Genomic DNA, 52,550 nt, shown 5'->3' on the forward strand with positions numbered 1-52,550 from the left:
CAGCCCGTGCTGGACGATTGCCTTTGCCCCGGAGCAAAGGCAGGCAGACAATGCAGCGGCTGACCGCGACTTTACAACGCGACTTTCTGATAGTGACCTTTCCGCAGCACGTGTCGAAGGGCCGCTCAAGGGGGCGCCGCCGCGCAGCATTTTCGCCCGATCGAAGGTCGGCAAAGGGCCGATCGCATACTTCGACACGTCGGGCGGAATGGGGGCATCCGCTGCCTTAAGCCGGAAGGTCGGCTTGCGCAAAAGCCAATTCCTCCCGCAGACGCGGGAGGAGTCGTTCTGTCAGCCCTCCGGCCGGTGGCTCATCCACCGTTTCACCGCATGATCAGGACGGGCACCCGGCAGGAGCGGATCATCTCGGCGGTGGTCGATCCGATGATAAGGGAACGCACCCGGGAGTGGCCGTAAGCGCCCATGACCAGCAATTCGTGCTCGTCCATCGCCGTGATCTGTGCGAGCACCTTTTCCGGCTCGTCAGCGCGGATGATGGTCTCCGCTTCGAAGCCCCCCGCCTTCAGCGTCGCCACCGCGTCCTCCAGTGACTTGCAGATGCCCCGGGTTTCCTTGCCGGCAAAGACAAGAGAAACCCTCAGACCCGCGAATAGCGGGCTGCGCGAGATGTAGTCCACCGCCTTGAGCGACGTGGCCGCACCGTCAAAGGCCACCAAGACCTTCTTGATCGGCTTGAAGGCACGGTTGGCGATGAACACCGGCTTGTGGCTGGCGCGGACAATGCGCTCCAGGTTCGAGCCCAGGTGCTCCATGGCCACTCCTGCGGCCTCGCCGCGCTTGCCGACCACGAGCATGTCGCCGGTCTCTTCTTTCGCGGTCACCGTCTCGACCAGATCGCCTTGGCGCAGGCGGGTTTCGACCTCAATGTCTCCGTCGGCTTGGATGATAGCCTTGGCGTCCTCCAGGATCGCGCGCCCGTGCTCGTGGGCAAGCTTGGCACGCTCGGCATCGAGGTCCGAGAGCTGTTCCAGCAGCCGCGTGCGCGCGCCCAGACGGATCGCGCCCGAGAGATCCTGCTGCGCGATCCCCTGGCGGCGGCCCATGACGTGATAGACCTTGACCTTCCAGCCGTTCTTGCCGGAAATCCAGGCCGCGTGGTGGCAGACGCTCTCAGAATAGGCCGAGCCGTCCACCAATGCGATCAGCGTGTTGGTTGTCATTCCTGCTTGCTCCCTCAGTGGCCCATCAACTGATCCATCGCGCCCGGCTTGTCATGGATGGCGAGCCTGTCCACGATGGTCTCCGATGCCCTGTTCAATCCGATGAGCTCGATGTCTGCGCCTTCCCGACGGAATTTGAGCACGGCCATGTCCAGCGCGGCAACCGAGGAAATATCCCAGATATGCGCACGGCTGAGGTCGATCGTGACCTTTTCCGGCGCTTCCTTGAAGTCAAAGGCGAGCATGAAATCCTCCGATGAGGCAAAGAAAAGCTGTCCCTCGACGTAATAGGTGCGGTGCGTCCCGTCCGGGGTGATCTCGCTGCGCACGCGGAACAGCTGCGCGATCTTCCAAGCGAACAAGATGCCCGATAGCAGCACCCCAACCAGCACCCCGATCGCGAGGTTGTGGGTATAAACCACGAAAAACACCGTCGCCAGCATCACGATGGATGAGGATGTCGGATGCTCGCGCAGGTTCTTGATTGAGGACCAGGAAAACGTGCCGATCGAGACCATGATCATAATCGCAACCAGCGCGGCCATGGGGATGATCGCCACGATGTCGCCGAGCGCGACCACCATGATCAACAGGAATACACCCGCGGCAAAGGTCGACAGCCGCCCGCGTCCACCGGATTTCACGTTGATCATCGATTGGCCGATCATGGCGCAGCCCGCCATGCCACCGATGAAGCCGGTGGCCGCGTTGGCGATGCCCTGGCCGATGCACTCTTGGTTGCGGTCCGACCCGGTATCGGTCAGGTCGTCCACGATCTGCTGGGTCATCAGGCTTTCCAGCAGGCCGACGACCGCGACAGCCAGCGAATAGGGAAAGATGATTGCGAGCGTCTCGAAGTTCAGCGGAATGTCCGGGATCAGGAACACCGGCAGCGTGTCGGGCAGTGCGCCCATGTCGCCCACAGTGCGCACATCCCATCCCATGACGATGGTCAAAACGGTCAGCACGATGATGGTGACCAGCGGGGATGGGATCGCCCGCGTGATCCGCGGGAAAAGATAGATGATCGCCAAACCGGCCGCGACCAGCGCATAGGTCAGCATGGGAACTTTCGACGGATCCAGCTCGGGCAGCTGCGCCATGAAAATGAGGATGGCGAGCGCGTTGACGAACCCGGTCAACACCGATTTCGACACGAAGCGCATTACGTAGCCGAGCTTGAGCAGCCCGGCGAGGATCTGCAACAGCCCGGCGAGCACGGTCGCCGCGAGCAGATATTCCAGCCCGTGGTCCTTGACCAGCGTCACCATCAGAACCGCCGTGGCCGCCGTTGCGGCCGAGATCATGCCCGGCCGTCCGCCGGTGATCGCGGTAATGACGGCGATGGAGAAGGAGGCGTAAAGCCCCACCTTCGGATCCACGCCGGCGATGATGGAAAAGGCGATGGCCTCGGGAATAAGCGCAAGCGCCACGACAAGGCCCGAGAGGAGATCGCCGCGGATGTTGTTCGTCCAGTCGCGGCGGTATTGAGTCAGTGAAATCATGAACAGTTGTGTACCCATAGGCCGCGAGTAAGAACTCGCGGTCTTGTCGATCTTGTCTGTCTTGGGTTGTCCGGCGGATCGGCGGCCGGAAGAGCCAGCCAGGGATTTCACCCAGCTCCATGTTCGCTGGGCAAGCTCTTATCGCTGGAGGAAGGAAATGCCAAGATTCGAAACAGTCGCCTCTCTGGATCCAAGTTGTGTTTCTTCTTTGGCGGAAATCTTGAACAGCATTTCACCCCAATGCCCATCCGATGCGTCGTTTGCGAACCCATACCTGTTCCATGGCTTCTCGCTTCTGGATGAACTCGACATCTATGTCGCTGCCGGTCTGACACCGCGTGAGGCCCTTTACACGGCCACGGTCGCGCCCGCGTGGTTCTTCGAGTTGCCTGATCAGAATGGCACAATCGCACCGGGGCGCAGGGCTGATCTGGTCCTGCTCAACGACAACCCGCTTGATGGTCTTGAGACCTTGCGAAGACCGGACGCGGTCGTGGCCGGAGGCGTTGTTCTCGACTGTGCCGCGCTTGACGCGATGGCGGAGCGGTTGTTCGAGGCTGCGAATTGACACACCTTTCCTCCGACGCGACGAGCCATCAGCCCAAGCTCAACCGCGCCCTGACATTGCCGCTTGTCGCGCTCTACGGTCTGGGCGTGACCGTTGGCGCTGGCATCTACGTGCTTGTCGGGCAAACCGCTGCGCTCGCCGGTCCGTTTGCGCCGGTCGCTTTCATCCTCGCGGCGGTGGTGGTCGGGTTTACCGCCTTTTCCTATGCGGAGCTCTCGACGCGATTACCTGTCAGCGCCGGGGCCGCCGCCTATGTCGCTGCCGGACTGAACACCATCTGGATCGCGCAGATCGTCGGTCTGGCGGTCGCTTTGTCGGGCATCGTGTCGGCATCGGCCGTGGCGATCGGCGCGGGCGGGTATCTGGCTGATCTCACGGGGCTGCTTGCGTGGTGGGGCATCACGCAATCGGTGATCGCCGCAGCCGTCATCACGCTTATCGAGATCGCGGGCCTTTTGGGCGTGGTCCTTTGGGCCGGGATTGCCGAAGAGCCCTCGGGCTTGAGTATAACCGATATGGTCCCGCCGATCTCCGGTGCGCACTGGGCAGGAATTGCGGCGGCATCGGTGCTGGCCTTTTCGCCTTTGTCGGGTTCAAGGATATCGTCAACATCTCGGAAGAGGCGCGCGATCCGCGCCACGTCCTGCCGCGCGCCATTGCCATCACACTTGTCGTCACGACGTTAGTCTACATCGCCGTCGTTGCCGCCGTGCTTCTGGTTGTCCCTCTCGACGCGCTTAGCACGTCCGAAGCACCGCTGAGCCTGGTCTTCGCGTCGGCCCCCCCGTGGGTGCAGGCCGCGTTCTCGTCCGTGGCAGTGGTGGCAACGATCAACGGCGTGCTGATCCAGATCATCATGGCCTCCCGCGTGCTTTACGGTATGGCAGATCGCGGACAACTGCCGCGCATTCTGGCAAATGTATCGCCGCGCACCCGCACGCCCGACATGGCGACGGCTGTCGTCGTTCTGGCCATCCTCGCGCTGTCTCAACTTGTCCCAATTGACCGGCTCGCAGGCTACACATCACAAATCGTTCTGGGCGTGTTCATCTTCGTGAACCTGTCGCTTATCGCTTTGAAACGAAGTGCCAAAGAGGACGGCGACTATTTCAACATGCCGACTTTCGTGCCGGTTCTCGGCGTACAGATAAGCTTCGCCTTGCTGGCCACCTCACTGGTCTGACATGTGTCAGCTAAAGACGGTCAGGATGACCAGCACCAACGCGATCGGGAGACGCGCAAGGCCGATCTTTCGCCACCCGGCATCCGTGTCAATGGCCGTCACAGCCTTCCGGCCCTTGGGGTTGAAGACGATCAGCGCCGCCTTCATCGACCAGACGAGCGGTACGCCTGCGATCAACGCCCATCCCGCGATGGTCTGCTCCGACCGGGCGAAGTCGAATGCCGCGAGAATCCATAGCCCTCCAAGGCACAGCGTCGCGCCCAAGAACCATTTCGGACGCCGCACACCGCCATAGGCCCTGGCCTCCACCTTCTGCCAACGGCGCCCCATCGCGATCATCCCAAGGCTCGTCGCAAGCGCCAGAACTGCCAATCCGTAGCCGAATACTTCGATCCACGGGCCGTTCATGCCCGCCTCCACCACATTAAGTAGGCCGCGGCGGTGAACCCGGCGATCGAGAGCAATGCCTGGAACACAAACTCCGCATTTGGGGGCATCACCACCATCTCCCCGGTGAAATTCACCATGAAGTGGAAGACCACCATCAGCAGAAGCGACCGCTCGGAGACCAAGTAGCCCCAGGTCATGATCAGCGTCTTCATCAGGATCGACCATAGGAACAGCCACAGCACCGGCGGGCCCCCGAAGTCCGCGTAGTATCCCTCCATGGCGAAGAGCGGCAGGTGCCACACCCCCCAGACTGCCGCGAGGATCAGCGATGCCAAGACCGGCGCGTGACGGTCCAGGAGCACATCGAGCCCGTAGCCGCGCCATCCGATCTCTTCCGGCAACGGACCAAGCAGGAATATGAAGGCCGCAAAGCCAACCGCAGCGGGCCAGCTTCCACCGGGCAGCGTGATCTCGGGCAAGGTGCTGCCGGTCAGCGCCAAGAGGCTATGCGCTGTGAGGGACAGGACCGGGATCAGGGCGATCGCGGCACACCAAAGCCAGACCGGGGCGCGCCGGGGATCTACCAGCCGAACCCAGAGATCGCGCAGGCCGCGCCCTGCGCTGTATCGGTGCTGGAACCACAGCCCGGCCAGCAAAGGCCCGATACCGCCGAGATAGAGCAGTGTCCGGCCGGGGCCGCTCCATGGATCAAGGCCAAAGAGCGCGACCGGCAGCCACAACGCCCATGTCCAGCCAAGCATGGCGGCGAGGAAGGCATGGGGCCTGTAGCTTTCCCCTCTCATCCCGCGCGACCCATGAGCCGGTCGCCTCGAACGAGGATGCGCCCGTCGATCCGCAGGCCGAGGGGGTCGCCCGATATGGGCGCCGCGCCGGGGGCCGCAGGGCGTTGAGCGTGGATGTGCAGATGCGGTTCGGTCGAGGCGCCGGAATTGCCGACCTGGCCCAGCGGCGACCCTTCGGTGACACTCTCGCCCGCCTCGACCGTGATGCTGCCCTGCCGCATGTGGGCCAGCACGATCTCCGCCCCGCCACAGTTCAGGATCACATGGTTTCCCAGACGGTTGACCGGGTCCTCGTCCGGCACATCGAAATCCGGCATGCCGCCCTCGGCGGCCACGACAGTGCCATCGCAGGGCGCGACCAGCGGCGCGCCGAAGATCGCGTAGGCCGCAGGGTTCGCCGGGCGCCATCCGGTCGCGCGCAAACCCCATGGACCCAGGCCGAAGAAATCCACCGCGTAAGACTGCCCACGCCAGGCGCGGTATCGCTCAATGCTCGTATCGAGCGTGCGCATATGGGCATTGACGATAGGCTGCGAGCCGCCACTTGCGACGAGGAACTGGCCTGCACCGAATGGATTGCCGATCTCGACCACCTCGACTGGCGGCGGCGCCCGCCCCCTGAGAGCCTGCGCGCTGAACCAGAGACCGGCCGCCGTCAGCGTCAGGGCGAATGCCGTCGCAATCCAGGCCAACCCGCCCGACGGCCAGATCGGCAGGGGATCGATCCCCGGTCGGAGGCTGATTGCGAGGGCGGAGGCGGCAAGCCAGAGCGCACCATAGACCAGCGGCAGCCACCAGACCGGCACCGCCCATTGCGCGACCCGCGCGAGGGCGAACAGGAACACCCCGACCCCGGCGATCTGCAAAACCAGACCGCTCAGACTTCCAGCCGGGAAGACCCACAGCCATCCCAGCAGGACCAGGGGGATCGCGATTTGAACGATCAGGATCGTCAAAAGCATGATATCGGTCCTCCATTCTCCGTCAGATCGGCCCTCCGAATGCCAGGCCCCATCGCAGGAGCAACCCAGCGAACAGAGCCATGGCAAGTGCGAAGGTACAATGGAGCAGCCGTCTGAGAAAAACCCAGCCCGGCGCGCGCAAGGCCAAAAGCGACGACGCGACCAGCAAACCCGCCGCGACCACAACCGCATCGGATGTGAGCAAAGCGGCCTGCAGGGTCGCTTGCGGCTGGTCGAAAAGGTATTCCGATCCGAGGCGCAAGACCGCGAGAACGACCGCCACGGCAATTCCGATTAGCACCCAGACACCGGCAGCCGCCGCGACCGCGATACTGGCTGCAACCGTGCCCATCCGCGTACCACCGCCAAGCCCGTGGCGCCAGACGAGGCCCATAAGCGTGGTCACCGACAAAAGCGCAGCCATCCCGAAGGACAGGTAGAGCTGTCAACGGCGGCGGAAAAAAGGGCCATAGGGCGGCGCAAAATTAGGCTAATTGGGGCCTGTGCGTGGTGGGGATAAACAGCATTGGCAGCGAGTCAGCGGCGCTCTCCACATAGCTGGCGGTTGACTGGCCGTCTTGGCCCTTCTGGTCAAGTTTGGGTGGTTCTGATCAGGAGCCGGCGCTTACCTTTCGCGCCCGACTTTTGGCGAGCCGGTAGCTCTCGCCATTCATCTCGAGGATGTTGACGTGATGGGTCAGGCGATCAAGGAGCGCGCCTGTAAGCCGCTCGGTTCCAAAGGTTTCGGTCCATTCGTCGAATGGAAGGTTACTGGTGATTATCGTGGATCCGCGCTCGTAGGATAAGGTGGACGACATTACGCCGCCCACAGTAGGGTCATCCCGCCGCTACCTTGGCCTGCTTTCTCACCGCTCTTCCTACCATACCAAGACACTGCGGAGGGGAAAGCCCCCGTCTGGAGCCGCCGAATCGCGGCCAGCCTGAGTCGATGGCCTACTTCCCGCCCACAGCCGGAAAGGGACAACCCCCCTACCGCTGACAGAGGGAGGTGTGGCCAGTCACAGCCAGATGGCGTGACAAATCCTTGGCCCCACGAGCGAGGATCTCCGCCATGCGGGTCCTGCCTTCTTGGGAAAACAGCGGTGTCAGGCCCACGATACTGAGCACGGCGATCACCTCTCCATCCGCCTTGCGGACCGCATGGGCAAAGGCCGACAGCCCCGCGATGATATCATCTTTGGAAAACGCAGCATCTTGCCCGCGCAATTCCTCAACTGTCGCCATCAGTAACTCCTTGTCGGTGATCGTTTGATCCGTCGCGGCGGGCAGATCACGTTGCAGATACTCGGCCTGCCGTTCGGGGGACAAATGAGCGAACAGCAGTTTTGGCCCGGCCCCCTGATTGTAGGGCCGAATCTCACCTACATTCCACAATTGCACATGCACCGGTGGGTCGATAACTGACCGGGCCACGCAATGGGCTCCCGTCTTACCAAAAGTGGCGAGGAAGGCTAAGCAATCTGTCTTCAGTGAAATGTCGCGCAGGATCGGCTCGGCAATCTGTTGGAGATCGTGTTGGCCCGGCACGCTGGCTCCCAGTGACAGCACATGAAGCCCAAGCCAGTATTCACGGGAGACAGGATCTTGCACGATCATCTCGCAGCTGATTAGCGTGCCCAATAGGCGGTTCACGGTGGCCTTGTCCAATCCGGTGCGGCGGGCGATCTCGCCCAGCGACAGTTTCGGTTTCGCCGGATCGAAGGCGCGCAGGATCGCAACCGCACGTTCAACGGCGCGGACCTTGGGCATCCCGGTAGGTGTGGTCTCTGCTATGGTATTGTCCCCCTTCGGAAGGCTGGTCCCCGGACGGGAGCCAGCATAGGTTCGGCAGGGCCAGTCAGGCCAGATCTTTCATGAATTCCTGCTGCAGGCGCATGACCTCGGGAAAGCCGATGAAATCCTTGAACTCTGCCAGGCTGGTCTGGTCTGTGGCGTCCAGCGCGCGAGTGGTCCGCGCCTCCCGCACACGGGTCAGCGCGCTTTCCATCGCCCGCGTCGCGGACAGAAGGGAGACCAGCGGGAAATGCGCGATGCCGGCGACGCTTTCGATCTCGTCGCCCGTCAGGTCGGTTTCCAGCCAGCGCATGATCTGCAACGAGAGCGGCACGCCACAGGCCTGTTTCAGATCGCGCAGGTCGTCCAGCGTCTTGTAGCCCGCGCTGATCGGCTGGATCATGTCGGCTCCCGCCTCGGCATAGGCGCGGGCGCGGCGCAGGCTTTCCTCCTTGGTGTCGGCATCGGTGCGTCCGATGATCAGCATGTCCGGATCTTGCCGCGCGGCCACGGCGGCCCGGATCTTGGAGACGCCTTCCTCTACCGGGATCAGTTCCAGTTCCGTCGCGATGGCGGGGCACCGTTTGGGCATGACCTGGTCCTCGATGATGAGCGCGGCGGCCCCGGCCTGTTCGAACTCCCGCACGGTGCGCATCACGTTGATGGCGTTGCCATAGCCGGTGTCCGCATCGGCGATCACAGGGATCTGCACGGCATGGGCCACGTTGCGCAGCACGCCCAGATTCTCCGTCATGGAGTAGACTTCGACGTCGGGCTGGCCCAACAGTGATGCGGAGATCCCGAAACCCGAGGTCAGCACCACGTCAAAGCCCGCGCGCTCCACCAACTTGGCGGACAGCACGTCGTGACAGCCTGCGCTCCACAGGCATTTTCCGCCACGGATCGCCGCAGTCATTTCGGATCTGGTCATCATCGATTCATTCCTTTCCAAGCGTGGGTTCGGGCAAACTGCCCAGCAGGTAGTTGAGGTGGCCGCCATGGATCAGAAGCTTCTGTTCCGTGAGAGTGGGCATCTCGAAGGGAAGAGCGGTGGCCTGCGTGTGGTTTCGGATGCAGGCAGCGGTCCAGTCGACCTCCAGTTCGTCCCACCGGGCGACGGCGGCTACGATCCCCGGACAGGCGATCTGCGGGAAACCCATCGCCGTCTCTCCCCGGTAATAGGTGGGCGAGAACGACTCCGCGATCACCGCGCCGATGCCCATGTGGCGCATCGCCTTCATCGGTGGCGAATGCGGGTGGCCAAAGCCGAAGTTGGCCCCACCAACCAGCAGATCGCCGGGGCGGACGGCAGATTGAAAATCGGGATCATAGCTGACCATGGAGATCCGGCAAAGTTCATCCAAGTCCTGGATGCGGATGTTCTTGACACCGATGATCTGGTCGATGTCATAATCATCCTCGTCAAAGATCCAGGCGACGCGGCCGCGTAGAGCCGGCAGGCGGGACAGGGTATCGGTTACCATCACTTCACCTCCGCCATCATCTGCGCCGGGTCGGGGATGCGGCCGTCGATCGCCGTCTGCGCAACCACGGCGGCATTGACCAGAAATATCTCGGAATCCGGGCTGCCCATGCGTCCCTTGACGTTCAGCGTCCCGGTGGAAACGGCGCGCTGTCCCTCCCTCATGGTGGCAATGCGGCCATAGCAGAAATCGCAACTGGCAGAGGACACGAAGGCGCCGCAATCGCTGAACACCTCCAGCAGCCCCTCCCGCGCGGCCTGGGCCATGATGCGGCGACTGGTGGGCACCACGTGGAGCGAGAAGCCCGGCGCCAGTGTCTTGCCCTTCAGCACCTTGGCGGCGGCGCGCAGGTCCTCGATCCGGCCCGATGCACAGGAGCCGATGTAACCAACCTGCACCTCGGTCCCAGACACTTCGGACAGAGGCGTCGTGCGGGAGGGCGACGGCGGCTGCGCCACCATCACCTCAATCTCGGAGACATCGACGGTGTACTCGGCGGAATAGGTGCAATCGGAATCGCTGGACACCGGGTCCAGGTTGATCCGTGCCAGCGGCAAGGCATGGTCCAGCATCGCTTGGTCGGGATTGATCACCGCCGACAGCGCGCCGGTGAACATAGAGATGCTGGTCAGCGCCTGCCGCCCGTCCAGGGAAAGCTGCTCGATCACCTCTCCGCCCAGTTCCAGCACGGCAAAGCGGGCGAACTTGTTGCCAAGTTTCTGTACAATTCCGTGGAACAGGTCGCGGGCCATCACGCCCGGGCGCACCTGCCCCACCAGGTTCAGCCGCACGGTTTGCGGTACCTGGAAATCAATGTATTCGCGCACGAAAGCCTCCACCAGCGTCTGGCGCGGCATGTTCACCGCCAGGGTGCCAAGTGCCCCCAGCTGGGAAATGTGGCCGTCGTAATGCACGGCAAACGCACCCGGCACGCCATAGCCGGTTTCCCCCGCGACCTGGTGACCGATGCCCTCGCGTTCGATGCAGTCGATGCCGAACTTCGCGCACCAGGCGCGGGTCTGGGCGTGGAACTCCTCTTCCTTGGGGTCGATGGCCGGGACCATATGGTCGATGAAAATGGCGAACCGTTCGGGCGCGGGCAGTTCGGTCAGGCCGAACTTTTCCTCCACCGTGCGAAAGATCACGTCGGTGTAGCCGGGGAAATCATAGGCCATGACGAAATCTGGCCGGATGCGAACCTCGTCCCCGGCACTGACCGGGGTGCCGCCGCTTATGCGCGCCATGATCTTTTCGACCATTGTTTTGCCGGTGGTCATGCGTGCTCCTCCTCATTGAAAAACTGGGGTTTGTGCCAATCGCGCCCGGGCACCGCGTCCAAAAGGGCGCGGGTGTAGCCGTCGCGCGGATCGGCAAAGATGGAACCGGTATCGCCGTGCTCGACCACCTTGCCGTGGCGCAACACCAGCAGCCGATGGCAGATCGTGGCAGCGACGCGCAGGTCATGGGTGACGAACAGGATCGCGGTGCCCATGGTGGCGCGGATCTCCTCCAGCAGGCCAAGGACCTCCTTCTGGACCGACACGTCCAGAGCTGAGACTGCCTCGTCCGCGATCAGGACGCGGGGGCGCATGGTCAGCGCGCGGGCGATGCCTATGCGTTGCCGCTGCCCGCCGGAAAATTCGTGCGGGAACCGGTCCATCGTACTGGCATCCAGCCCGACGAAGCCCAGCATTTCCAGCGCCCTCTCTCGCGCTTCCCGGCGGGAGGTGCCGTGACGCATGGGCCCCACGGTCAACGCCTTTCCCACCCGCCACCGCGGATTGAGAGAGGCATAGGGATCCTGAAAAACGAATTGCACGTTGCGTGGCAGATCCAGCATCGGATCGGTGACGGATTTGCCCTCGATCTCGATCGTACCCGCGTCCAGTGACGACAGGCCCATGACCGACCGGGCAAGCGTGGATTTGCCCGAGCCGGATTCGCCCACCAGGCCCAGGATCTCTCCCTCGTGCAGGTCGAAGGAAACGTCGCGCAGCGCTGCTGTTTCTCGCTTCTTACCGAAAAGCCCACCGCCGTTGACAAAGGTCTTCGTCGCACCGCGCACGGACAACAGCGGTGCCTGTGTGGGCGTCGTGCTGGCGTGATCGTCCAGCGTCGGAACGGCGGCGATCAGCTTGCGCGTATAGCGATGAACCGGACGGTTCAGCACTTGGTTCACCGGGCCGTCCTCTACCACGCGGCCGCGCTCCATGACGACGATGTGGTCCGCGATCTCTGCCACGACGCCGAAATCATGGGTGATGAACATGACCCCCATGTCGCGCTGTTCCTGCTGTTCGCGGATCAGCGCCAGGATCTGTTTCTGGGTGGTCACGTCCAGCGCGGTGGTGGGTTCATCGGCGATCAGCAACTTGGGCTTCAGCGCCAGCGCCATGGCGATCATCACCCGCTGCCGCTGCCCGCCTGACAGGCGGAAGGGATAGGCGTCCTGCAACGTCTCGGGCTGGGGCAGATGCATATCTGCCAGCAATTCCGTGATCCGCGTGCGCAGGACCGCACCGGAAAGCGGTTCGGTCTTGCGTAGAACCTCCGCGATCTGCTGGCCCACCGTCATCAGCGGGTTCAGCGCGCTCATCGGTTCCTGAAAGATCATGGAGATGTCGGCGCCCCGGATGCGGCGCATTTGGGCCTCACTCCGCTCCAGCAGGTTGTCCCCGCGGAACAACAGCGCGCCCTCGGTAACACGGACATGGGGTTTGGGTAGCAGGCCCATGATGGCATTGGCGGTCATGGACTTGCCCGACCCGGATTCCCCCACGATACAGGTGATCCGCCCCGGTTGCAGCGCATAGGAGATCCGTTCGACCGCATGGGGCCGGTCGGCACCGTCGGGAAGCGCGACGGTCAGATCGCGCACTTCCAGCAGGGGAGGGTCGAGGCGTGCGGCGTTCATCATTTGCGCCTCCGGTTCAGGTTGGGGTTCAGGGCGTCGCTCAAGCCTTCGCCCAGCAGGTTCAGACACAGGACGGTCACGATGATCGCGATGCCAGGGAAAAAGCTCATCCACCAAGCCGTGCGCAGCATCGTGCGCGCGGCCCCGATCTGGTAACCCCAGCTGATCATGTCGGGATCTCCCAGCCCCAGGAAGCTGAGCCCGGATTCCATCAAGATTGCGGTGGCCACCATCAGCGTGGCGGTCACGATCACCGGCGCCATGGCGTTGGGCAGGATGTCCTGAAACATGATACGCCAGCCCGGCAGCCCCAGCACTCGGGAGGCCTCGACGAATTCGCGCCGCCGCAGGCTGAGGAACTCGGCCCGCACCAGCCGCGCCACCGGCGGCCAGGACACGACGGAGATCGCCAACACGATGGACTGGATCGACGGCCCCATGATCGCCACCAGTACGATGGCGAAGATCAAGCTGGGGATGGTCTGGAAAATCTCGGTCAGGCGCATCAGCAGGTCATCGGCCAAACCGCCGAAATACCCCGCCACGGCGCCGATCCCGATGCCGATTACCAGCGCGATGCAGGTAGAAATAAGACCGATCAGCAACGACACACGCGCCCCGTGCACCAACCCTGCCGCGATGTCGCGGCCCAGCATGTCGGTGCCGAGCAGGAAGCCATCGGTCATCGGCGGCAGAAACGGCGCGCCGACCATCTTCCAGGGCGATTGCGGATAGAGGACAGAGGCAAGAAGCGCCGCCGCCGTGATGACGACCAGACAGATCAGCGCTGCCGCCGCTGCCCGGTTGCGAAAGAAGACGGACCAGGGACCGGTCATTGGCCAACCTCGATTCTGGGATCGACAAAGGTGTAAAGAATGTCCGTCAGGATGTTGAAGAACACGACCATGACGGAGGTGGTCAGGAAGATGCCCAGCAGCACCGGGTAATCCCGTTGCAGCAGGGAATCGAAGGCCAACCGACCGATGCCGGGCCAGCCGAACACGGTTTCCACCAGAACGGTGCCGCCGATCAGATGCCCCGCCTGGATGCCGGCAAAGGTGATCACGGGCAGCAGCGCGTTGCGCAGGATATGCCGCCGGGTGATATAGGCCTCCGACATGCCCTTGGCGCGGGCGGTACGAACGAAATCCATCTCTGACACCTCCAGCATGGAGGCACGGGTCAGCCGCGCATAGACGGCCATGTAGAACAGGCCCAGAATCATCATCGGCATGACCAGGTGGTGCAGCACGTCCAGCACATGGGCCAGCCCGGTATAGGACTTGTCGGCCGACACCATACCGAAGGCCGGGAACCAGCCCAACACGAGCGAAAAGAGAAGAATCGCCATCAGCCCCATCCAGAACAGCGGCGTGGCATAGAAGATCAGCGCCAGAGTGGAGATCAGGCTGTCTGCCCATGACCCTCGCCGCCGCGCAGCCAAAGATCCCGCGATCACCCCCAGCACGATGGAGATGACAGCCGCGCTGAGCGTCAGCAGAAGCGTGGCAGGCAGGCGAGAGGCGATGATTTCGCTTACCGGCATGCCTTGGCGATAGGATTGGCCCAGATCGCCCTGTACCAGCCCGGTCAGGAAATGCCCCAGCTGCACGATCAGAGGTTGGTCCAGCCCCAGGCGCTGGCGCAGTTCCTCCATGTATTCGGCATCGACCGAACCGGATTTACCCGCCAGCACGGCAACCGGATCACCGGGCACCAGGCGGATGACGAAGAAGGCCAGGACACCGATCGCCAGAATGACAAAGACACCCTTGATCAGCCGGCCGGCGATGAAAGAAAGACGCTGCATGTGAGAACTTCACTTCTGGTTGCGGCGGCCGCGAACAGGTGGTTCGGCGGCCGCCAGCGTTGGCATGAATCAGCGAGCGATCCAGACGTCCGCCATGGTGTCGTTCAGCCCGATCGCGGTGGAGACCAGGTTACGCACGTTGGAGCGGTAAACGGTGGGGAAGTTCACCCCGACGAGATAGCCGAAATAGGCCTCTTCCGCGACGTTGTGCTGGAACTCCTGGTACAGCGCCTTGCGCTCCTCCTCGGAGGTTGCGGATCCAGCGCGGGCCAGCATCTCGTCAATCTCCGGGTTGTCCAGTCCGGACACATTGGCAGACGGCGACCCTTTCACCAGGTTGCTGGAGACATAGGCCCGTTCGACACCCAAGGCGGGATCGCCATATTGGTACAACAGGTTCATGGTCAGGTCGTAATCCCATTGCCCCAGGGTCTGTGCCCAGCCGCCGACATCGGTCTGCACGACTTCCAGTTCGATCCCCACTTCGCGCAGTTGCTGGCGCACGTATTCGCCCATGCGGATGTAGGTCTCGGAATAGGGCAGGCTGAGATACCGAACCTTGGTACGTACGCCGTTCTCGTCCTCGGTCAGGCCCATCTCGTCCAGCAGGGCGCGGGCCTTGTCCGGATCATAGTCCGCCGCCGGCAGATCAGGGTTGTAATAGGGCGAGGACGGGGGCAGCGGTCCGTCGGCCGGATCAGCATAGCCCAGCCAGATCGCGTTGGCGATGAAGTCGCGGTCGATCGCGTGCCAGACGGCGCGGCGGAAGCGGGGGTCATTCATCGGTTCGTTGCGCAAGTTGAACTGCACCCAAATGATCGGCGACAGGAACTCCCAACCGGCATTTGTGGTTTCCACGTCGGGCAAGTCTGCCAGGCGACGCACATCGAAATATTCGACATCCCCGCCGCGCAACACATCTACATCACCGGTCTCGAACGCCACGGCCCGAGACGCCGCATCCGGCACGACGTTGAACACCAGTTCGTCAAGATACGGCTTGCCCTCTTGCCAATAGGCGTCATTCTTGGCCAGCCGGATATAGGAACCACGCTGCCATTCGTCGAACTTGAACGGGCCGGTGCCCACGGGTTCGGCATTGGCCGGGTTGTCGCGGAAATCCGTGCCTTCATAAAGATGCGCGGGGATCATCGGCGCGCTGGACACTTCGAAGGATTTCAGGAAGGCCGGGAAAGGGGCGTTCAGCGTGGCCACGACAGTCAGGTCGCCTTTGGCCGTGACGCTCTCCACATGCTTGAGAACACCGCGTGCTCGCGGGTGCACCTCCGGCAAGAACTCGGTGAGGGAAAAGACGACATCGGCGGCAGTAAACGGCGTTCCGTCATGCCAAGTGACGCCCTCTTGCAGGTGGAATGTATAGGTCAACCCGTCTTCGGATACATCCCATTCCCGTGCCAGCCCGGGCATGGGCGACATGTCCGGCCCATAGCGCAGCAGCCCCTCGTAGATCTTGCCCGCCACGTACTGGGTGGGACCCTGCTGGTTCAGGCCCAGCATCAGCATCGGCGGTTCGGGCTGGGCGATCAGGCGTAATGTTCCGCCGGTTTGCGGAGTTTCGGCCGCAACAATTTGGGCGGTCAGCGCAAGCGCCGCCGCTAACTTCAAGAGTTTCATCACATCTCCTCCCTTTGGGACTTCCGCCGCCCGGATCGGGCTATCGGCGAAGATCACCTCCATAAGTTTCATCAAGTGAAACCAGTTTCACTATACTGAAATACCGATTGATTGCTGTCAATCAGATCAACAAAATTTCGGTAAGTGGTCTTTTCTATCCCGCGCTTGCCTTCGTCCGCTCAACACTAACGGCACGGTCGAAGGACTTATTTTTTATTCTATTTCAATATGTTAATAAACCCCCGAACGCCTCCCCCAGGACCCAGAGAATTGCCAACGGCCGCCCGACCTCACCCTGCAAGTCAGGTAGCCGTTCCTCTCCAGCCCACGCAAATTGTCGGCCCGCACGCGTTGGGTGATCTCGCCGATAGCGCGGTTCAGTACCTCGAATCGCAGCAAAGGGAATGTCATGCCTCAAGCGTGGGTTCCGCAAGAATGCCGTTTGCGGTCAGAAGGTCTTTCCAGACCAGATCAGCGGAGAGCCGACACAACCAGATCTAACACACATCCCCAGCGGCGTATTCGCGTCGAGCCTCGCCGATAAGGCATCCCGGCGAGCAGTTCGCGGCCGAAGCCTTGCTGCGCCAGGGGCGCGAGGACGAGGCACTCGCCCGCGTCACGTCCCTACTGGAGGGCGACTGTCAGCCCTGGGGCCACCGCGACATCGCGCGGTTCTGCGAGGCCATTCTCCTGCGGCAAGGCAAAAAACGATGAGGCCTACCGCCTCTTCGGTTTGCCTTTCACATCGGGCAACACCTGGCTCGCCATGTAGCGCGATCTGGTGAAACGCTACTCGAACCGCGATCCTCGCGAGGTTCTGGAGAACCTGATCGCGCTACAAAGCCGCAAGGGCAAATGGTTCGCCGCAGGCAAGACCGCCGGATATCTCGACATCGCGCTGGACTGCGCCTCGGATCCCGAGGCGGTCCCGGCAACCCTGATGCGGGCCGCACGGGATTTCGCCGGCAGGGATCCCGCCTTCGCGGCTCAGGTGGCGCTCCACGCCATCTCGCATCTGCTCCACGGCCGCGGTTTCGATGCCAACCCGCGAGATATCGACGAAGCGAGCGACCACCTCATGGCCTCCAGCCGGCAGATTAACAAAACCGACTGGGCCATTGCTGAGCTAAACCAAATGGCCGACCGGCCTGCAGGTGACGATTTCATGTCCAGACGCCTTCGGATCAAGCTATCGGAACTCCAAGCCGCAGCCAGAGGCGACGGCGCCTGAGGGAGGGAACGGCTCAAAACGAAGCAGAAACACTCAACCAGCCAGCCCTTGCGGCGCATGCAGGTCTGGCGGTGAGCGGACATTCGCTGCATCGGCCACGAACGGCAGCAGTGCGCAGGGGAGCGCCCTTTGCAAAGTTGCGAATGTGAAGGTTTGGCGCAGGCTCAATCGCGGTGATGGCCTACATATTTTGTTCGAGAACGATGTAGGGGGCGCGATCCTCGCACCCTCAAGATTCCGGATGCTTCGGCTTGTCAGGGCTTCGAGCTTGGCGCGCCTTTGGTTCCACGGATGCGCTTTTCGACCTTCATACGGCTCTCGGGCACCGCGGTTTCCGGCGAGGATTTAATGGCGACGACCGGAACACTGCCCCTAAGATCTGCCACCCCAGCCAAACAGAGACGTTGAATCGCCCGGAAGCACCACACGCAATCACAGGTCGCCGAGCGTCTCGAAGTTCACCTCGGTGAAGTCTGTCCAATTCACGTCCTTCAACGTGACCTGGGCCCCGCCCTTTGCGATGATCAGATCGCCGCCCTTCATGTAATGCGCAGCCGTCAGTTCGGCGTAGCTGGAGAACGTTACCGGGCCGGTCGTGAAATCCATGGTGTCGCCTCGCAACCCGAGTTCGAAGTCGATGATGACGTCCTTGCCCTTCGAGAAGATGAAAGTGTCGGAACCGGAACCGCCCACCAGACGATCATTGCCCTTGCCGCCGTCGAGCACGTCGTCGTCTCGCCCGCCGTCAAGCTTGTCGTTGCCGCCGCCCCCCTTCAGTTCGTCGTCGCCGGCACCGCCCTCCAGCACATCCTTGCCCTGCTTGCCGCGGCCATCGTCGCCAAAGAGAAAGTCGTCGCCGCCCTCGCCAAAGAGCTTGTCGTTGCCCCGCCCCCCGGAAAGCGTGTCGTCCCCCCCTCCGCCGGACAGGCGGTCGTTGTTGTCGCCTCCGTGGAGTTCCTCGTCCGAAACCGACCCCGAGAAGACATCCTTGCCGCTCCCACCGAACACCTCCTCGACGGATCTGATGACGTTCTTGCCGTAACCGCCGCCGTCGAAGTCGCCACCGGCCAGATCGACCTCGGTCTTGCCCTTGGCCTTCGTCAGATCAAGCGTGTCGAAACCGTCGCCACCGCGATAGATGTCGAGGCCCTTGCCCGGCAGAAGGAGATCGTCGCCGTTGCCTCCGTCGAGGATATCGTCGCCCTCGCCACCATCCAGTATGTCATTGCCGTTATCGCCAAAGATCTTGTCGTCCCCGTCAAAGCCCTTGATCTCGTCCTTGCCCGCGCCGCCCGAAATGACGTCGTCGCCGGAGTTTTCCACCCCGGCCGCCCGCTCTCCGCGGATGATGTCGTTGCCCTTGCCGCCCTTGATGTCATCCGCGCCCTCTCCGCCGAAGATGACATCGCCGCCGGCGCCGCCGGCGATCGTGTCGTTGCCTTCGCCGCCAAGGATCCGGTCCAGCTTGCGCCCGCCGGTCAGGATGTCGTCGCCGGCCCCACCGTCGAGGATGTTCCGTCCCGCGGGACCGCCGTCCAGCGTATCGTTTCCGTCCAGTCCCTCAAGCCGATTGGACTGTTTGGTCCCGGTGATGACGTCGTCGCCGACCGTCCCGATCACGTTCTCGATCGAGATCAGCGTATCGGTGCCGCCCCAGTCGTCCGTGGCCGTTCCGGCCTCGAGATCGACGACCACGGCGCTCCCGCCATCCCGCAGGAGGCCCACGCTGCTGTGATATCGCAGGTTTCCGGGCACTCCGGACGAAAACGCCACGGTGTCATTGCCGCCGCGTCCGTCGATCAGGTCGTCGCCGCGTCGGCCGCCGAGGATGTTGTCACCGTCATCACCCCGAAGGACGTCGTCGCCGATGGACCCATAGGCCCCCTCGATTCCCCGCAACTGGTCGGTGAAATCGTTTCCGAACGAACCGTCCTCGAAATCCCTGCGGATCCCGGTCGCCCGTCCCGCCGCGAGATCGACCTTAACCCCCCACGTCGCGGAGGCATAGGTCACCACGTCATCGCCACCGCGCCCGTCGATCACGCCGGTCACCGTCATGTTTGAGGGGGTCGTGCCGCGACCGAAGAACTCGGTCACGTCCGTGCGGTCGGTCCCGCTCAGCTTGATCGTTTTGGCCTGGCCGGCAATCACACCCTCAAACCCGGTCGCCAGCATCGAAAAGCTGCCATAGCCGCTGTAGGACTCGTCGAAGATGACGCGCGTTTCGGGCAGCTTCGTCGTGAAGTCGATGTAGTCGTCGATCAGCTTCAGCGAACCGGAATCGCCGGAATACTCGTACTGGCCGGTCTGAAGATCGGCCGTGAACCTTCCGTACTGCACCGTCTGCTCCACCCGATCGTACGAGGCAGTAGAGTAGTATGGACCTTGTCCAAGGGGATAGGCGACGAGCAGGTCGAAACCGTCTCCACCTTCCACCACGTCCCGTCCGATACCGGTTACGACGACATCGTCACCGTCCCCGGCATCGACCTCGTTGTCGCTGTATGTGCTGATCCTCTCGGAGACGTTTTTACTGGTCGTGAAGTCGTAGGAGACTTTCATCATGTCCTCTTCGTCGAGTTCGATGATGTCGTTTCCCGCGCCGCCGAAGATGGTGGCACCGCCTTCGGCCTCGAGGGTATCGTCCCCGTCCCCCCCGGACAGCGTGTCACCCCCCAGGCGACCAGAGTCGGCCCTGCGCCAAGTGACATTTATCTCATCGTTTCCCGCTCCACCGAAGAGCTTGTCGTCGCCGTAGCCGGAACGCAAGACATCATCGCCATCAAGCCCGCGCAGGATGTCATTGGAAACCTCATAGCCGTCGTTCAGCCGGTCGTCGTCGTTCGTACCCACAATCTTTGCCATCGAATGCCTACCTAAACCCCTTACCGCAAGAATAATGCACATTCTAATCGCGCAACGCAGGAATGATGTCCAGTTTGATCCCGCGATGCAAGAATTATGGCAGATTGCATCGGGGCGAACAGTGCGCCGCTACAGGTTGGTTGGGTGTTTGACCCCCCGGTTTGATGGTTCGATTCTTTCTCAGGGATGGAAAGAAGCCTTATGCGACAAGTTTGTCAGGGGAGCCCCGCAGTGCTGCACTACGCCCCAAAAGACAGCTTCGGAGAAGCGGCGCCGCAGCGATGACCATCTTGGCCAAGGTCTACTCGGGGCCGGATCTCGACTGTGACGCAGTTCCTGCAAAGGGGCGAAGAGTGTGAATTCGCTGTAAGTTCTTGGCCCGCGCCGCAGAAACGAAAATGCGGCCATTCAGAGACCGAAAGACCCATCCAACCGCGCTGCGCCCGCCGCCGCCAAGGGTAGCTATCGGACGCCACCGGCCATCCGTGATAACCTGCCAGAGCGATGGAAACACCAGCAGTCGAGAAAGGACATGCAGCACCGTCGCAAGACGGAGATGACTACACATACACGGAGCGCGCCTAAAGAGAGTTTTCACCATATTCGAGGCACGAGCCTGTCCGTCTTCGTGTCTCGGAAAGTGCGGCTATTCGTGTTTTCCGTTGCGAAAGGGTTGGTGATCTGAGGAGCGGTCATATCCCTCTCGTTCTCCCGGGCCAATCGTCCCTGGCCATTTTCGGCCAGGGCGGAACAAGCGCTGCCGGGAGGAGCTTACGCCCCGTAATCGAAACCGTTGACAGCGCAAATCAGTTTGAAAATGATGCCACCGTTTCTGTTAACATTTTCATGGGATTTTATGATGCAGCCCAAGCTTGGGAATGAATTCACCCTTAACCCGTTGTTCTGGTCCGGCAGCATGAAAATGGGGCTCAACCCCACCGTGGCTGCACTGAAGAGCGGAAAGATCGCCGTTGCGTGGCAGGATCTCAGCGGGTCGGACGGCGATGTCACCTTCGACACCAACGTCTATGTTCGCCTGTTCAAGACCGACGGCACGGCGGTAACGGAGGCGATCCAGGTCAACACCAAGGACACTGGTGCACAAACTGTCCCGGAGGTGACGGCGCTGGCGGATGGGGGCTTCCTGGTCGGCTGGTCCAACGTCAATTCGCTGGTCGAAGACACCGACAATGATGTCTACTTTCGGGCCTTCGACGCCGATGGAAGCCCGCGGTCGAAACAGGTGCTGGCCAGCCACGATCACGAGGTTCCGGCAATCGACGAGGGCGCAACCTACAACGACAGCGACAATGGCGATGTGCTGGGGTTGACGGACGGCAATGCCATCGTCCTTTACACCCACCGTGGAGAGGCCGCCACCTATGCCCACCTGGTGACCAAGGGCGGCAAGGTTCTGGGAGACCCGGTCAAGGTCTTCGACACCGACGACAGCGCCGTCACCATGACCCAACTCGCCAATGGCGATATCGTCATGAGCTATCCAAGCTATTCGTACAATGGTGCCGTCGTGCGTATCTCCGGCCCCGATCTGGTCAGCCCGCCGAAAGGGGCAAAGGGGGCGACCGAGCCGCTGGTGATCGAATATTTCAACGACGGCGAGCACGACCAGACCCCGGGCGATTCCAGCCAAACGGGCATGACCGGGGATTACATCTCCGCCCTGCCAGGCGGTGGTTTTGTCATGGGATACAATTTCGATCCGGATACCCGGTCCGACACCCCGATCGACACCTTCCGAATCGACTGGTTCGACAACGCGGGCGCCTATCTGCGCAGCGCGGACGTTCCCTTGCCGGGCAGCGAGGAGGGCCTCGAATACCATCGGGGCCGAGTCGTCGCGCTGAGCGAGGACCGCCTCCTGGTGATCTGGCAGATCGCCATCGGCTATGGCGATTATGACGTGAAGGCGCAGCTCCTCGATGCCAAGGGCCAACCGCTGGGCGATGCGATCGAGTTCAGCACGACGCGTTCCGGCAACCAGCTGATTGCCGAGGAAACGGTCCTGCCCGACGGTAATGTCGCCGTCGTCTTCTCCGATATGTCCAACGTTGCGCTGGACGGCACCATCGACGCGCTGCACGGTCGCGTCCTGACAATCCCGGGGGGCGATGATCCCGCCGGCCCCACCAAAGGCGCCGATAGATTGGTCGGCAGCGGCAAGGCCGATAAGATCAACGGGCTGGGCGGCAATGACGTGATCCTTGGAAAAGGGGGCGCCGACGTGCTGAAGGGCAGCGGCGGGCGCGACACGCTGACTGGGAACGGCGGCAACGACAAGCTTCTGGGCGGGGTGGGGAACGACAAGCTCTTCGGCAACGCAGGCAAGGACGTGTTGCTGGGTGGAGGCGGCAAGGATGTCCTCAAGGGAGGCGGCGGCAAGGACACTCTGGACGGCGGCCCGGGGGCGGACCTTCTGACCGGTGGGAAAGGGGCCGACAGCTTCGTGTTTTCCGCGGCCAAACAGGCGCGGGGCGACACGATCACCGATTTCCGGCCTGCCCAAGGCGACATCATCGACCTTCGCAAGATCGACGCCGACACCACCAACAAGGGCAACCTGGACTTCGTGCTGATCGGCGACGCGGCCTTTTCCGGCACCGCAGGAGAGCTTCGAAGCTGGACCGCCAAGGGCGACACCTATGTCGCGGGCGATATCAACGGCGACGGATCCGCGGATTTCAAGATCACCCTGGACGGCAAACTGACGCTGACCGACGGTGACTTCCTGCTGTAAAAGGGAACTGTCCCCTCCACAAACCGCGTGTAAAAAACGGCTCGATACGGTTAGATTATACCGCATCGAGCCAATGAGCAGACTGGTATTCCGAACAGCTAAATCCCACAAGTTCACCATCCCACAGGTGAAGATGCTGCGCCTTGGGCGAAGGGCAGGTTTGGTGACGCCGCATTACCGCCAATGAACGGCAGCAAAGGGCCCGTCGCGACGGTTGAACGTGCCAGGCATCCGCGGCTTTGCGAAGCCCCTCCATGCGCATCGCGCCCCTTGGCCCCCTGCGCCGCGAACGGCCACTCAAGCCCCCTCGCCGACATCCCGAAGCATATCCAGGTGAGCTGCGCCTTCCGGTGCTGATCCCACAAAAAACAAGAATCTGTTTCGCCTCCGCGCCAGTAGGCCAATGTCAGTCGTGAACGCCAGCACAACAGCCATATCCAACTGACGAAAGGAACCACTCCCCCTCTCCCCCCTTGCAGGTCTCCGCCCTGCCATGAGACGCGAAACCCGGCGGCTGGAGATGACATGACCCTCCGATCTCTTCCTGACCCTTCGGGACGAAACCCGAAGTTTCTCATCAATCAGGAGGCAACATGTTTCACGCAACGATCATCCCCAGCCCCGAAGCCGGCACCAGACCCGTCGGAGAGATCGCGCTTCGGTCTTTCTGGGAAACCCACAACGAGGCGCTCGGCCATGCCGCGGCCCTGATCGCCGGGCGGCGCGGCGCTCGACTTGTCGGCGAGATCCGCGAGGCGCTGGCCCAACCCGGGCCCGCCACGCGCCGCCTGTGCCAGCATCTTGTCGAACTCCGGGACCTGCTGTTTCTCGAACATTTGCAGGACGAGCCCCTTGAAGAAACCGCCTTGTTCGATCGGCTTAGCCCCAACGACCCGATCGTCCCCGAGATCTGCCTTCTCGCAGATGGCCTCAACGCGGTGCTGCAAGAGGCCAACCTTAGGGGTGGGGCAGATCTCCATCTGGCGTAAGGCCTGGCCCGCGCCGTTCATATGCAACGGCGCGGGTATACGCCTGGTCCAGAGATTTTTTTCGGCCAACCAGATTTTCTTCTTCGTCTGCACGGGATCGAGCCCATGTAGAAATCACCAGCACAACACGGACAAGAGAAACAGACAGAGGAGCCTTGCCAGACTCAGGATCACACCACACCGCACTCCCGGCACCACCCCATTTGACACCAGCGAGAAACGTGCGGCCACCGCCGCAGGCTGGATGTCGGGAGATCCCAAAATGCTCACCACCACGACACCCGTCACCGATGAGGCTGATGCAGGTTGCGAAGCGGCCTTCACCGCCCTCGACTTCTACCGCCGGCACGGCGCCGGGCTCTGTGATCTTCTCGGCCTGCTGGCCGACGAGATCGCCTTCGACTCGCTCTGCGACCTGCACGGCCAGTTCGACTCCGCGCTTCCCGACGTATCCCTTGTCCTGGGGGCGTTTCAGACGATCCACGCCGCCCTTGCGGCCCGGATCACCATGGACTTCCAGGATCTGAGCATCCGAAAGGGCTATTGCGTCGACGCCGCCGTTAGGTGGTATGGCGCGCGCATCAGCGAGCTTCTTGCCGCGTTCAGATAAAGCCCTTGATATCCTTGCGTGAGCCGCGGTCAGCCCGACCGCGGCTTTTTTCTACTCTACACCGACCCTGATGCACCGGGCAAACGGACGAGCCCCTACACAGGTATCGGACATCGCCCTCCCCTGTTTCTATTCCACCTGGTGCCAGAATTGCGCCAGCCCGGCGGATCAGCGAGCACGGCGCTCGCCACTGATTCCGGATCATGGATTCGACGCCACTCGATCCCGTCTGCAAGGCTGCTCGCCTCGATCAGTCATTCCGCCGAAAAATCCGACAAAAATCCCGATGCCGTTTTGCGCGCAACGCCAACAGACCTACTTCTCTGGTAGGGATTCAAACCGCCCGGACATCGGCTCGGAAAAAACCGCCGAAATCCGGGCTAATTCGCTCAATGGGCTTCTTTTGATTGCGAAATGGCCATTTCAACCCCGCCGATGGCCATTAATTGGTAGTCAGAACACATCTACTATAGATATGACTGCAAGCTAATTTTGGCTACTGACAAATCATAAGTCATTGATTTCATTAACCTCATATCTGCTCGCGGCGGCAAGACCGGCCATTTGACAAGTTAATTTTGGCTATCGAAATTCGCCAAAAAAATGCGCCCGACAACGGCGCAAAAAAACGGCCGCCCTGAAGGGCGGCCGCACACGCGATTTTACCTGCTTCCTGTCAAACTATACTTGGTAGCGCGCCGGGAGATCGCGCCGCCGGAAGATCCGGATGCCGATGTCACTTTTTCGCAGGAAAGGCTTCACTCTGGCGGCCTTCATCTCCAGCTTCAGAGCATCCAAGCTCATCCTCAGGGCATTTCCAATCCACGCTTCGGTCGTGAACTCCGCCAGGAATGCATCGATGTCATCAGGTCGGAAACGATGGATCACGTGATCGCCTCGCTTTGGGTATATTTCGATCGTGCGCAGAACAGAATCCTCCACCAGTTCCCATCCTGAGAGGACCGGAACGCGAATGCGCGCGAAGGCCTCCGCCGGAGAAAGCCCGACCATGACCTCGGAAACGAGTGATTTGGTTTCGGCAGGATCAACGCGGATTCCCTCGAACCCAGCTTTACCGTCAAGACGAACGACATTCGAAAGAAAACCACCCAGGATCAGGTGCACGATCTCCACAGCGGGCGCATTCGACTTCATCGCGGCGGTCGCGAGATCGACCATGCTTTCTCGTGGCTTTCCGGCAGGACTTGCCGCAGACTGGATCCGATCCAGAAGCCGCGAGATTTCAGCAGTGTCGACGCCCTTTTTTGTGCGGCCGGGAGCATGCGAGAGTTCGGACACGATCGGTGTCAAAATGCGATCGGAAAGAAGCTGATCTACCAATGGGCGTGTAGAGCCAAGGGCGTCTGGAAGCTTGGTGACCGGCACCAGTCGGCGCATGGACCGGGCGATCTCAAGGCCCCGCGCGGCGGCAAAGACGTGATGAGCGCCCTGCGATTCATCCTTCGGCAGCAGCCCTTTCGCGATGAGCATTCCGCGCAAAGTACGGGGATCAACCGCGGTTGCACGGGCAAGCGATGCACAGGAATAAAGACGGCGCTCTAAAAGTTTTTCACCCAGAACTACACCACCGGTCGGGACTTCCATCGTGTCGAGAATATGCTCCCGAACGATCCGCTTGATATCACCGACATCCTTCCTCGATTTTGAATTCCTCAGCCACTGATACAGGCGCCCGAAAACCGCTTGCGCGCCGGGGTTTCTTCCGTTGTATTTGAAAGCTTGCTGAACCTCGCTCAGCGCCTGCCGAATGCCGGCTTCTCCTTGCGACGTGTAGCCAAATCCCACAGCGCCGGCATGATCCCAATCATCCTCGGTGAATTTGTCCAGGTTCGGTGTTGTCCCGTATGCCATGAGGACTCCGAGCATCTCGCTGGCACGAACGCTCTGCTCAAGCCCCTCTCCATCAAGCCATGCAGGGCCTGCCGCCCCATCGAGCCTTGCCAGAACATAGTGCTGCAGCGGCGAAACCGGGCGCGGGTCCTGTTTGGGCACCAGGTCTTCAAGAGCGCCGCCGACTTCGGGCACGATGATGGCAAGCTCATGAAACCGATCCCCGGAAAATCCAGCTTTCCGGCTCATCAGCGGAAGTCCATGCACATCGCAGGTCCGAACCGGACGCACTTGCCAGTACCACCGATGGCGACGAAACTGCGCCAGGCCCCCGGATGCACGATCATCATCAACCAAGCACGCAGGGCAGAACACGGTGTGCGGAGAAGCAAGGAACTCCGACGAAACCAATTCACCGCGCAGATCATAGCCACGGTGGCCGAGGCCTCGTGGGCCATTGGCCGCGAGAGCCTCGACGGCAACACCGGACCGATCGGCCAGGCGCTGGATGGCTTCCGCCTTCCCGAGGTTCAGATCTGAAGGTTTAATACCGATATCCGACAGGAACGGCCCAGTCCGACCGCCGGTGTGGTACGCAGCCAGGCGAGCGGCGAAGCTCAATGGAGACTCGGCGGGATCATAGGCCAAGTAAGGAGTGAGCACAGTCATTGAACGTCTCCCTCAAGCAGCTATGTGAAGTTTTGCGAGGTCGATGCTGGCCCACCGGGGAGACAGGAAGACGTTGTTGCCCGGAACGCCCCCCTCCTGCACCGCCCAGGCTTTCGCGAAGTGCTGCGCGGTAAGCTGGCCCTCCCCATGTCGAAGCGCCTCCTCCAGGGCAGCAATGATGTTTTCGATACAGCGTCCGAAACGACCGCGACTCGCATAGACAAGTCGGTCGATGATGTCGGCTTCTGCGGGCGGCGCGATACCCGCTTGCTCGCAGTACCCGTTGATGAAACCCCGTAACATCTTCTCGTGTGTGGTGGCAGAAATGGCTGGCAGGGTGACCTTCGAATAACGCCGCTTGACCTGATCGTCGTACGAGGCCATCTGCCAAAGTGTTTCGACCCCGCTCAGGATCAGGATGACCGCCCCCTCCCCCTGCATGACCGATTTCAGCATTTTGAGGATATCTTCGATTCCCTTGCCGGCCCTGAAGAGATCGTGCGCCTCATCGACCCATAAAACGACAGTGCCAAGCTGCTGCAAACGGAAACGGACAAGCCGCCAGATATCCCATTCCTTTTTCTTCGTGGACACTTCCGGGTAGCCAGATTGGTGAAGAATTTCCAAACCGAGGCTCTTCAAGGTCGCAGGGCTCGGCACGCTCACGCCAATCCAAGGCATGCTCTCCGGGTCGTCGCTCTGCAGAGCCGGATGATTTTTCAGCACATGGTGCACGAGCGAGGTCTTGCCCCCCCCTGCGCCTTCGACAAGCGCGATGCCATGCGTATCTCCGGTCGCAGTGAAGGTCACTGGCTTTGCCAAGGGATTGCCCTCGGCGTCACGCTGCAGCAAGCGGTCGATATGTTGCTGAAGGATGCTGTCGCGCGATGTCTTGACGTATTTGTCGCGCAGTTTCGCAAGTGTCGCGAAAGGTTCAGACGTGATTTGGGTCATTGGAATGGTCTCCGGTTAACGAGGGTTGCTTACGGCCGAAGCCTCCAGAAGGGAGTGTCCACCGGCCTGTTCCCGGAATTTGCGTTTGATGTTCTTGCCACGGAAAATGGTGCGTCACCCTGCCGCATGACTCTGTTTTTGCGCATTGACGCTGCCCGGCCGGAACGGCGCCATCATGGCGCCCCCGCCGCGGCACACGGCAGCATTGAGAACTGCCTCCTGTTGCTACCTCCCTCCTCATCAAACCAACCGCGCAGCCGCTTTGACACACCGCAAGCGGACGGCACTATTGTTGCAGAACCGGCTCCCTGCCGACCCCGTCGATGTCAAGATTGGCCAACTTGTCTGAGCACGAAGAAGAAATATTTCTTGATCGTTCGTCTGACGCTGCAGTCGTGGATCAGGCCGATAAGTTAACTTGTTGAATTATGTGCGGCTCGTTGCGGGAGCACGATCAATGGAGGCCGGTCTGGCCAGCGAAAACGGCCTTTTACGAACCTCGGCCATGGCGTCAGGTGCCGCACCGCAGCTTCACCAGACCTGCCATTCGAGCATCCCGCAACATTTTCAGGGGGTGAACGACCGCTGTGCGGGAACGGGCAGCCCTTCATGGGCAAAGCTCGAGCTATGTGACCCCAACACCGCCTTTCGCAGGGTGTTCTTCGATCAAGGTGAAGCCGGTCTCAGAAGCTCCCCCAGTGCCCGGAACAGCGCGCTGCGTGCCGAACCGGGCCGCCAGGCCAGCGCCACGTGACGTGGGCAGGCATCGGGCAGCGGCGTCAGCTGCACCTCCGCCCGGCCCACCACGCCGGCGCTGACCGCAAGGTTGGGCAGCAGGGTTATGCCCAACCCTTCCGAGACCATGGCAATCAGAGTTGTGAGGCTGGTGGCCGCGAAGCTGTCCTCGTCTGTTAGCAGTCGCCCCGGGTAGGCTGCCAATGCATGTCTCTGCAAACAGTGACCCTTCTCAAGCAGCATGAGCTGGCCGCTTTCGGCGAGGGCCTCCGCCCCGCTGGGCGGCGGCCAGCCCGCCGGAGAGGCCAGTTGATAGCCGTCCTCGAACAGTTCCATCACCTCGAGCGATCCGGTCTCGAAGGGCAAGGCGATCAGAATAAGGTCAAGCCGACCCGCATTCAGGCCCTCGATCAGGCTTTCGGTCATCTCTTCGCGCAGAAAGAGCCGCAATCCAGGAAAGCGTTCCCGGATCGCGGGCAGGAGGCGCGGCAACAGATAGGGGCCGATCGTCGGGATGGAGCCCAGTTTCAGGTCGCCCTCGAAAGGATTCCGGGACGCCCGGGCAAGGGTCTCGATCTCTTCTGCCTCCAGCAGCATCTGCCGACCGCGCGCGGCGACGTCCCGACCCAGGGGAGTCAGCATCACGCTGCGCCGGGTACGCTCGATCAACTGGACGCCCAGGCGGTCTTCCAACTCCTTGATGCCGGCGCTGAGGGTCGGCTGCGTCACGAAACACAGTTCGGCCGCGCGGGAGAAGTTCAACGTCTCTTCGACGGCGGTGAGGAACCGAAGCTGGCGCAGGGTGATCATATATAGATTTCCTCTATCACTGAGAGCCATACTTCTGATTTCTCAAATGAGTGTCGAGGCCATATTTCTTCCTCATCGAAACGTTGATGAGAAGGATTGCAACAATGACCGAAGACACCCGTCCCGTCGGACCCCGCCTCAACGAGGCCGCCCCGGCCTTTGACGCGCCCACCACACACGGCCGCAAGACCCTTGAAGACTACCGTGGCAAATGGCTGATCCTGTTCTCGCACCCGGCCGACTTCACCCCGGTCTGCACCACGGAATTCATCGCCTTTGCCAAACGGCAGGATGATTTCGCCGCACGGGATACGGAACTGCTGGGCCTCTCGATCGACAGCCATTACAGCCACATCGCCTGGATGCTGAATATCAAGGAGAAGTTCGGGGTCGACATCAAGTTCCCCATCATCGCCGACCTCAACATGAAAGTGGCCCAATCCTATGGCATGATCCAGCCGGGCGCCTCCGATACCGCCGCCGTCCGCGCCACCTTCATCATCGACCCCGACGGCGTACTGCGGGCCATGCTCTATTACCCGATGAACGCGGGCCGCTCGGTCGACGAGATCCACCGCCTGCTGGTCGCGCTTCAGACCGCCGACGAAAACAGCTGCGCCATGCCCGAGAACTGGAAACCGGGCGACGAGGTGATCGTGCCAACCCCCGCCACCCCGGAAGAGGCGCAGGCCCGCGCCAACGAGGGTTACAACACGGTTGATTGGTATTTCTCGACCCGCGCGCTCTGAAACGTCCCGGTGGGCCTTCCTCGGCCCACCGACCCACCCCGCCACATTTCAAGAGGAAACACAGCCATGACCACCCCGAACAAAGCCAATATTACCGCCCTGAATGCCGTGTTGGGCCAGACCTTTCGCCTCTATGTCCAGACCCATGGCTATCATTGGAACGTCACCGGGCCGACCTTTCGCCAGTTGCACGAGCTCTTCGAGGCGCAGTACCAAAACCTCTGGTCCGCGCTCGACGAGATCGCCGAGCGTATCCGGATCCAGGGCGCGCCCGCCCCGGGGAGCGTGGCCCAACTGATGGCGCATGCCCCGGCTGAAGAGGCGCCCGCGCAATCGGCGGATGACATGCTGAGCAAGCTCATCGCCGGGCACGAGGCCCTTGCCACCACGTTGCGCGATGCCATCGAAACCGCCGGGAAAGCCGGTGACGAGGTCAGCGCGGGTATGCTGACCGACCGGCTGGAATGGCACGAGAAGGAACTCTGGATGATGAAGGCCAGCCGAAGCTGAGACAGGGAACGGGACGCCGTCATGGGGCGGCTTCGCCCAACCGGGTTGCAACTGCGGACAAAGGAGACCGGAAATGAACACTCCCATCGTGAAATCCATCTGGGATCAGGCCACCGGAAGCTGGCAATATGTTTTCCATGACCCCGAGACCATGAAGGGCGCCATCGTCGACCCGGTGCTGGATTTCGATCCGCTGGCCGGGGCGACCTCGACCGCCAATGCCGAACGCCTTCTGGACTACGTCCGCGAGACGGGGATCGAGCTGGTCTGGATCCTCGACACGCACCCCCATGCCGACCACTTTTCGGCCGCGGCCTGGCTGAAGCAGCAGACCGGAGCCCCCACGGCAATCGGAGAGAAGGTGACCGGCGTGCAGAAGCTCTGGCAGGGGATCTACAACCTGCCCGCTGACTTTGCGACGGATGGCAGCCAGTGGGACCAGCTCTGGTCAGACGGGGATGCGTTCATGGTGGGCAAGGTGCCGGTAAAGGTCATGTTCTCGCCGGGGCATACGCTGGCCTCCGTCACCTATGTCGCGGGGGATGCGGCCTTTGTCCATGACACGCTGATGATGCCGGACAGCGGCTCGTCCCGGGCGGATTTCCCGGGCGGTGACGCCGATGCGCTCTATGACAGCATTTCGGCGATCCTTGCCCTGCCCGAGGAGACCCGGCTCTTTGTCGGACATGATTACGCGCCGGGCCGGGAGGCGCAATGCGAGGCCACGGTGGCCGAACACCGCGCGGCGAACATTCACTGGAAGGGCGCGCCGTCGCGGACTGAATACCGCGCGGTCCGCGATGCCCGTGATGCGACCCTGCCGTTGCCCAAGCTCATGCTGGCGGCGCTTCAGGTAAATATCCGTGGCGGCCAACTGCCTGAGACCGAGAGCAACGGGCGATCATATCTGAAGGTTCCGCTGAACTATTTCCAGAGCCGCTGAGCCCTGATCACGCGCGATGGCGCCACCCTCCCGGCGTCATCGCGCTCTGACGCCGGAAGGTCACAAACTCGGCGTTCTCTTCCCGTACCAGGTGGGCCCGCTCCTCGTTGCCATGGGCCTTGCCGGGGAAAGCACACGCCCCCTGCTGAAGGTGACGCTGGCGCTGTTCGCCGTTTCCTTGCTGACGCTGATCCAACCGGATTTCCTGTGATGGCGCTTGCTCGGGGGGGGGGGGAAGGGCACATGTGATCAAGTCTTGCAGGCTGCCCTCCCTCAGATCTTTAGCTTGTAGCCGATATGGGTCGGTTCGAAACCCAGACGGTCATAGAAGCGATGGGCGTCTGGTCGGGCCTTGTCCGTGGTGAGCTGAACCAACGAACACCCCTGTGCCCGGCATTCGTTGATCGCCCAGGCAAACATTGCTTCACCAAGCTTGCCACCCCGACGATCGCTCGCGATCCGCACCCCCTCGATCTGTCCTCGCTTGGCGCCATTGCGGGAGAGACCCGGGATAAAGGTGAGTTGCAAGGTTCCGACAATCTGCTGCCCATCCTCGACCACACAAAGAAACTGGTTCGGGTCGGCATCAATCGCCGCAAATGCAGCCCGGTAGAGTTCGTCCACGGCTGGCGAAGCGTTTTCCCGCGACGCACCAAGCACGTCATCGGCCAGCATTGCGACAATCGCCCCCAAGTCCGCTGTGGTTGCTCGGCGGTAACGTGGTTCACCCATGAGTATGATCCTCTCTCTTCATTGCTGCCCCCTTCCATGGGAGCCGTAGGTCGTGAGCGAACATGCCGACGGACAGGGGCCAGCTTTGCTTCGTTGCGCAGGCCGATGCCCGGATGCCGCTCAGGCTTTCAAGCCGCCTGCGACTGCGCCGACCAGGCAAGCGAGAACAGCAGCAGGGCTGCGGACAGTCCACAGGCGACGGTACGCACCGTATTCCAGAAGCTCCAGCGGGGCAGATAGGTGCCGGTCCAGTAGTCCAGCGTCGCATCCGCGGCAGCCTCCATGCCCGCCAAGGTTTCATTCATCGGCACGTTGAAGACCGCCGTTACCCCGAAGCATCCGACGAAATACGTCAGGCCCGCCAGTATCATCACGGTTCCCGGGCCGTGCTCGACGACCATCGCGCCATAGACCACAATCAGCAGGGATACCGGCACCAGCCCGAGGAAGAGCACCATGAAGACCCAGCGGAACACCTCAATATTGATGGCCTGCATCGCCTCGGCGCCTCCTTGGCCGCTGGTCAAGGACAGGGCGCGCATGATGAAATCCGAGAAGGCGAGAAAGACGCCGCCAACCAGCGCATAGGCGAGGACGGCAAGGTGGGCGAGATAGAAGAGAACGGCGGACATGGGGAAGGGTTCCTTCGATTGGGGCGGCGGCAGGAAAGCCGCCGCGACAGACTCAGCGCGTGGGCTGCGCCATAGAGAGGTCGGGCGCCGACTGCCAAAGGCGCCGGCGGAAGGCCGCAAGGCAGAGCGCGGCGATGATCAGTTCCACGGCAAGGGCGCCGATGACGCTGCCGGACGGCACCCCGTCCACCGCAAGCCCGACCAGCCGCCCGACCGGAAAGGCGATGAAGACCGTCAGGGCTACTGCCACGGCGACGGGCAGGATCGCGTGCCGCCAGATGCCGAGTAGCATCAGAAGGCCGAAACCCGCGAGACCGGCTCCGGGTGCGCGCAATTCGCTCAGCAGGTTTGCGTCTTCGCCGAGCGTGATGTCGTAGCCGGCGTAGAAGGCGTGCGGCGCGAACAGGATAGAGGCGCCGATGATGAGCGCAGTGAGGCCGGAGAGACCGAGCGCGATCTTCTCGAACAGGGTGGGTCTCATGTCATGCTCCTTTCCATGGGGTGGTATCAGGCGGCGCTTGTCCAGGCGCCGGTGCGAGCGGTGGTGATGGCGAAGTCCGAAAAGTCGCGGGGGCCGCGGCCGAGCGCGCGCATCACGCCGTCCGTGGTGTGGGCATTGCGACCGTCCAGCGTTTCGCGCGCGATGGCGGTGAAGACGTCGGCGACGAAGGCGCCGCCAGCCTCGGCGATGTTCGCGTGGAACGCCTCGAAGCTGATCGGGATATGCCGGATCTCTCGCCCGGTGGCCCGCGAGAGTTCACCCGCCATATCTGCGAAGGACATCAGCCGCGGGCCTGTCACCTCGTAGAGTTCGCCCCTGTGCCCTTCTTCGGTCAGCGCCGCGACGGCGACGTCGGCAATGTCGTCGATGTCGATGATGGGCTCGGCGACATCGCCGCCGGGCATCGGAAGGACACCGGCCACGACCGGATCGCGCAGGTAGCCTTCGGAGAAGTTCTGAGCGAACCAGGCGGCCCGGACGATGGTGAAGTCGACGCCGGAATTGCGTACCACCTCTTCGCCCAGCCGCGCGTGCTGTTCGCCGCGACCGGAGAGCAGCACGAGGTGCTCGACGTCCACGTCGCGGGCCGTCTCGCAGAGGGACTCGAGCTTTTCCACGGCCCCGGGGAAAGCAAGGTCGGGGAAGTAGGTGACATAGGCCGCGCGGGCCCCGCGCAGGGCCGGCGCCCAGGTCTCCGGCGCGTCCCAGTCGAAGGGCGTTGCGGAACTGCGCGAGCCGCGGCGCACGGGAATGCCCCGCGCCTCGAGGCGGCTGGCGACGCGGCGGCCGGTCTTGCCGGTTGCGCCGATGACAAGGATCTCTTGGTCTCTCATGGGGTGTCTCCCTGGCTTCGGTATCGGTAGCCAAGGGATAAGCGTGGGGATGCTGCGCGGTCTTGACCGGCGATGCCAGCTTTTTGACCAACGTCGCCAATGCGCCCGTCAGCGGTGGGAGAAATCCTTGCGGTAGGTCGCAGGCGTCGAGCCGACCCAACGCTTGAACGCGCGGGTAAAGGCGCTCTGGTCGGAGAAACCGGTGAGAAACGAGATTTCGGCCAATGAATGGCTCTCGTCCCGCAAGAGCCCTTCGGCGAGGTCGCGGCGGGTTTCCTCGGTGAGGCTCTGAAAGTTCACTCCGTGGTCGGAGAGGCGCCTGTGGAAAGACCGCACGCTGAGTCCGAGGCTGCGGGCGATTTCGGCCATCTTCGGTGCCCCCTCGCTGAGGGTCTGGGCGATTGCAGCTTTCGCCTGCGTGACAAGCGCGGGTTCCCGGGTGATCTCGGACAGTTCCGCGTCGAGATGCGTGGTGAGGTATTGCGATATCCCCTCGTCCCCGAGGATGTTAGGCCGGGCCAGCGTCTCGTCGGCATAGAGGATCGCGTCGAGTTCAGCGCCGAAGCGCACCGGGCAGCCGAACCAGTCCTCGTGCGCGGCGACCCTGCGCGGGGCGGGATGCCGGACCAGCACTTCCACGGGCGCGAGCGGCACCGGGCAGACCTGCCTTGCGATGGACACGGCGCTCGCAAGGGTCGCTTCGTTCGACAACCGCATCCCGAGGCGTCGTTCGCCAGCCCGATGCAGGATGAAGAGCGTGCCCCCGGTCGCCGGCCGCAGCTCGTATTCGGCGACGCTGGTCCACAAACGCGCATAGCGTTCCACCCGCGCGTAGGATGCCCCGAGCGTCGTTGCCGCCTTGAAGGCCAGCCCAAGCGCACCGTATTCGTCAAGCCGCATGGAGGCCCCCGTGCGCATCGGCAGGTCGGCCACGTCGATCTGATCAGCGAGTCTTTCCAGCATGTCGTAGTAGCGCTCGGCCGGAACCATCTGCCTGGCGTCCCATGGGTCATCGGGGGAGATCCCGACGCTGGCCAGCATTGCCGCAGCATCAACCCCACCGCCTGCCGCGGCGACCATCTTTCGTGCGAAGAGCGACGTCACATACCCCATACTCCGCATTCTACGATGAGCGTGGTCGGCCGCCAAGCTCACGGTGGATCTGGGCGTGAAACGGACTGGCTGTCCTCTTTTCGCTTACGCGTGCTTTCTGCCCTCTCTGCTCAAGTCACGCGAGCGGCCCAGTTCTCCCGTTCGTCGGCGACGAAACGCTGTAGCGCAGCTTCCACATTATGATCATACTCGCTTCTCCCCCAAGCCTAAGGCACGGAAACCATTCATAAGCCGACGCGCGATGCAGGCATCCGAACAAGCCATCCTATCCAACGGCACGGAAAGTGCCACGCCCGTAGCCAAGTTCGCATCATGGCTGGAGTGACCATCAGCCGATGAAGTCAGAGCGCCTTGCGAGCAGGCTCTCGTGGAGGAAATCGACGAAGAGCCGGCCCCGCTACACCACGCACAGATCGCCGTACATAAGCACCCAGGTCGACCGGCTCTGGTCAAGCTCGGCTCCCGGCACCCACTGCAATTCGGGAAAGACGCTTTGCACCGTCACCGGGATGCTGAAGCAGGAGGTGCTACGCCCGATGTTAGGAACCCTCATCGAGATGGCAGAGGACGACTCGCTGGCCCCGGTCATCCCGTCTGCCCGGCGATCCACCCTCGCAGGCTTTCGGTCAGCCGTTCCGGCGCGTCCTGCTGGACGAAATGGCCGACGCCGGGCCAGGTGCGAATGGTCAACTCATCGCCGACCCAAGCCCAAACATCGTTCAGCCCAGCCGACAGCGCATAGGGGTCTTCCAGCCCGTGGATCACCAGCGTCGGCACCTGAACCGTAGGCGGTGCCTCGTTGAGCTCGACATAAGGCGGGGCGGGAAAACAGGCTCGGTAGTAATTCAACATGCCGTTGGGGTTGGACCGCGACATCGCCGCATCGTGGCGTCTGCGGAAGGCGGCGTCGTGGATCCAGGCGGACAGCCGCTCCATGTCCAGGCCGGCATGAGCCTGTGGCTGCTGGAACAGCCGGACATAGGCACTGGCCTGCTCCTGCGCCGGGTTGCGCGCCAGCTCCCGCGCGACGGCCCAGGGGTGCGGCATGTTGACGATACCCAGATGCGAGACCCGCCCGGGCGCCTCCATAGCCGTATGCCAGGCGACGAACCCGCCCCAATCGTGGCCGATGACGATGGCTTTCTCAGCGCCGCAATCGTCTATCACCGCAAGCACATCGCCCACCAGCGCGCCGGGTGTATAGTCCTCCAACGCATCGGGTTGGGCGCTGAAGTTATAGCCGCGCAGGTCCAGCGCGACGCAGCGATGGGTATGCGACAGCCTCTCCATCTGCCGCCACCAGGTCAGCCAGTGGTCGGGAAACCCGTGAAGAAAGACGACAAGCGGCCCCGCGCCGAGACTGGCGTAATGCAGGTGCAGGTCCCCGTTCTGGACATAATGATGGGTGACCTTCGCCTCGAATGCGACGAGGTCGGATTCCAGATCGATGTCAGGCATGGTCATTCCTCCTTAGGTAGGACGGTGTTGGAGAAGCGTCGGGCGATGAACAGGGCCAGCGCGAGACCGGGCAGGATCAGGACCAGCCCGCTGATCGGCACCGCGCCCAGCCCCCAGCGTTGCAGGGCGGCAGCCCCGATCAGAATGCCAAGACCCTGACCGAGATAGATCATCGACCCGTTCAGCGCGAAGGCCAGCGTCGCATTGCCGGCCAGCTCGGCCAGCCGCGCCTGCACCAGCGTACCGGTGACCGATTGGGCGGATGGACCGGTGCCGATGCTGACGACCATCGCCGCGAAGGAAAGCGGACTCACCACACCACCCGTCAACGGCGACACCAAAATGCCGAGCGAGATCAACAGCATAACGAAAGGCAGGACGAGGCTGTAGCGGCCGCCCCGCGCGATCATCCCGGCGCCCAGCCGGACCCCGACGAGGCCGCTGAGGCCAACGAGAAACTGCATTGCCGCGATGCCCGGTCCGGTAAATCCGGTGGTGACGCGGATGATCGGGCCGATCAACCCCGCCACCGAAAACAGCACGGTCGAGGCGATCAGCGTCACGCCGAGATAAGCAAAGATGCCTCTGGCGAACTGCGGTGCGGACGGGCCGCCCCCCTGCCCCAGCCGCCCCGAGGCTGGCACGAAGCCCCAGACCAAGACGAGCGCCAGGGCGCAGATCGCTGCGGTCGAGACGAAACTTGCTGGCCAGCCGAAGGCATTGCCGGTGACCGAGCCCAGCGGAATGCCCACGATCAGCGCGGCGGGGATACCCGCATAGACGGTGGAGATCGCTTTGGGGCGCGCCTCGGGTGCCGATCCGGAAGCGGCCAGCGCAGTAGCCAGCGGAAACGCCAGCGATCCGACGCCGCCCACCAGCAGGCGCAGGGCGAAGAGGGTCCGGAACTCCGCCACCAACGCCGAGGCGCCGTTCAGAACGGTCAGCAGCACCAGGACCGTCAGCAGCAACGCCCGCGGCGACAATGCACGGGTCAGATGCGCCAGCACCGGTCCGCAGAGCGCACAGGCAATGGCGAAGGCCGATTGCAACGTGGCCACCGCCGCGACGGAGACACCGAGCGCGGCGGCCATCGGCTGCAGCACGCCGGAAAAGACGAAGGCCCCGGTGGTAAAGGCGAAGGGGCAGAACAGAAGCGCGATCAACCGCATGGCTTACCCCAGCTGCCGGATGAAACAGGTGGAGGTGCCGGTGGCCAGCACCCGCCCGGCGGAATCCTCGATCCGCCCGGCCGCGGTGGCGGTGGAGCGCCCGCGGCTCTGCACTTCGGCAAGACAACGGACCTGCCCCGTGTCGGGCAGGATCGGGCGGATGAACTTGACCTCGGTCCCAAGCGAGGCATAGGTCTCGCCCCGCGCCAGCGTGGTCTGCACCGCGCAGCCCAGCGCGGAATCGAGCAGCGTCATCGCCCAGCCGCCATGGATCAGCCCCAGCGGGTTCAGATAACGCGGATGCGGATCGCCGAGGAAGGTAATATGCCCCTCGCCCAGTTCGTGAATCCATTGCTGCATCACCTCGACGATGGGAGGCGCCGGAAGGCGCTGCGCGACAATGGCCTGCATCTGTTCCAGCCCGGTCATCTGCGCCGCCTGCGCCGGATCGGCAAGGCCGAAAGTCAGCTCGGGCATCGGCACGGCGGTGGTGGTGGTCTTGCTCATTCCACCACCTCCAGCGCAATCGCCGTCGCCTCACCGCCGCCGATGCAGAGGCAGGCGATGCCGCGCTTCAGCCCGCGGGCGCGCAGCGCGTGCAGCAGGGTCACGACAATACGGGCACCGGTGGCTCCGATGGGATGGCCCAACGCGCAGGCCCCGCCATTGACGTTGAGCCGGTCGCGCAGGATGCCAACCTCCTTTGCGGCGGCCATGGAGACCACGGCAAAGGCCTCGTTGATCTCCCAGAGGTCGACGTCATCGGCCTGCCAGCCGACCTGCTCCAGCAGCTTGCGGATGGCCGGGATCGGCGCGGTGGTAAACCAGGCGGGCTCCTGCGACTGGGTTGCATGGCCGAGGATGCGGGCCATCACCGGCAGCCCCTTTGCCTGTGCCGTGCTTTCGCGGGCCAGCACCATCACCGCGGCCCCGTCCGCATTGGCCGAAGCGCTGGCGGCGGTGATGGTGCCGCCCTCGCCGAAGGCGCTGCGCAGGGTCGGGATCTTTTCCGACGAAATCTGTCCGGGCCGCTCGTCGCGCACAACGGTCAGCTCGCCCTTGCGGGTTCGCACCGTCACCGGGGCACATTCCGCATCAAAGGCGCCGGAGGTGACGGCATTGCGCGCCCGCTCCAGCGTCTCGATGGCATAACCGTCCTGATCGGCGCGGGAGAAACCATAACGCTCCGCCGTTGCCTCGCCGAAAGCGCCCATCGGCCGGCCGCGCTCATAGGCGTCCTCCAGCCCGTCTTTCATCATATGGTCGATCACCTCGGCGCTGCCGGCCTTATGGCCGCCGCGCATGTCGGGCAGCAGGAAGGGCGCGCCCGACATCGCCTCCATGCCGCCGGCGATGACGATCTCGGCACTGCCGGCGCGGATCAGATCGTGGCCCAGCATCGCCGCCTTCATGCCCGATCCGCAAACTTTGTTGACGGTGGTGGCGCCAACCGCATCAACCAGCCCCGCCGCCCGCGCCGCCTGCCGAGCCGGCGCCTGACCGAGGCCGGCGGGCAGCACACAACCCATCAGCACCTCGCTCACCTGATCGGCGGCGAGGCCGGCATCCGCCAGTACGGCGCGAATCGCGGTGGCGCCAAGTTCGGGCGCCGGCACGGTGGAGAGCGTGCCCATGAAAGCGCCCAGCGGGGTGCGCCGCGCGGCGGAGATGACGACGGGATCTGAATCGGAGAGAGGCATTGAGCGAGTCCGTGGTTTTTGAAATCCCCGTTAGATTACGATCATATTCCTTCTTGTCAAGATTAAGATTACGAATATAATTCCAACCGTGATTTCAGGAGAGCAGAACCATGAGGGTAAGCCAGCAAGAGGCGGCGAAGAACCGCGAGCGGGTGGTCAAGACCGCGAGCCAGATGTTCCGCAAGGACGGCTACGACGGTACCGGAATCGCGGCGTTGATGAAGGCCGCGGGCATGACCAACGGGGCCTTCTACAAGCAATTCGACAGCAAGGAAGCGCTGATCGCCGAGGCGACCGCGCATGGGCTCGCCGAGAATGCGGAAGGCTGGCGCAGGGTGCTGGACCGGGCGGAGAGCGACGCGCTGCAGGCTATCGCCGAATGGTATCTGTCGGAGGCGCATCTGGCCCACCCTGGGGCGGGCTGCACCTATGCCGCGCTGGCCAGTGAGGCGCCACGGCACGAGGAACCGGTGCGCAAGGCCTTCGACGACGGGCTGCGCCACACGCTGGAGATTATCGCCACGGCCGCAGGCAGCGGCAACGAGGCGGGCGATGACAGCACCGCGATCCGCTATCTGAGCCGGTTGATCGGCGCCCTGACGCTGGCGCGGGCGGTCGATGATCCGGAGCTGTCCGAGCGCATATTGGTAGCCAATCGCAGCGCGGAGTGATCCCGGGCCGGGCGGCGCTCAGGTAGTGATGTGGGCCATGCGGTGGTCCGGCAGGGCAGCCTGATCCGAACGGCCGCCTCCGGTATCTTAGCGGCCCGATTACGGGTGCAGTCGGGGGCCTCTTCGGTGTCGAACGGCATCGATACAAAACCGCCAAGGCGACGCGCAGTCATAAACACATCTGGTAAAAGGCTTGGTCCGCGGGTCCGCCCCCGATTCATTTTGAAGCAAGTTAAGAGATAAGGAAGTTGCCATGGATCGTTTGAACGGAAAACTCTGCGTTGTCACGGGCGCGGGCCGCGGGATCGGGGCAGCCATCGCACGGGCCTTCGCCCGCGAAGGCTCAACGGTTGTGGTGACTGACAAAGTGGAAGACCTCGCCGCTTCGGTCGCCAAGGACACCGGTGGGCATCATCTGCGCCTCGACGTGGCGTCCGAGGCCGACTGGGCTGCGCTGGCCAAGGCCTGGCCCGTCTGTGATGTCCTGGTGAACAACGCCGGAATCACGGGCTTCGAGGAGGTCATGCGCCCACAGGATCCGGAACACGCCACGCTTGCGGATTGGCGCGCGGTGCATGCAGTGAACCTGGATGGCACCTTCCTCGGCTGCCGCTACGCGATCGGCGCGATGCGCACCAAGGGTGCCGGATCGATTATCAACATCTCTTCCCGCTCGGGCCTCGTGGGAATACCGGCGGCAGCGGCCTATGCGTCGTCCAAGGCAGCCGTGCGCAACCACACCAAGTCCGTCGCGCTCTACTGCGCCGAGCAGGGGCTGAACATCCGCTGCAATTCGATCCACCCGGCCGCCATCTTGACGCCGATGTGGGAGCCAATGCTTGGGGACGGGCCAGACCGCGAGGCCCGAATGGCCGCCTTCGTGGCAGACACGCCGATGCGCCGGTTCGGCACCGTCGAAGAGGTCGCCGCCATCGCACTGCTGCTCGCCTCGGATGAAGCGGCTTACATGACCGGGGCGGAGTTGACGGTCGATGGCGGGCTGCTCGCAGGATCGGCCGCAGCGCCGACGACGGACTGAACGCAGGAAAGTGAGCCGGTGCCGCTCCTGCGTGCGCCGACATGGCCTCGCATTCGTTCGAGAGGTTTTTGTGATTTCCGGCGAAATTGCATAAGTTGGTTTTTCATGCCGAGCTTTCTTATGGGTGCGCAGAATGGCCCAACCGACAATGGCGGCCGGGTTTGCCGCGGCGCTTCTTGACTATGCCGACAGCCGTGGCGCGCCGCGTGCGCGTCTGCTTGCCGAGTCTGGGCTGAAGGAGGCAGACCTCGCAGACCAGGACGCGCGCGTGCCAGTCGCGGCTTACCAAGCGTTGATCGCGGCGGGGATCGAGGCCACTGGCGATACGGCGCTTTTGTTGCGCCATACCTTCGAGACGAAGCTGGAGACGATTTCCGTCGTTGGGCAGATCGTACATTCCTCGCAGTCCCTTACCCACTCGATCGCGCAACTCAATCGCTACCTGAAACTGATGGCAGAGGTCGATATCGTCGGCGCGCCCGACCGGTTCGAACTGCTGCAGGAAAACGGTGCGGTCTGGATCGTGGATCACATCGCTGTCGCAGGACCTGACTACATCGGGCTCGAGGCGTCCTTCGCGCGCTTCATCAGCGAATTCCGCCGGTCCTTTCCGGACGTGCCCTTCGCGCTGGAGATGGAGGTGACCTATCCACCCCCGCCGCACGCGGCCGAATATCCGAACCTGTTCTGCATCCCCGTGCAGTTTGAGGCGGCGCGCAACGCGTTGCGGATCGATTCCGTCTGGCTGAGCGACGACTCCGAATTCGAGCCGGGTCATGCCTACAGTTTCGGAATCTTCACCCGCCACGCGGATGCCTTGCTTGACGCGCTCGGGCGCTCGGATCTCTTGCGCTACCGGATCGAGGCGGCGATCCTGCCCGACCTGCACGAGGGGTCGCTGTCGATGGACAAGCTGGCGCGCGATCTGGGGATGAGCCGCCAGACGCTCTATCGCCGCCTCAAGGCGGAGGGCGAGACCTTCGCCGAGATTCATGACGACCTACGCCGGCGCATGGCGCTCGATTATCTCACGGCGCGCAAGGTGTCGGTCAACGAGGCGGCCTACCTGCTGGGCTTTTCGGAGGCATCCTCCTTCGTGCGTGCCTTCAAGCGTTGGACCGGCCAAAGCCCGACAGCCTACCTTGACCGGGCCCGCTGACAGGGATTCGCCCAACTCTGATACACAGGGGCAAATCCTTGATCTCTGCGGTCATGCCGAGCTGGGGAACCGCCCTCTAAGACCTCACCATCGCTTTACACAAATGATGGTAGACCAATGAAACCCACGATCTTCATCCTTACCGGTGCCCTGTTACTCTCCGCCTGCGCCGACAGCGGCGCAAACTACACCCCCATTTTGGACGGCACCCCTTCGGCGGCGTTCCAAGACGACCTGTCCGCGTGCCAGTCTCTGGCCCGCGACCAGCGGCAGTTCGATCAGGAAACCGCCGGTGCGGCGATGCTCGGCGCCGGTGCCGGCGCACTGCTTGGCGAATTCGACGACCACGGCGATGCCCTTGGAGGAGCCGTAGCCGGTGCGCTGGCCGGCGGCGTGGCCGGCGCAGTCAATGCGAGCGACCGGCGTGAGGCCATCGTTCTCGCGTGCCTGCGGGGTCGCGGCCATCGCGTGGTCGGCTGAGGAGGATCCGCCATGCCCGACATCCTGTATCATCGCCGCCACCGTTTCGACGCGCTCTTCACCATGCTGACCGGCCGTGGCATCGCATACTTGCCACAAAACGCGCCCCAGCTTCGCGACGTTGGCCTGCCCGAAACCACCACACCGATTCAGCCTTCGCGCACCACGCTTAAGGCACTGGCGGATCGTCCAAGCCGCTGATCCGGGAGGGAGCGACATGACACCCACGACCCTTGCCATTTCCTACGCCGCCCTTGCCGGTTTCCCGACTGCAATGCATATCGCGCTGGCCGCCGGGGCCCCGCTGGGGCGCTTCACAATCGGCGGGCGGTTCCCTGGTCGTCTGCCAGGGCCGTGGCGGGCGCTGGCGCTCGTGCAGGCCTCTCTCCTACTGGCGATGGCCTGCGCGATGCTGGATCGGGGCGGCGTACTGCGACTCGGCCTGCCCGATGCGGCTTTCTGGACGGCGCTTGCGTTGACCGTGCTGACCACGATTGCCAATGTCGCCACCCCCTCGCGTCCGGAGCGTTTGCTCTGGGGCCCTGTCACGCTTGCCATGACCGCCGCCGCAATAGGTATTGCACTGCTTTGAAAGGATGTTTCTCATGAAGACCGTCTTCGTTGCCGGGGCCACCGGCTATCTCGGTCGCTTTCTCTGCGCCGAATACAGCCGGCGCGGCTGGTATGTCATGGCGCTGGTTCGGGATCGTTGTCGCGCCGACGACCTTGCGGCCGATATCTTGATTGAGGCCGAGGCCACGCGGCCCGAGACACTCGCAGGCACACTGCACGGCGTCGATCTCGTCGTATCCGCCCTCGGCATCACGCGGCAGGCCGATGGGCTGACCTATCGCGACGTAGACTATCAGGCGAACCTGAACCTGCTGCGCGAGGCCGAGCGCGCGGGCGTGAAACGCTTTGCCTATGTCCATGTGCTGAACGCGGATGCCATGCGCCACGTCCCGCTTGTTGCGGCCAAGGCAGACTTCGTGGACGTGTTGCGCGCATCCGTCCTGCCGTCAACGGTGATCGCGCCGTCGGGCTATTTCTCGGACATGGGCGATTTCCTGTCGATGGCCCGGTCGGGGCGTGTCTGGCTCTTCGCGCCCGGAACGCACCGGATCAACCCGATCCACGGCGCAGACCTCGCCGCAGCAACCGCGGAGGCGACCGAGGCCGGGACCGACTGGCTGGATGTCGGGGGGCCGGAGACCTTTAACCATCGGGAATTGGCGCAGCTTGCAGCGGAAGCCGTCGGGCACCCCGCGCCTATCACCCTGTTGCCGGACTGGCTGCGCAAACTGGCACTGGCGATCCTGCCGCGCCTGACCCCGCGTCGCATCCACGGCCCTGCGCAGTTCTTCCTGACCGCGATGTCGATGGACATGGTCGGGGCACGCTTCGGGACCCGCACCCTGACCGATCACTTCAAGCAGCTGGCCGTGCAGCCGTCGGCATCGCCTCCCTCCACTGCCATGGAGGACAGCGCGTGACCCTCCCCCGGATCGGTGGTCTGGCCGCCCTGACCTGCGCCGCCACCTACATGATCGGCTTTGCCCTGCTGGCTACTCTGCTGGCCCCGTTTGGCTACGGCACGGCCGATATCGACGCGCACGCCCTCACGGCCTTCATCGACGCGCACCCCGACGTGTTGATCATGTGGAACACGACGATCTACGTGGTGAACGCACTGGCGCTGGTCGTGCTCGTCGTCGCCTTGGCCGGGCGGCTGGCGCATGTACCAGGATGGTCGGCTGTGACCCGTGCCTTTGGCTTGATCTGGGCCACGTTGGTTCTGGGTGCGGGCATGATCGCCAACGTGGCAGTAGAGCATGCGGCGCAGCTGTACCCGACAGATCCGCAGGCTGCGGCCGAGCTCTGGCACCTGCTGCACATCGTCGAACTCGGCCTCGGCGGAGGCAACGAGATCGCCGGCGGTGTCTGGATCACCTGCGTCAGCGCTGCCGCCCGGGCCGCGCGTCGCCTGCCGCGCGCGGTCAACGCACTTGGCCTGCTGGCGGGCCTCGGCGGCCTGCTCACCATCTTTCCGGCGCTCGGCGATGCTGCGGGCGTAGTGTTTGGCCTTGGGGCGATCGCCTGGTTCCTTGCTGTAGGCGCCGTGTTGCTCACAGCCCGGCCCCAACCCGTGACAGAGGTCCTGTGATGCACCGTGTTCTCAAGGGGCTTTCGGTTGGTCCACTGTCAGTGCTTGTCCTTGCCGTTGGCGCGGGCGCTGCTCTGGCTCAAACGCCTTTAGCGGCAAAACCCGATACGCGTTTGTGTCGGCTCGGCAATCACCGTGCCATCACACCGGAAAAGGGGAAGCGGGCATTGGTGACCTTGGATCGCGCTTTTCCAATGTCGGCTGTTTTGTGGATAGGCAAATGGGTGCGCGATACCCATCCGACTATTTCGCCCCTTACTGGCCATTGTTTCATGGGGGTAAGACACCCGTGTGTGGCACGATGAGCATAGAGCATAAAACCGAACGCCTCCGGTCCATGATGAAGGCCTATGAAGGCCCTCGGCACACGGTTGTCGCTGCCAGCCTTCGTCACGGTGAACCCCGGTTCGTCAACTCGGGCGCAGAGATCACAGAGGCCTCACCCGAAGATTTGATTTTCGAGATCGGCTCAATCACCAAGGTGTTCACGGCCATTTTGCTTTGCCTGCTGGTCGAGGAAGGCAAGGTCGATCCGCGCGCGCCCCTGCGGCACATGTCAGGCGATCTGGCAGGGGTTCCGGACTGGATCACGCCAGAGCGCCTGATCTCGCACACCAGCGGCCTTCCCAATTTTCACATGCCCATCTGGAAGGCGCTGATGCGTCCTTGGCCCGACGGGCCCTATGTCGGGTTCTCCCGATCAGACCTGCTGAAATGGCTTCACAGTTGGCGCGGCCGGGCGTCCGAGCCCCGGCCCCGCCACGCCTACTCGAACCTCGGGATCGGCCTGCTTGGTGAAGCCATGGCCATGCAGGAGGGCATGCCCTTCATCAACCTGCTGGCTGAGAAGGTCGTGGCCCCGCTTGGACTGAAAGACACGACGCACTGCCTTGGCGATGACCGGAATGGCCGATTGGCGCATCCAAGATATCCCAGCGGGAAACCCGTTTCGCCCTGGAGGTTCGAGGCCCTGGCAGCAGCCGGTTGCCTGCGGTCTTCGGCGCACGACCTCGCACGCTTCGCCATCCGCGTGATGGCGGCGCTGAACACCCCGGAAACCTCCATGGATCGCGCGATCCGCCAGTCGGCGATCCCAGTGTTCGGATTGGGCCGCCGAGGTTGCATGGATCCGTCCGCGCAATGCTCGGGCTGGCTGTCCATGAAACCTCCGAAGCCCGGACCTCGCTTTCTCTATCACAACGGCGGAACAGCGGGGTCGACCTGCGCCCTCTACATCTGCCCCGAAAAGGCGGAGGCCTGCGCGGTTCTCTCCAACAACGGCATCGCCGGAAACCTTTGGGGCAGCATCAAGCTGGATTGGTCCAACCAGATCACGCAGGCGCACGAGTATTTCGCAGCGATTTGACCGCCAAAGCCGGCATTCGTTGCGAGTCCAGCATTGGTCAAAATGGGCTCACTGCCGACCTTGGGCCCGTCACAGCATCTCCAGAGTCGCGATTACCTTGCGGCGTCGAGGGCGGCCCAGAGCCGTCCTCCGCGCGGATCAGGCCCAACGACGGGTCTCAGTCCGAAGCGGACATGGCGACCCCCACCGGCCGGCCGATGACGCCTATGCAGGTCGGGCGGTGAGCCGTCATTCGCTGCACCGGCCACGAACGGCAGCAATGCGCAAAAGTACCCTTTGCAAAGCCGAGTAGGCCGAGCCAAACCAACTGGCGCGACCGGCCCTTTGCGGACCTTCATGGGATGCGCAGCAGATGACCGGTCGCAGCCCTTGCCTACTCAGAGCGCATGTGGCGCAGGCTGGGCGGCCGCCCGTCCTGTCATAACCGCTTTTGTTCCGCCGGTGAACCCAAGAGGGGTGACAAGTGGCAAACACCCCACATAAGAAGGATCCTGTCCGCCCCCCAAAAAATAACCATTTCGCCCCCAAAACCTCCCCCAAATTGCGGGTGATTTGTGCACAGTGCTGGGTAAGACTTCTTTCATCAACTGAAAGGAACCGAGCCATGTCAGACCAACCGATGACCACACATGCCGTAGAACGCATTGCGCAACGCGGGATCCAGCCCCAAGCCCTGAATGTAGTTATTGCCTATGGGCATGATGCCCCTACCCGTGACGGCTGCTTGAAACGAGAACTCCGCTACACGCGGGTGAGTGAGGTTCTCGCCGATGGCGTGCCACTCAAGATCATCGAAGCAGCCCTGAAGATCGAAGCCATCCTATCGAGAGAGGAACGTCTCGTGACCTGCTACATGCGATCGCCGCGCTGCCTGAACCGCCCTTCACGGCGCACGCGCATCCAAAAACGCTATGGGCGGAGGGCGTAAGCATGTCCGAGAACATCATCGATTTTCTCCGTCGCAGATCGCGGGACCCGGAGACCATCAACGAGCGGGTCGAAAAGTACCAGCATCAGCGGTTGGCCGACCTGTCTCATCTGCGGACCGTCCTACAGGAAAGCACAAGGATGCAATGGCCGGACCGAGCCGTCATCGTGCGCAATCTCGGACGCCTGATCGAGCGCCGTTATCCTGGGGAGCAAAAGGTCTGGGCCTCGAAGCTGATCTCGAAGGCATTTGGCAATCAGGCCGAGTCCATCTTGAAGAAGCGCTCGCGTTACATTCGCTTTGAAGGGGAGGGCGCCTCCGAAGGCGACCAGTTGTTTGCAACGCGCGGCCAGGTGCTCTGGCTCTCTGACGCATGGACAACACTGATTCATGGCGATACGGCTACGGACGAACAGAAGGCCCAAGTTTTGTCCGCCGTTTGCGAAGGCACATCGTTCTTCGAACCGGTTCGCCCTCGGCTGATGCGCGGAAAAGACTGTCTCCAGGAGTTTCGTCTCAGACTGGCCGGAATGATTGACCGGATTGCACGGGAAACCGATATCGTCGGCTATTTCGATGAGATGCGTCACCATGACGTCGAAACGCTTCCCCAAAGCAGGACAGACCTGTCGAAAGCGGAACTTTTCGCGCTCAACGAGGAATGTATTCCGGTGCAAAGATTCGAGCACAGCGCTGGAGAGGCATTCTGGTCCAGCAAGGACTACTCCCGCCTTAGACTGGAAGGCTACAACTTTCGTACCGAGGAACCACCGGCGCTGCTGCCTCGGGCCCGCCTCGCACGGCTTTATTGGCCGCGTACAGTTCTCTGTCTCGATGTCAGTGCGTCGGCAGCAGAGGTGCGGGCGGCCGAACTGGATGTGCAGGAAAGGCAGCTTCGGGAAAGAACGCTGCGGGAGGCAGGCTTAAACTCCACTCAGGTAAACTGGGCTGAATTCTTGGATCCCACTACGGGACGCGCCCTCCCCGGTGCTTCTTGGCGAGTGTTCTGGCAGGCCCGGTCCATCGACCTTCACCTCACGGCGCAGGATGAACCGGAGGCGCTGGCACTGGGAATATCGGCGCTTGAGCCACACTGGACACATGCCACCAAGGATCTTGTGAGACCGCAGGACGATACAGTGATCGACGCTCAGATCGAAAATTGCACTCGCTCCGACGAGGAAGAGGATCTGTTCGCGTGGTTTCCTGACGGCGACAGAATGCTGGTCTGCCGCGGATTCACTGAAGAACGGCCTGAGCCGGGAACTGAAGAAGGCACGTCCGGGCCATCCTACAAGACGATTCGACATGAACCGGACGAGTGCGAAATGTACGAAGAGCTCATGTACATGCATTTCGGTCCGCTTGATGCAGGTCCAGCCTGGGAGTTGATGACTCTGCCCATGCAGGATTGGCAGAGCGTCTTCATGGCCAACAGGCCATGGAGCACTCGGCCAGAGGTTCAGCCTGCCTTACGCCCTCTGTTCGCAGCGCCGGCCGGGTGGACGCCGGCTCCGGACGACACCTTGGCATCGGCGATCCTTCGCAGTCTTGCCTACGGAGAAGGCGAGGAACGGCTCGACGAAAAGCTCATGGCGGCCGTGAACAAACGTGTGCGGTGCCTCGACGAAATGCGGGGCCAGCTGGAGCGCAACTACGAGGATGCCCTCGCGAATAATGGGTACAATTTGGGAAAGCGGTCATGAAGAAACCTTTCCGCCAGATAGATGAGGGGCGCGTGGCCGAGAGGAACACAGCTGGAGAGACACCGCAGGAGGAACGCCGCCGCATAATCAGACCAACCAGATGAGCCAGACCCTCTCTCAGATCAGGACGCCAACTGGCCCAAATACTCTGACGACGGACACCGAATATTCTGCCATCATGGAAGCGACAGATTGGACCGATTTGGAAAACGGCGCTGTGGTCACAGCGTATTTCTCGATGCTCAGCGACGAACTGTCGGGGCGTCGCTTCAACAAGGCCGCCCAAGACCCCGCTCTTCAGGACCAGATCAACCGCAGCCAGGGCTCTATTGAATTCAAGATGTGCAACGTCTCTGCCGCCCTGCGCGGCCTCGGGTTGCCGATAATCGAGGGCTACGCCCCGCTTCAATTTCCAGATGGCACTCGCCGAGGCTGCAGCCCGCTGGCCGGCATGCAATCCGGAGTGGGAGATCGCGCTTCATCGGAAAGAGCAGCGCCAGATGGCTGAACCTGCGCCGATTTTCCTCGGCGTGGCCCCCACCCTGCGGAATGCGCCGCCCCTGGACGAGCTTGAACAGATTCAACGCATCGCTCGCCGTTTCGCCTCGGCAGGACGCGACGAGCGCAACCGCGCCCTGGGATACGCCGGCGAAGAGCGTGTATTTCACCACGAACGCGCGACCTTGAAACTAAATGGCAGAGACGACCTCGCCCGACGGGTACGGTGGGAATCGACGAAGGACGGCGACGGTCTGGGCTTTGACATCGCCAGCTTCACGCCGGACGGACAGGATCGCCTGATCGAGGTGAAGACAACCAACGGATGGGAACGCACCCCCTTCCATATCTCTCGCAACGAGTTGGAGGTAGCCGAAGAACGTCGCGATCATTGGCACCTGTTTCGCCTTCATGACTTCGCACGGGAACCCAAGGCGTTCGAACTGCGCCCCCCACTGAACGCCCATGTCTCGCTGACCGCCACGAGTTTTCAGGCGAGTTTCGAATGACAAGCGAAGGACGCATGTTTCGCCGGACGATCGGCATCGACTATTCAGGCGCCCAGACAGCAGAAGCCAGCCTGAAGGGATTGAGGGTCTATCAAACACAGGACGATGGGCCGGCGGTCGAGGTGATGCCACCGCCCAGCCCGCGGAAATACTGGACACGCCGTGGTTTGGCGGAATGGCTGATTGCGGAGCTCGACGACAACATCCCGACAGTCGTGGGCATCGACCACGGCTTCTCCTTCCCGATGCGCTATTTCGAACGGCATGGCATTGCACCGGACTGGGACGCGTTCCTCGAGGATTTCTGCACCCATTGGCCCACTGACGCACCGCGCACCTATGTCGATTTCGTCAGGGACGGCATGCTCACCGCGATGCATGTCGATAAATAACACCATCACTTCGACCGGCGGTCGAGCTCCGCCATCGCAAAATGCGCCGACGCCTTGCGGAGGATCTCGTTTGCCTGACGCAGCTCGCGGTTCTCCCGCTCCAGCGCCTTCATCTTGTCGGCGACATCTGTCGGGACGCCCGCCCGCTTGCCGCTGTCGACTTCTGCCTTCTTGCCCCACTCATTCAACGTATGCGCCGAACAGCCGATCTTCGCGGAGATCGACATGATCGCCTGCCAGCGGGAACTGTGCTGGCCCTGGTTGTCCAGCACCAGCCGCACCGCACGCTCGTGGACCTCAGGAGAATATTTGTTTGTTGTCTTGCTCATTGTGGCTTCATCCTACTCAGGAGTTGAAGCCTCCGGCAAATCCGGCGCGGTTCAATTCGATTAAGGGAGATACGCTTTCATCATTTTTAAGCCAGCAGTGGATTGACGCCATGAGTATTATAGCAGATTTTCCGCCTCAGCAAAATATCACCGGATCTGGACGGACCTGTGACTGCAGCTCGCCAGCCATTCTCATTACTCGTAACATTCGCATCATGAACAACTATAGCCCAACTGCCCGTTCACAGAAGCTGGTCCGATACTTCGCTGCGTACCGAGCCGCGCTCGACGCGTCACAAGTCGGCGGCGAGCTCATGCCCTATCGTTGGTGGAATCTCCCAAGCTCGTTATCGATTACTTGGCTGGCATATAGCCAAATGCTCCAAGAATATGCAACGGAGCTCGCCAACATCATCAACGCCCTGACAAATCACGTTCACCGATTGCGCGCTTGGGATAGCGTTCTGGACACCCTTCAAGATGAGGATAAGCTTGATGTGTCCTTCGAATTTGTCGAAACATTGGGAACCGTAGCACTCGGTCAACCCTATGCGATCAAATCGCGCTTCGCCTTTGCGGTCGGCCATTTGTCCCACCAAGCGAACCAAGCGGTGGATGGGGACAATTGGAAGGATGATTTCCCAGATACAAACCTCTATCTAAATCATATTGAGCCGTACGCGTCAAAATGGAAGAAATACCGCCCATTCAAACTCAAACTCGAGCCACTGGCCGGCAAAGAGTTTCGGGAAACGTCAAAAGATTTCCGCAACAGGTATAATCATGGCTTTTCGTCGCGGTTCGTTGTGGGCATTACCGATACGGTTCAGAGAAAGGTAACTGACGACCAAGTAGGGTACGCTTTTGGCGGCACTGAACCCTTGAGCGTCGCAGAGGTCGCGGACCTGCTCGCGAAAGAGCGCGACCATTGCTACCGTGCGTTCAAGGCATTCCAATCTCTGGTCGAGGAACAGATCGAGGCAATCGTGGCGGTTGAGGCGGGCGGTAAGGCAGCTATACCATAGCCGCCAAAGCCTTTTTCACATTCTCTGCGGACACCATCGATATCTTCGTCAAGGTGACTTGACACGCCAAACTTTCAACCTGACGCGAGCGGCGCCCGGTTGTGGCTGGCGTCTTACGTCAGCGCCTATGAGGCCAACAGAGCCGAATTTTCAAGATTGTCGTAATACAAGCTTTGCTTGCCGAGGATCATACACAAACTGGGTGATCGTTCCGTCCTTGATCTTTTGAACAGCCTCATCAATTG

General features: G+C 62.4%; 52 protein-coding genes, 3 pseudogenes and 2 other annotated features. Of the genes and pseudogenes, 25 read left to right on the forward strand and 30 right to left on the reverse strand.

Annotation, left to right across the window (positions count from 1 at the left end; genetic code table 11):
• Positions 1–334 (forward strand): hypothetical protein (locus tag ABWV23_RS20615; RefSeq protein ID WP_353351257.1); only part of this gene is annotated, 334 nt, incomplete at its 5' end.
• On the opposite strand, the gene ABWV23_RS20620 is transcribed toward ABWV23_RS20615, so the two are convergent.
• Together ABWV23_RS20620 and ABWV23_RS20625 are read right to left on the reverse strand one after the other, a co-directional pair.
• Positions 324–1,181 carry a universal stress protein gene (locus ABWV23_RS20620; protein ID WP_353351258.1) on the reverse strand — a complete coding sequence of 286 codons (858 nt, stop codon included), beginning with the start codon at positions 1,179–1,181 and terminating at the stop codon, positions 324–326. The two genes, ABWV23_RS20615 and ABWV23_RS20620, sit on opposite strands and share 11 nt — an antisense overlap.
• Before the next feature lie 14 nt (positions 1,182–1,195).
• Entirely contained in the window at positions 1,196–2,686 is a 1,491-nt protein-coding gene (locus ABWV23_RS20625; protein WP_353351260.1) for a SulP family inorganic anion transporter, read from the reverse strand.
• 64 nt (positions 2,687–2,750) lie between these two features.
• Positions 2,751–2,808 (reverse strand) — a sequence feature (sul1 is cis-regulatory element that is thought to sense ions involved in sulfur or methionine metabolism; They are found in Alphaproteobacteria).
• Between the two features lie 35 nt (positions 2,809–2,843).
• On the opposite strand from ABWV23_RS20625, the gene ABWV23_RS20630 reads away from it, so the two are divergent.
• From ABWV23_RS20630 to ABWV23_RS20640, 3 genes are read left to right on the forward strand one after another with little or no spacing between them, the layout of a single operon-like run.
• Positions 2,844–3,254 carry an amidohydrolase family protein gene (locus ABWV23_RS20630; protein WP_353351262.1) on the forward strand — a complete coding sequence of 137 codons (411 nt, stop codon included), beginning with the start codon at positions 2,844–2,846 and terminating at the stop codon, positions 3,252–3,254.
• Entirely contained in the window at positions 3,251–3,940 is a 690-nt protein-coding gene (locus tag ABWV23_RS20635) for an APC family permease (RefSeq protein WP_353351264.1), read from the forward strand. The genes ABWV23_RS20630 and ABWV23_RS20635 overlap by 4 nt, the downstream gene beginning before the upstream one ends.
• The gene (locus ABWV23_RS20640) at positions 3,865–4,437 is read left to right on the forward strand and encodes an APC family permease (protein WP_353351354.1); all 573 of its coding nucleotides are present in this window, start codon (positions 3,865–3,867) and stop codon (positions 4,435–4,437) included. The genes ABWV23_RS20635 and ABWV23_RS20640 overlap by 76 nt, the downstream gene beginning before the upstream one ends.
• A 6-nt stretch (positions 4,438–4,443) precedes the next feature.
• On the opposite strand, the gene ABWV23_RS20645 is transcribed toward ABWV23_RS20640, so the two are convergent.
• The 13 genes and pseudogenes from ABWV23_RS20645 to ABWV23_RS20705 all read right to left on the reverse strand — a co-directional run bounded on the left by ABWV23_RS20645 (position 4,444) and on the right by ABWV23_RS20705 (position 16,229).
• Complete coding sequence (locus ABWV23_RS20645; protein WP_353351266.1) at positions 4,444–4,845, reverse strand: hypothetical protein; 402 nt, start codon at positions 4,843–4,845, stop codon at positions 4,444–4,446.
• Complete coding sequence (locus ABWV23_RS20650; RefSeq protein WP_353351268.1) at positions 4,842–5,630, reverse strand: CPBP family intramembrane glutamic endopeptidase; 789 nt, start codon at positions 5,628–5,630, stop codon at positions 4,842–4,844. Before ABWV23_RS20650 ends, ABWV23_RS20645 begins: the two co-directional genes overlap by 4 nt.
• Complete coding sequence (locus ABWV23_RS20655) at positions 5,627–6,592, reverse strand: peptidoglycan DD-metalloendopeptidase family protein (RefSeq protein WP_353351270.1); 966 nt, start codon at positions 6,590–6,592, stop codon at positions 5,627–5,629. Before ABWV23_RS20655 ends, ABWV23_RS20650 begins: the two co-directional genes overlap by 4 nt.
• Positions 6,593–6,614: 22 nt before the next feature.
• Positions 6,615–7,016, reverse strand: a complete 402-nt coding sequence (locus ABWV23_RS20660) for a hypothetical protein (RefSeq protein ID WP_353351272.1) — start codon at positions 7,014–7,016, stop codon at positions 6,615–6,617.
• Between the two features lie 187 nt (positions 7,017–7,203).
• Positions 7,204–7,392, reverse strand: a pseudogene (locus tag ABWV23_RS20665) (ATP-binding protein); the annotation flags it as partial.
• Positions 7,393–7,582: 190 nt separating this feature from the next.
• The gene (locus tag ABWV23_RS20670; protein WP_353351274.1) at positions 7,583–8,362 is read right to left on the reverse strand and encodes an IclR family transcriptional regulator; all 780 of its coding nucleotides are present in this window, start codon (positions 8,360–8,362) and stop codon (positions 7,583–7,585) included.
• An 88-nt stretch (positions 8,363–8,450) separates the two neighbouring features.
• Positions 8,451–9,317: an isocitrate lyase/PEP mutase family protein gene (locus ABWV23_RS20675; RefSeq protein ID WP_353351276.1), complete on the reverse strand. Its 867-nt coding sequence runs from the start codon at positions 9,315–9,317 to the stop codon at positions 8,451–8,453.
• A gap of 7 nt (positions 9,318–9,324) precedes the next feature.
• Positions 9,325–9,870 (reverse strand): 3-isopropylmalate dehydratase small subunit, encoded by a 546-nt coding sequence (locus ABWV23_RS20680; RefSeq protein WP_353351278.1) that lies wholly within the window; start codon positions 9,868–9,870, stop codon positions 9,325–9,327.
• The gene (locus ABWV23_RS20685; protein ID WP_353351280.1) at positions 9,870–11,147 is read right to left on the reverse strand and encodes a 3-isopropylmalate dehydratase large subunit; all 1,278 of its coding nucleotides are present in this window, start codon (positions 11,145–11,147) and stop codon (positions 9,870–9,872) included. Before ABWV23_RS20685 ends, ABWV23_RS20680 begins: the two co-directional genes overlap by 1 nt.
• On the reverse strand, positions 11,144–12,784 hold the full coding sequence (locus tag ABWV23_RS20690) for a dipeptide ABC transporter ATP-binding protein (protein WP_353351282.1): 1,641 nt from the start codon (positions 12,782–12,784) through the stop codon (positions 11,144–11,146). Before ABWV23_RS20690 ends, ABWV23_RS20685 begins: the two co-directional genes overlap by 4 nt.
• Positions 12,784–13,620 (reverse strand): ABC transporter permease, encoded by an 837-nt coding sequence (locus ABWV23_RS20695; protein ID WP_353351284.1) that lies wholly within the window; start codon positions 13,618–13,620, stop codon positions 12,784–12,786. The genes ABWV23_RS20690 and ABWV23_RS20695 overlap by 1 nt, the downstream gene beginning before the upstream one ends.
• Positions 13,617–14,594, reverse strand: coding sequence for an ABC transporter permease (locus ABWV23_RS20700; RefSeq protein ID WP_353351286.1), 978 nt, complete (start codon positions 14,592–14,594; stop codon positions 13,617–13,619). Before ABWV23_RS20700 ends, ABWV23_RS20695 begins: the two co-directional genes overlap by 4 nt.
• Before the next feature lie 69 nt (positions 14,595–14,663).
• Positions 14,664–16,229, reverse strand: coding sequence for an ABC transporter substrate-binding protein (locus ABWV23_RS20705; RefSeq protein ID WP_353351288.1), 1,566 nt, complete (start codon positions 16,227–16,229; stop codon positions 14,664–14,666).
• Between the two features lie 781 nt (positions 16,230–17,010).
• Here ABWV23_RS20705 and ABWV23_RS20710 point away from each other — a divergent pair.
• Positions 17,011–17,460, forward strand: coding sequence for a hypothetical protein (locus ABWV23_RS20710; RefSeq protein WP_353351290.1), 450 nt, complete (start codon positions 17,011–17,013; stop codon positions 17,458–17,460).
• Between the two features lie 432 nt (positions 17,461–17,892).
• Here the strand turns inward: ABWV23_RS20710 and ABWV23_RS20715 are convergent, their stop codons facing one another.
• The gene (locus tag ABWV23_RS20715) at positions 17,893–20,367 is read right to left on the reverse strand and encodes a calcium-binding protein (protein WP_353351292.1); all 2,475 of its coding nucleotides are present in this window, start codon (positions 20,365–20,367) and stop codon (positions 17,893–17,895) included.
• 817 nt (positions 20,368–21,184) lie between these two features.
• Between ABWV23_RS20715 and ABWV23_RS20720 the strand changes: the two genes are divergently transcribed.
• The 3 genes from ABWV23_RS20720 (at position 21,185) to ABWV23_RS20730 (ending at position 24,679) form a co-directional block, all read left to right on the forward strand.
• Positions 21,185–23,080 (forward strand): calcium-binding protein, encoded by a 1,896-nt coding sequence (locus ABWV23_RS20720; RefSeq protein WP_353351294.1) that lies wholly within the window; start codon positions 21,185–21,187, stop codon positions 23,078–23,080.
• A gap of 593 nt (positions 23,081–23,673) precedes the next feature.
• Positions 23,674–24,069 carry a hypothetical protein gene (locus ABWV23_RS20725; RefSeq protein WP_353351296.1) on the forward strand — a complete coding sequence of 132 codons (396 nt, stop codon included), beginning with the start codon at positions 23,674–23,676 and terminating at the stop codon, positions 24,067–24,069.
• A gap of 262 nt (positions 24,070–24,331) precedes the next feature.
• Entirely contained in the window at positions 24,332–24,679 is a 348-nt protein-coding gene (locus ABWV23_RS20730) for a hypothetical protein (protein WP_353351298.1), read from the forward strand.
• A gap of 681 nt (positions 24,680–25,360) precedes the next feature.
• Here the strand turns inward: ABWV23_RS20730 and ABWV23_RS20735 are convergent.
• The 3 genes from ABWV23_RS20735 to ABWV23_RS20745 all read right to left on the reverse strand — a co-directional run bounded on the left by ABWV23_RS20735 (position 25,361) and on the right by ABWV23_RS20745 (position 29,698).
• Complete coding sequence (locus ABWV23_RS20735; RefSeq protein ID WP_353351300.1) at positions 25,361–27,199, reverse strand: TniQ family protein; 1,839 nt, start codon at positions 27,197–27,199, stop codon at positions 25,361–25,363.
• Positions 27,200–27,211: 12 nt separating this feature from the next.
• Positions 27,212–28,153, reverse strand: a complete 942-nt coding sequence (locus ABWV23_RS20740) for a TniB family NTP-binding protein (RefSeq protein WP_353351302.1) — start codon at positions 28,151–28,153, stop codon at positions 27,212–27,214.
• Positions 28,154–28,819: 666 nt separating this feature from the next.
• The gene (locus ABWV23_RS20745) at positions 28,820–29,698 is read right to left on the reverse strand and encodes a hydrogen peroxide-inducible genes activator (protein WP_353351304.1); all 879 of its coding nucleotides are present in this window, start codon (positions 29,696–29,698) and stop codon (positions 28,820–28,822) included.
• 104 nt (positions 29,699–29,802) lie between these two features.
• On the opposite strand from ABWV23_RS20745, the gene ABWV23_RS20750 reads away from it, so the two are divergent.
• From ABWV23_RS20750 to ABWV23_RS20760, 3 genes are all read left to right on the forward strand, one after another.
• On the forward strand, positions 29,803–30,447 hold the full coding sequence (locus tag ABWV23_RS20750) for a peroxiredoxin (RefSeq protein ID WP_353351306.1): 645 nt from the start codon (positions 29,803–29,805) through the stop codon (positions 30,445–30,447).
• Positions 30,448–30,513: 66 nt separating this feature from the next.
• A complete protein-coding gene (locus tag ABWV23_RS20755) occupies positions 30,514–30,957 on the forward strand; it encodes a Dps family protein (protein WP_353351308.1) in 444 nt (147 codons plus the stop codon).
• 73 nt (positions 30,958–31,030) lie between these two features.
• Entirely contained in the window at positions 31,031–31,900 is an 870-nt protein-coding gene (locus ABWV23_RS20760) for an MBL fold metallo-hydrolase (RefSeq protein WP_353351310.1), read from the forward strand.
• A gap of 273 nt (positions 31,901–32,173) precedes the next feature.
• Here the strand turns inward: ABWV23_RS20760 and ABWV23_RS20765 are convergent, their stop codons facing one another.
• From ABWV23_RS20765 to ABWV23_RS20810, 10 genes are all read right to left on the reverse strand, one after another.
• Positions 32,174–32,632, reverse strand: a complete 459-nt coding sequence (locus ABWV23_RS20765; RefSeq protein ID WP_353351312.1) for a GNAT family N-acetyltransferase — start codon at positions 32,630–32,632, stop codon at positions 32,174–32,176.
• A gap of 128 nt (positions 32,633–32,760) precedes the next feature.
• Complete coding sequence (locus tag ABWV23_RS20770; RefSeq protein ID WP_353351314.1) at positions 32,761–33,264, reverse strand: anthrone oxygenase family protein; 504 nt, start codon at positions 33,262–33,264, stop codon at positions 32,761–32,763.
• 52 nt (positions 33,265–33,316) lie between these two features.
• Positions 33,317–33,745: a DUF4345 domain-containing protein gene (locus ABWV23_RS20775; RefSeq protein WP_353351316.1), complete on the reverse strand. Its 429-nt coding sequence runs from the start codon at positions 33,743–33,745 to the stop codon at positions 33,317–33,319.
• A 26-nt stretch (positions 33,746–33,771) separates the two neighbouring features.
• Positions 33,772–34,599: an NAD(P)H-binding protein gene (locus ABWV23_RS20780; protein ID WP_353351318.1), complete on the reverse strand. Its 828-nt coding sequence runs from the start codon at positions 34,597–34,599 to the stop codon at positions 33,772–33,774.
• A gap of 108 nt (positions 34,600–34,707) precedes the next feature.
• Positions 34,708–35,721, reverse strand: coding sequence for an AraC family transcriptional regulator (locus ABWV23_RS20785; RefSeq protein WP_353351356.1), 1,014 nt, complete (start codon positions 35,719–35,721; stop codon positions 34,708–34,710).
• Between the two features lie 388 nt (positions 35,722–36,109).
• Positions 36,110–36,265: a hypothetical protein gene (locus ABWV23_RS20790; RefSeq protein ID WP_353351320.1), complete on the reverse strand. Its 156-nt coding sequence runs from the start codon at positions 36,263–36,265 to the stop codon at positions 36,110–36,112.
• A 32-nt stretch (positions 36,266–36,297) separates the two neighbouring features.
• Positions 36,298–37,170, reverse strand: a complete 873-nt coding sequence (locus ABWV23_RS20795; RefSeq protein ID WP_353351322.1) for an alpha/beta fold hydrolase — start codon at positions 37,168–37,170, stop codon at positions 36,298–36,300.
• Between the two features lie 2 nt (positions 37,171–37,172).
• Positions 37,173–38,339, reverse strand: a complete 1,167-nt coding sequence (locus tag ABWV23_RS20800; RefSeq protein ID WP_353351324.1) for an MFS transporter — start codon at positions 38,337–38,339, stop codon at positions 37,173–37,175.
• A 3-nt stretch (positions 38,340–38,342) separates the two neighbouring features.
• A complete protein-coding gene (locus ABWV23_RS20805) occupies positions 38,343–38,846 on the reverse strand; it encodes a PaaI family thioesterase (RefSeq protein ID WP_353351326.1) in 504 nt (167 codons plus the stop codon).
• Positions 38,843–40,039: an acetyl-CoA C-acyltransferase gene (locus ABWV23_RS20810; protein ID WP_353351328.1), complete on the reverse strand. Its 1,197-nt coding sequence runs from the start codon at positions 40,037–40,039 to the stop codon at positions 38,843–38,845. The genes ABWV23_RS20805 and ABWV23_RS20810 overlap by 4 nt, the downstream gene beginning before the upstream one ends.
• A 110-nt stretch (positions 40,040–40,149) precedes the next feature.
• On the opposite strand from ABWV23_RS20810, the gene ABWV23_RS20815 reads away from it, so the two are divergent.
• From ABWV23_RS20815 to ABWV23_RS20875, 13 genes and pseudogenes are all read left to right on the forward strand, one after another.
• Entirely contained in the window at positions 40,150–40,710 is a 561-nt protein-coding gene (locus tag ABWV23_RS20815) for a TetR/AcrR family transcriptional regulator (protein ID WP_353351330.1), read from the forward strand.
• Between the two features lie 253 nt (positions 40,711–40,963).
• Positions 40,964–41,749: an SDR family oxidoreductase gene (locus tag ABWV23_RS20820; RefSeq protein WP_353351332.1), complete on the forward strand. Its 786-nt coding sequence runs from the start codon at positions 40,964–40,966 to the stop codon at positions 41,747–41,749.
• A 133-nt stretch (positions 41,750–41,882) separates the two neighbouring features.
• A complete protein-coding gene (locus ABWV23_RS20825) occupies positions 41,883–42,908 on the forward strand; it encodes an AraC family transcriptional regulator (RefSeq protein WP_353351334.1) in 1,026 nt (341 codons plus the stop codon).
• 117 nt (positions 42,909–43,025) lie between these two features.
• A complete protein-coding gene (locus ABWV23_RS20830; RefSeq protein WP_353351336.1) occupies positions 43,026–43,388 on the forward strand; it encodes a YMGG-like glycine zipper-containing protein in 363 nt (120 codons plus the stop codon).
• A gap of 12 nt (positions 43,389–43,400) precedes the next feature.
• Complete coding sequence (locus ABWV23_RS20835; protein WP_353351338.1) at positions 43,401–43,589, forward strand: hypothetical protein; 189 nt, start codon at positions 43,401–43,403, stop codon at positions 43,587–43,589.
• A 16-nt stretch (positions 43,590–43,605) separates the two neighbouring features.
• The gene (locus ABWV23_RS20840) at positions 43,606–43,980 is read left to right on the forward strand and encodes a hypothetical protein (RefSeq protein WP_353351340.1); all 375 of its coding nucleotides are present in this window, start codon (positions 43,606–43,608) and stop codon (positions 43,978–43,980) included.
• Positions 43,981–43,993: 13 nt separating this feature from the next.
• On the forward strand, positions 43,994–44,881 hold the full coding sequence (locus ABWV23_RS20845) for an SDR family oxidoreductase (RefSeq protein WP_353351342.1): 888 nt from the start codon (positions 43,994–43,996) through the stop codon (positions 44,879–44,881).
• Entirely contained in the window at positions 44,878–45,552 is a 675-nt protein-coding gene (locus tag ABWV23_RS20850; protein WP_353351344.1) for a hypothetical protein, read from the forward strand. The genes ABWV23_RS20845 and ABWV23_RS20850 overlap by 4 nt, the downstream gene beginning before the upstream one ends.
• Positions 45,553–45,889: 337 nt before the next feature.
• The gene (locus ABWV23_RS20855) at positions 45,890–46,918 is read left to right on the forward strand and encodes a serine hydrolase domain-containing protein (protein WP_353351346.1); all 1,029 of its coding nucleotides are present in this window, start codon (positions 45,890–45,892) and stop codon (positions 46,916–46,918) included.
• Positions 46,919–47,522: 604 nt separating this feature from the next.
• On the forward strand, positions 47,523–47,846 hold the full coding sequence (locus ABWV23_RS20860) for a hypothetical protein (protein WP_353351348.1): 324 nt from the start codon (positions 47,523–47,525) through the stop codon (positions 47,844–47,846).
• A 2-nt stretch (positions 47,847–47,848) separates the two neighbouring features.
• Positions 47,849–49,552 (forward strand): hypothetical protein, encoded by a 1,704-nt coding sequence (locus ABWV23_RS20865; protein WP_353351350.1) that lies wholly within the window; start codon positions 47,849–47,851, stop codon positions 49,550–49,552.
• A 178-nt stretch (positions 49,553–49,730) separates the two neighbouring features.
• A pseudogene (locus tag ABWV23_RS20870) lies at positions 49,731–50,559 on the forward strand (protein NO VEIN domain-containing protein).
• Positions 50,556–50,951, forward strand: a complete 396-nt coding sequence (locus ABWV23_RS20875) for a hypothetical protein (RefSeq protein ID WP_353351358.1) — start codon at positions 50,556–50,558, stop codon at positions 50,949–50,951. Before ABWV23_RS20870 ends, ABWV23_RS20875 begins: the two are co-directional and overlap by 4 nt.
• Positions 50,900–50,999 (reverse strand) — a sequence feature (AL1L pseudoknot). (Overlaps the previous gene by 52 nt.)
• Here the strand turns inward: ABWV23_RS20875 and ABWV23_RS20880 are convergent.
• A pseudogene (locus tag ABWV23_RS20880) lies at positions 50,916–51,280 on the reverse strand (transposase); the annotation flags it as partial. It overlaps the preceding feature by 84 nt. The gene ABWV23_RS20875 and the pseudogene ABWV23_RS20880 overlap by 36 nt on opposite strands.
• 110 nt (positions 51,281–51,390) lie before the next feature.
• Between ABWV23_RS20880 and ABWV23_RS20885 the strand changes: the two are divergent.
• Positions 51,391–52,305: a hypothetical protein gene (locus ABWV23_RS20885; RefSeq protein WP_353351352.1), complete on the forward strand. Its 915-nt coding sequence runs from the start codon at positions 51,391–51,393 to the stop codon at positions 52,303–52,305.
• Positions 52,306–52,550: the final 245 nt, after the last annotated feature.

This window comes from Aquicoccus sp. SU-CL01552 (genome assembly GCF_040365005.1).
Lineage (GTDB): Bacteria > Pseudomonadota > Alphaproteobacteria > Rhodobacterales > Rhodobacteraceae > Antarcticimicrobium.

Excerpts from the sequence above, each read along its gene's own strand:
- ABWV23_RS20700 (WP_353351286.1), bottom strand. The coding sequence starts at position 14,594 with ATGCAGCGTCTTTCTTTCATCGCCGGCCGGCTGATCAAGGGTGTCTTT.
- ABWV23_RS20885 (WP_353351352.1), top strand. The coding sequence starts at position 51,391 with ATGAGTATTATAGCAGATTTTCCGCCTCAGCAAAATATCACCGGATCT.
- ABWV23_RS20645 (WP_353351266.1), bottom strand. The coding sequence starts at position 4,845 with ATGAACGGCCCGTGGATCGAAGTATTCGGCTACGGATTGGCAGTTCTG.
- ABWV23_RS20820 (WP_353351332.1), top strand. The coding sequence starts at position 40,964 with ATGGATCGTTTGAACGGAAAACTCTGCGTTGTCACGGGCGCGGGCCGC.
- ABWV23_RS20845 (WP_353351342.1), top strand. The coding sequence starts at position 43,994 with ATGAAGACCGTCTTCGTTGCCGGGGCCACCGGCTATCTCGGTCGCTTT.
- ABWV23_RS20775 (WP_353351316.1), bottom strand. The coding sequence starts at position 33,745 with ATGAGACCCACCCTGTTCGAGAAGATCGCGCTCGGTCTCTCCGGCCTC.
- ABWV23_RS20830 (WP_353351336.1), top strand. The coding sequence starts at position 43,026 with ATGAAACCCACGATCTTCATCCTTACCGGTGCCCTGTTACTCTCCGCC.
- ABWV23_RS20650 (WP_353351268.1), bottom strand. The coding sequence starts at position 5,630 with ATGAGAGGGGAAAGCTACAGGCCCCATGCCTTCCTCGCCGCCATGCTT.
- ABWV23_RS20825 (WP_353351334.1), top strand. The coding sequence starts at position 41,883 with ATGGCCCAACCGACAATGGCGGCCGGGTTTGCCGCGGCGCTTCTTGAC.
- ABWV23_RS20705 (WP_353351288.1), bottom strand. The coding sequence starts at position 16,229 with ATGAAACTCTTGAAGTTAGCGGCGGCGCTTGCGCTGACCGCCCAAATT.
- ABWV23_RS20695 (WP_353351284.1), bottom strand. The coding sequence starts at position 13,620 with ATGACCGGTCCCTGGTCCGTCTTCTTTCGCAACCGGGCAGCGGCGGCA.
- ABWV23_RS20675 (WP_353351276.1), bottom strand. The coding sequence starts at position 9,317 with ATGACCAGATCCGAAATGACTGCGGCGATCCGTGGCGGAAAATGCCTG.
- ABWV23_RS20810 (WP_353351328.1), bottom strand. The coding sequence starts at position 40,039 with ATGCCTCTCTCCGATTCAGATCCCGTCGTCATCTCCGCCGCGCGGCGC.
- ABWV23_RS20630 (WP_353351262.1), top strand. The coding sequence starts at position 2,844 with ATGCCAAGATTCGAAACAGTCGCCTCTCTGGATCCAAGTTGTGTTTCT.
- ABWV23_RS20855 (WP_353351346.1), top strand. The coding sequence starts at position 45,890 with ATGATGAAGGCCTATGAAGGCCCTCGGCACACGGTTGTCGCTGCCAGC.
- ABWV23_RS20620 (WP_353351258.1), bottom strand. The coding sequence starts at position 1,181 with ATGACAACCAACACGCTGATCGCATTGGTGGACGGCTCGGCCTATTCT.
- ABWV23_RS20685 (WP_353351280.1), bottom strand. The coding sequence starts at position 11,147 with ATGACCACCGGCAAAACAATGGTCGAAAAGATCATGGCGCGCATAAGC.
- ABWV23_RS20750 (WP_353351306.1), top strand. The coding sequence starts at position 29,803 with ATGACCGAAGACACCCGTCCCGTCGGACCCCGCCTCAACGAGGCCGCC.
- ABWV23_RS20840 (WP_353351340.1), top strand. The coding sequence starts at position 43,606 with ATGACACCCACGACCCTTGCCATTTCCTACGCCGCCCTTGCCGGTTTC.
- ABWV23_RS20875 (WP_353351358.1), top strand. The coding sequence starts at position 50,556 with ATGACAAGCGAAGGACGCATGTTTCGCCGGACGATCGGCATCGACTAT.
- ABWV23_RS20785 (WP_353351356.1), bottom strand. The coding sequence starts at position 35,721 with ATGCGGAGTATGGGGTATGTGACGTCGCTCTTCGCACGAAAGATGGTC.
- ABWV23_RS20760 (WP_353351310.1), top strand. The coding sequence starts at position 31,031 with ATGAACACTCCCATCGTGAAATCCATCTGGGATCAGGCCACCGGAAGC.
- ABWV23_RS20745 (WP_353351304.1), bottom strand. The coding sequence starts at position 29,698 with ATGATCACCCTGCGCCAGCTTCGGTTCCTCACCGCCGTCGAAGAGACG.
- ABWV23_RS20860 (WP_353351348.1), top strand. The coding sequence starts at position 47,523 with ATGTCAGACCAACCGATGACCACACATGCCGTAGAACGCATTGCGCAA.
- ABWV23_RS20765 (WP_353351312.1), bottom strand. The coding sequence starts at position 32,632 with ATGGGTGAACCACGTTACCGCCGAGCAACCACAGCGGACTTGGGGGCG.
- ABWV23_RS20680 (WP_353351278.1), bottom strand. The coding sequence starts at position 9,870 with ATGGTAACCGATACCCTGTCCCGCCTGCCGGCTCTACGCGGCCGCGTC.
- ABWV23_RS20800 (WP_353351324.1), bottom strand. The coding sequence starts at position 38,339 with ATGCGGTTGATCGCGCTTCTGTTCTGCCCCTTCGCCTTTACCACCGGG.
- ABWV23_RS20780 (WP_353351318.1), bottom strand. The coding sequence starts at position 34,599 with ATGAGAGACCAAGAGATCCTTGTCATCGGCGCAACCGGCAAGACCGGC.
- ABWV23_RS20625 (WP_353351260.1), bottom strand. The coding sequence starts at position 2,686 with ATGATTTCACTGACTCAATACCGCCGCGACTGGACGAACAACATCCGC.
- ABWV23_RS20755 (WP_353351308.1), top strand. The coding sequence starts at position 30,514 with ATGACCACCCCGAACAAAGCCAATATTACCGCCCTGAATGCCGTGTTG.
- ABWV23_RS20670 (WP_353351274.1), bottom strand. The coding sequence starts at position 8,362 with ATGCCCAAGGTCCGCGCCGTTGAACGTGCGGTTGCGATCCTGCGCGCC.
- ABWV23_RS20655 (WP_353351270.1), bottom strand. The coding sequence starts at position 6,592 with ATGCTTTTGACGATCCTGATCGTTCAAATCGCGATCCCCCTGGTCCTG.
- ABWV23_RS20735 (WP_353351300.1), bottom strand. The coding sequence starts at position 27,199 with ATGACTGTGCTCACTCCTTACTTGGCCTATGATCCCGCCGAGTCTCCA.
- ABWV23_RS20795 (WP_353351322.1), bottom strand. The coding sequence starts at position 37,170 with ATGCCTGACATCGATCTGGAATCCGACCTCGTCGCATTCGAGGCGAAG.
- ABWV23_RS20740 (WP_353351302.1), bottom strand. The coding sequence starts at position 28,153 with ATGACCCAAATCACGTCTGAACCTTTCGCGACACTTGCGAAACTGCGC.
- ABWV23_RS20690 (WP_353351282.1), bottom strand. The coding sequence starts at position 12,784 with ATGAACGCCGCACGCCTCGACCCTCCCCTGCTGGAAGTGCGCGATCTG.
- ABWV23_RS20725 (WP_353351296.1), top strand. The coding sequence starts at position 23,674 with ATGTTTCACGCAACGATCATCCCCAGCCCCGAAGCCGGCACCAGACCC.
- ABWV23_RS20815 (WP_353351330.1), top strand. The coding sequence starts at position 40,150 with ATGAGGGTAAGCCAGCAAGAGGCGGCGAAGAACCGCGAGCGGGTGGTC.
- ABWV23_RS20720 (WP_353351294.1), top strand. The coding sequence starts at position 21,185 with ATGCAGCCCAAGCTTGGGAATGAATTCACCCTTAACCCGTTGTTCTGG.
- ABWV23_RS20865 (WP_353351350.1), top strand. The coding sequence starts at position 47,849 with ATGTCCGAGAACATCATCGATTTTCTCCGTCGCAGATCGCGGGACCCG.
- ABWV23_RS20805 (WP_353351326.1), bottom strand. The coding sequence starts at position 38,846 with ATGAGCAAGACCACCACCACCGCCGTGCCGATGCCCGAGCTGACTTTC.
- ABWV23_RS20770 (WP_353351314.1), bottom strand. The coding sequence starts at position 33,264 with ATGTCCGCCGTTCTCTTCTATCTCGCCCACCTTGCCGTCCTCGCCTAT.
- ABWV23_RS20730 (WP_353351298.1), top strand. The coding sequence starts at position 24,332 with ATGCTCACCACCACGACACCCGTCACCGATGAGGCTGATGCAGGTTGC.
- ABWV23_RS20715 (WP_353351292.1), bottom strand. The coding sequence starts at position 20,367 with ATGTGCATTATTCTTGCGGTAAGGGGTTTAGGTAGGCATTCGATGGCA.
- ABWV23_RS20660 (WP_353351272.1), bottom strand. The coding sequence starts at position 7,016 with ATGGCTGCGCTTTTGTCGGTGACCACGCTTATGGGCCTCGTCTGGCGC.
- ABWV23_RS20835 (WP_353351338.1), top strand. The coding sequence starts at position 43,401 with ATGCCCGACATCCTGTATCATCGCCGCCACCGTTTCGACGCGCTCTTC.
- ABWV23_RS20790 (WP_353351320.1), bottom strand. The coding sequence starts at position 36,265 with ATGAGGGTTCCTAACATCGGGCGTAGCACCTCCTGCTTCAGCATCCCG.